Source organism: Rhodococcus sp. 14-2483-1-1, from assembly GCF_002259335.1.
Classification (GTDB): Bacteria; Actinomycetota; Actinomycetes; order Mycobacteriales; family Mycobacteriaceae; genus Rhodococcoides.
Genome location: NZ_NPFX01000011.1, coordinates 283,786 through 339,430, shown reverse-complemented (window position 1 = coordinate 339,430; position 55,645 = coordinate 283,786). Strand labels below are relative to the sequence as shown.

The 55,645-nt window shown below is 63.9% G+C and carries 59 protein-coding genes (2 of these 59 running past the window's edge); 35 read left to right on the top strand and 24 right to left on the bottom strand.

The genetic code is table 11. The annotated features are described in order from the left end of the window. The 4 genes in view from CH294_RS10440 to CH294_RS10425 are tightly spaced (at most 47 nt apart) and all read left to right on the top strand, a layout consistent with a single transcriptional unit that may run on beyond the window. Positions 1–433 carry the 3' portion of a hypothetical protein gene (locus tag CH294_RS10440; protein ID WP_052058564.1) on the top strand. It extends 122 nt beyond the left edge of the window, so the window shows 433 of its 555 coding nt (coding positions 123–555); the start codon falls outside the window, past its left edge; the stop codon is at positions 431–433. Between the two features lie 47 nt (positions 434–480). Next, a complete protein-coding gene (locus tag CH294_RS10435; protein WP_094737844.1) occupies positions 481–1,146 on the top strand; it encodes a YcnI family protein in 666 nt (221 codons plus the stop codon). Beyond that, positions 1,143–1,700, top strand: a complete 558-nt coding sequence (gene mprA, locus CH294_RS10430; protein WP_094737843.1) for an MprA protease, GlyGly-CTERM protein-sorting domain-containing form — start codon at positions 1,143–1,145, stop codon at positions 1,698–1,700. The genes CH294_RS10435 and mprA overlap by 4 nt, the downstream gene beginning before the upstream one ends. 16 nt (positions 1,701–1,716) lie before the next feature. Then, the gene (locus CH294_RS10425) at positions 1,717–2,661 is read left to right on the top strand and encodes a CopD family protein (RefSeq protein WP_249305215.1); all 945 of its coding nucleotides are present in this window, start codon (positions 1,717–1,719) and stop codon (positions 2,659–2,661) included. Between the two features lie 47 nt (positions 2,662–2,708). On the opposite strand, the gene CH294_RS10420 is transcribed toward CH294_RS10425, so the two are convergent. After that, positions 2,709–3,473 carry a hypothetical protein gene (locus tag CH294_RS10420; protein WP_094737842.1) on the bottom strand — a complete coding sequence of 255 codons (765 nt, stop codon included), beginning with the start codon at positions 3,471–3,473 and terminating at the stop codon, positions 2,709–2,711. Between the two features lie 482 nt (positions 3,474–3,955). On the opposite strand from CH294_RS10420, the gene CH294_RS10415 reads away from it, so the two are divergent. The 4 genes from CH294_RS10415 to CH294_RS10400 all read left to right on the top strand — a co-directional run bounded on the left by CH294_RS10415 (position 3,956) and on the right by CH294_RS10400 (position 8,107). Beyond that, the gene (locus tag CH294_RS10415) at positions 3,956–5,149 is read left to right on the top strand and encodes a DNA cytosine methyltransferase (RefSeq protein WP_249305213.1); all 1,194 of its coding nucleotides are present in this window, start codon (positions 3,956–3,958) and stop codon (positions 5,147–5,149) included. Next, positions 5,133–5,993 carry a GIY-YIG nuclease family protein gene (locus CH294_RS10410; protein ID WP_141216481.1) on the top strand — a complete coding sequence of 287 codons (861 nt, stop codon included), beginning with the start codon at positions 5,133–5,135 and terminating at the stop codon, positions 5,991–5,993. The genes CH294_RS10415 and CH294_RS10410 overlap by 17 nt, the downstream gene beginning before the upstream one ends. Before the next feature lie 18 nt (positions 5,994–6,011). Next, entirely contained in the window at positions 6,012–6,920 is a 909-nt protein-coding gene (locus CH294_RS10405) for a LysR family transcriptional regulator (protein WP_094737841.1), read from the top strand. A gap of 68 nt (positions 6,921–6,988) precedes the next feature. After that, positions 6,989–8,107 carry a TDT family transporter gene (locus tag CH294_RS10400; protein ID WP_094737840.1) on the top strand — a complete coding sequence of 373 codons (1,119 nt, stop codon included), beginning with the start codon at positions 6,989–6,991 and terminating at the stop codon, positions 8,105–8,107. A 2-nt stretch (positions 8,108–8,109) separates the two neighbouring features. Here the strand turns inward: CH294_RS10400 and CH294_RS10395 are convergent, their stop codons facing one another. Then, positions 8,110–8,460: a VOC family protein gene (locus CH294_RS10395; protein WP_170944667.1), complete on the bottom strand. Its 351-nt coding sequence runs from the start codon at positions 8,458–8,460 to the stop codon at positions 8,110–8,112. A gap of 169 nt (positions 8,461–8,629) precedes the next feature. Between CH294_RS10395 and CH294_RS10390 the strand changes: the two genes are divergently transcribed. The 3 genes from CH294_RS10390 (at position 8,630) to CH294_RS10380 (ending at position 12,629) form a co-directional block, all read left to right on the top strand. After that, a complete protein-coding gene (locus CH294_RS10390; RefSeq protein ID WP_057477365.1) occupies positions 8,630–9,115 on the top strand; it encodes a MarR family transcriptional regulator in 486 nt (161 codons plus the stop codon). A 3-nt stretch (positions 9,116–9,118) separates the two neighbouring features. Further along, positions 9,119–11,134: an MDR family MFS transporter gene (locus CH294_RS10385; protein WP_249305211.1), complete on the top strand. Its 2,016-nt coding sequence runs from the start codon at positions 9,119–9,121 to the stop codon at positions 11,132–11,134. Positions 11,135–11,240: 106 nt separating this feature from the next. Beyond that, a complete protein-coding gene (locus tag CH294_RS10380) occupies positions 11,241–12,629 on the top strand; it encodes a PQQ-binding-like beta-propeller repeat protein (RefSeq protein WP_094737839.1) in 1,389 nt (462 codons plus the stop codon). 33 nt (positions 12,630–12,662) lie between these two features. Here the strand turns inward: CH294_RS10380 and CH294_RS10375 are convergent, their stop codons facing one another. After that, entirely contained in the window at positions 12,663–14,216 is a 1,554-nt protein-coding gene (locus CH294_RS10375; RefSeq protein WP_094737838.1) for a succinic semialdehyde dehydrogenase, read from the bottom strand. A gap of 155 nt (positions 14,217–14,371) precedes the next feature. Between CH294_RS10375 and CH294_RS10370 the strand changes: the two genes are divergently transcribed. Then, entirely contained in the window at positions 14,372–15,577 is a 1,206-nt protein-coding gene (locus CH294_RS10370) for a lipase family protein (RefSeq protein WP_094737837.1), read from the top strand. 60 nt (positions 15,578–15,637) lie between these two features. Further along, entirely contained in the window at positions 15,638–16,390 is a 753-nt protein-coding gene (locus tag CH294_RS10365) for a MerR family transcriptional regulator (RefSeq protein ID WP_032401482.1), read from the top strand. On the opposite strand, the gene CH294_RS10360 is transcribed toward CH294_RS10365, so the two are convergent. Beyond that, positions 16,359–16,604: a WhiB family transcriptional regulator gene (locus CH294_RS10360; RefSeq protein WP_254925535.1), complete on the bottom strand. Its 246-nt coding sequence runs from the start codon at positions 16,602–16,604 to the stop codon at positions 16,359–16,361. The two genes, CH294_RS10365 and CH294_RS10360, sit on opposite strands and share 32 nt — an antisense overlap. 71 nt (positions 16,605–16,675) lie before the next feature. Next, entirely contained in the window at positions 16,676–17,734 is a 1,059-nt protein-coding gene (locus tag CH294_RS10355) for an amidohydrolase family protein (protein ID WP_249305210.1), read from the bottom strand. Between the two features lie 113 nt (positions 17,735–17,847). On the opposite strand from CH294_RS10355, the gene CH294_RS10350 reads away from it, so the two are divergent. Together CH294_RS10350 and rraA are read left to right on the top strand one after the other, a co-directional pair. After that, entirely contained in the window at positions 17,848–18,231 is a 384-nt protein-coding gene (locus tag CH294_RS10350) for a DUF5313 family protein (protein WP_032401464.1), read from the top strand. A 24-nt stretch (positions 18,232–18,255) separates the two neighbouring features. Beyond that, positions 18,256–18,735, top strand: coding sequence for a ribonuclease E activity regulator RraA (gene rraA / locus CH294_RS10345; RefSeq protein ID WP_032401465.1), 480 nt, complete (start codon positions 18,256–18,258; stop codon positions 18,733–18,735). 45 nt (positions 18,736–18,780) lie between these two features. Here the strand turns inward: rraA and CH294_RS10340 are convergent, their stop codons facing one another. Next, complete coding sequence (locus tag CH294_RS10340) at positions 18,781–19,620, bottom strand: alpha/beta hydrolase (RefSeq protein WP_094737836.1); 840 nt, start codon at positions 19,618–19,620, stop codon at positions 18,781–18,783. 103 nt (positions 19,621–19,723) lie between these two features. Between CH294_RS10340 and CH294_RS10335 the strand changes: the two genes are divergently transcribed. From CH294_RS10335 to CH294_RS10320, 4 genes are all read left to right on the top strand, one after another. Further along, positions 19,724–20,284, top strand: coding sequence for a TetR/AcrR family transcriptional regulator (locus CH294_RS10335; protein ID WP_094737835.1), 561 nt, complete (start codon positions 19,724–19,726; stop codon positions 20,282–20,284). A gap of 45 nt (positions 20,285–20,329) precedes the next feature. Then, positions 20,330–20,698 carry a glyoxalase/bleomycin resistance/extradiol dioxygenase family protein gene (locus tag CH294_RS10330; RefSeq protein WP_052058560.1) on the top strand — a complete coding sequence of 123 codons (369 nt, stop codon included), beginning with the start codon at positions 20,330–20,332 and terminating at the stop codon, positions 20,696–20,698. Between the two features lie 197 nt (positions 20,699–20,895). Continuing rightward, on the top strand, positions 20,896–22,113 hold the full coding sequence (thrS, locus tag CH294_RS10325) for a threonine--tRNA ligase (RefSeq protein ID WP_094737884.1): 1,218 nt from the start codon (positions 20,896–20,898) through the stop codon (positions 22,111–22,113). 46 nt (positions 22,114–22,159) lie between these two features. After that, complete coding sequence (locus tag CH294_RS10320) at positions 22,160–23,308, top strand: serine hydrolase domain-containing protein (protein WP_094609012.1); 1,149 nt, start codon at positions 22,160–22,162, stop codon at positions 23,306–23,308. Positions 23,309–23,311: 3 nt separating this feature from the next. On the opposite strand, the gene CH294_RS10315 is transcribed toward CH294_RS10320, so the two are convergent. Further along, positions 23,312–24,223 (bottom strand): aminotransferase class IV, encoded by a 912-nt coding sequence (locus tag CH294_RS10315; RefSeq protein WP_032401468.1) that lies wholly within the window; start codon positions 24,221–24,223, stop codon positions 23,312–23,314. Between the two features lie 64 nt (positions 24,224–24,287). Between CH294_RS10315 and CH294_RS10310 the strand changes: the two genes are divergently transcribed. The 4 genes from CH294_RS10310 to CH294_RS10295 are packed head-to-tail and all read left to right on the top strand — an operon-like array spanning position 24,288 to position 26,934. Continuing rightward, positions 24,288–25,262: an aldo/keto reductase gene (locus CH294_RS10310; RefSeq protein WP_094609011.1), complete on the top strand. Its 975-nt coding sequence runs from the start codon at positions 24,288–24,290 to the stop codon at positions 25,260–25,262. Beyond that, positions 25,249–25,734, top strand: coding sequence for a GNAT family N-acetyltransferase (locus tag CH294_RS10305; protein WP_170944666.1), 486 nt, complete (start codon positions 25,249–25,251; stop codon positions 25,732–25,734). The genes CH294_RS10310 and CH294_RS10305 overlap by 14 nt, the downstream gene beginning before the upstream one ends. 30 nt (positions 25,735–25,764) lie before the next feature. Further along, positions 25,765–26,721 carry an ABC transporter substrate-binding protein gene (locus CH294_RS10300; RefSeq protein WP_249305208.1) on the top strand — a complete coding sequence of 319 codons (957 nt, stop codon included), beginning with the start codon at positions 25,765–25,767 and terminating at the stop codon, positions 26,719–26,721. Positions 26,722–26,736: 15 nt separating this feature from the next. After that, positions 26,737–26,934 carry a PLD nuclease N-terminal domain-containing protein gene (locus tag CH294_RS10295; protein ID WP_094737832.1) on the top strand — a complete coding sequence of 66 codons (198 nt, stop codon included), beginning with the start codon at positions 26,737–26,739 and terminating at the stop codon, positions 26,932–26,934. A gap of 4 nt (positions 26,935–26,938) precedes the next feature. On the opposite strand, the gene CH294_RS10290 is transcribed toward CH294_RS10295, so the two are convergent. From CH294_RS10290 to fmdA, 3 genes are all read right to left on the bottom strand, one after another. Next, positions 26,939–27,229, bottom strand: coding sequence for a hypothetical protein (locus CH294_RS10290; RefSeq protein ID WP_094737831.1), 291 nt, complete (start codon positions 27,227–27,229; stop codon positions 26,939–26,941). 184 nt (positions 27,230–27,413) lie between these two features. After that, the gene (locus CH294_RS10285) at positions 27,414–29,258 is read right to left on the bottom strand and encodes an HNH endonuclease signature motif containing protein (protein ID WP_094737830.1); all 1,845 of its coding nucleotides are present in this window, start codon (positions 29,256–29,258) and stop codon (positions 27,414–27,416) included. Positions 29,259–30,025: 767 nt separating this feature from the next. Next, positions 30,026–31,279 (bottom strand): formamidase, encoded by a 1,254-nt coding sequence (gene fmdA / locus CH294_RS10275; RefSeq protein ID WP_094609002.1) that lies wholly within the window; start codon positions 31,277–31,279, stop codon positions 30,026–30,028. Positions 31,280–31,419: 140 nt separating this feature from the next. Here fmdA and CH294_RS10270 point away from each other — a divergent pair, with 140 nt between their 5' ends. Together CH294_RS10270 and CH294_RS10265 are read left to right on the top strand one after the other, a co-directional pair. After that, positions 31,420–31,707, top strand: a complete 288-nt coding sequence (locus CH294_RS10270; RefSeq protein WP_212709784.1) for a zinc ribbon domain-containing protein — start codon at positions 31,420–31,422, stop codon at positions 31,705–31,707. A gap of 42 nt (positions 31,708–31,749) precedes the next feature. Next, on the top strand, positions 31,750–32,970 hold the full coding sequence (locus CH294_RS10265) for an FAD-binding domain-containing protein (protein WP_094737827.1): 1,221 nt from the start codon (positions 31,750–31,752) through the stop codon (positions 32,968–32,970). A gap of 34 nt (positions 32,971–33,004) precedes the next feature. Here CH294_RS10265 and CH294_RS10260 read toward each other — a convergent pair whose 3' ends face one another. From CH294_RS10260 to CH294_RS10250, 3 genes are read right to left on the bottom strand one after another with little or no spacing between them, the layout of a single operon-like run. Beyond that, positions 33,005–33,778, bottom strand: coding sequence for a DUF4097 family beta strand repeat-containing protein (locus CH294_RS10260; RefSeq protein WP_094737826.1), 774 nt, complete (start codon positions 33,776–33,778; stop codon positions 33,005–33,007). Further along, a complete protein-coding gene (locus CH294_RS10255) occupies positions 33,775–34,431 on the bottom strand; it encodes a response regulator transcription factor (RefSeq protein ID WP_094737825.1) in 657 nt (218 codons plus the stop codon). Before CH294_RS10255 ends, CH294_RS10260 begins: the two co-directional genes overlap by 4 nt. After that, positions 34,422–35,696 carry a sensor histidine kinase gene (locus CH294_RS10250; RefSeq protein ID WP_212709783.1) on the bottom strand — a complete coding sequence of 425 codons (1,275 nt, stop codon included), beginning with the start codon at positions 35,694–35,696 and terminating at the stop codon, positions 34,422–34,424. The genes CH294_RS10255 and CH294_RS10250 overlap by 10 nt, the downstream gene beginning before the upstream one ends. A gap of 135 nt (positions 35,697–35,831) precedes the next feature. Here CH294_RS10250 and CH294_RS10245 point away from each other — a divergent pair, with 135 nt between their 5' ends. Both CH294_RS10245 and CH294_RS10240 read left to right on the top strand, forming a co-directional pair. Next, positions 35,832–36,464 (top strand): hypothetical protein, encoded by a 633-nt coding sequence (locus tag CH294_RS10245; RefSeq protein ID WP_032401568.1) that lies wholly within the window; start codon positions 35,832–35,834, stop codon positions 36,462–36,464. A 38-nt stretch (positions 36,465–36,502) separates the two neighbouring features. Further along, complete coding sequence (locus tag CH294_RS10240; protein ID WP_230592311.1) at positions 36,503–36,685, top strand: hypothetical protein; 183 nt, start codon at positions 36,503–36,505, stop codon at positions 36,683–36,685. Here the strand turns inward: CH294_RS10240 and CH294_RS10235 are convergent. The 7 genes from CH294_RS10235 to CH294_RS10205 are packed head-to-tail and all read right to left on the bottom strand — an operon-like array spanning position 36,673 to position 44,333. Further along, entirely contained in the window at positions 36,673–37,503 is an 831-nt protein-coding gene (locus CH294_RS10235; RefSeq protein WP_094737824.1) for a MerR family transcriptional regulator, read from the bottom strand. The two genes, CH294_RS10240 and CH294_RS10235, sit on opposite strands and share 13 nt — an antisense overlap. A 49-nt stretch (positions 37,504–37,552) precedes the next feature. After that, positions 37,553–38,041, bottom strand: a complete 489-nt coding sequence (locus CH294_RS10230) for a GNAT family N-acetyltransferase (RefSeq protein ID WP_212709782.1) — start codon at positions 38,039–38,041, stop codon at positions 37,553–37,555. Between the two features lie 35 nt (positions 38,042–38,076). Continuing rightward, positions 38,077–39,168, bottom strand: a complete 1,092-nt coding sequence (ugpC, locus tag CH294_RS10225; RefSeq protein ID WP_032378864.1) for a sn-glycerol-3-phosphate ABC transporter ATP-binding protein UgpC — start codon at positions 39,166–39,168, stop codon at positions 38,077–38,079. Positions 39,169–39,189: 21 nt separating this feature from the next. Next, positions 39,190–40,356 (bottom strand): galactokinase, encoded by a 1,167-nt coding sequence (gene galK, locus CH294_RS10220; RefSeq protein WP_094737823.1) that lies wholly within the window; start codon positions 40,354–40,356, stop codon positions 39,190–39,192. Then, complete coding sequence (galT, locus tag CH294_RS10215; protein ID WP_094737822.1) at positions 40,353–41,498, bottom strand: galactose-1-phosphate uridylyltransferase; 1,146 nt, start codon at positions 41,496–41,498, stop codon at positions 40,353–40,355. Before galT ends, galK begins: the two co-directional genes overlap by 4 nt. Further along, the gene (locus tag CH294_RS10210; protein WP_032378862.1) at positions 41,485–42,300 is read right to left on the bottom strand and encodes a DeoR/GlpR family DNA-binding transcription regulator; all 816 of its coding nucleotides are present in this window, start codon (positions 42,298–42,300) and stop codon (positions 41,485–41,487) included. The genes galT and CH294_RS10210 overlap by 14 nt, the downstream gene beginning before the upstream one ends. Next, a complete protein-coding gene (locus tag CH294_RS10205) occupies positions 42,300–44,333 on the bottom strand; it encodes a beta-galactosidase (protein ID WP_094737821.1) in 2,034 nt (677 codons plus the stop codon). Before CH294_RS10205 ends, CH294_RS10210 begins: the two co-directional genes overlap by 1 nt. 211 nt (positions 44,334–44,544) lie before the next feature. On the opposite strand from CH294_RS10205, the gene CH294_RS10200 reads away from it, so the two are divergent. The 4 genes from CH294_RS10200 to CH294_RS10185 are packed head-to-tail and all read left to right on the top strand — an operon-like array spanning position 44,545 to position 49,856. Then, complete coding sequence (locus tag CH294_RS10200) at positions 44,545–45,840, top strand: ABC transporter substrate-binding protein (protein WP_032401573.1); 1,296 nt, start codon at positions 44,545–44,547, stop codon at positions 45,838–45,840. A 58-nt stretch (positions 45,841–45,898) separates the two neighbouring features. Continuing rightward, on the top strand, positions 45,899–46,798 hold the full coding sequence (locus tag CH294_RS10195; protein WP_032378859.1) for a sugar ABC transporter permease: 900 nt from the start codon (positions 45,899–45,901) through the stop codon (positions 46,796–46,798). Beyond that, a complete protein-coding gene (locus CH294_RS10190) occupies positions 46,798–47,727 on the top strand; it encodes a carbohydrate ABC transporter permease (protein WP_080737122.1) in 930 nt (309 codons plus the stop codon). The genes CH294_RS10195 and CH294_RS10190 overlap by 1 nt, the downstream gene beginning before the upstream one ends. Next, entirely contained in the window at positions 47,724–49,856 is a 2,133-nt protein-coding gene (locus CH294_RS10185) for an alpha-galactosidase (RefSeq protein ID WP_249305207.1), read from the top strand. Before CH294_RS10190 ends, CH294_RS10185 begins: the two co-directional genes overlap by 4 nt. Positions 49,857–49,865: 9 nt before the next feature. On the opposite strand, the gene CH294_RS10180 is transcribed toward CH294_RS10185, so the two are convergent. Next, on the bottom strand, positions 49,866–51,122 hold the full coding sequence (locus tag CH294_RS10180; RefSeq protein ID WP_094737820.1) for a reverse transcriptase family protein: 1,257 nt from the start codon (positions 51,120–51,122) through the stop codon (positions 49,866–49,868). 248 nt (positions 51,123–51,370) lie between these two features. Beyond that, positions 51,371–51,961 (bottom strand): hypothetical protein, encoded by a 591-nt coding sequence (locus CH294_RS10175; RefSeq protein ID WP_094737819.1) that lies wholly within the window; start codon positions 51,959–51,961, stop codon positions 51,371–51,373. Positions 51,962–52,103: 142 nt separating this feature from the next. On the opposite strand from CH294_RS10175, the gene CH294_RS10170 reads away from it, so the two are divergent. Both CH294_RS10170 and CH294_RS10165 read left to right on the top strand, forming a co-directional pair. Next, positions 52,104–52,625 (top strand): DUF3558 family protein, encoded by a 522-nt coding sequence (locus CH294_RS10170; RefSeq protein ID WP_249305205.1) that lies wholly within the window; start codon positions 52,104–52,106, stop codon positions 52,623–52,625. Between the two features lie 27 nt (positions 52,626–52,652). After that, positions 52,653–53,039 carry a hypothetical protein gene (locus CH294_RS10165; protein WP_094737818.1) on the top strand — a complete coding sequence of 129 codons (387 nt, stop codon included), beginning with the start codon at positions 52,653–52,655 and terminating at the stop codon, positions 53,037–53,039. Here CH294_RS10165 and CH294_RS27790 read toward each other — a convergent pair. Beyond that, positions 53,014–53,475 carry an ATP-binding cassette domain-containing protein gene (locus CH294_RS27790; protein ID WP_249305204.1) on the bottom strand — a complete coding sequence of 154 codons (462 nt, stop codon included), beginning with the start codon at positions 53,473–53,475 and terminating at the stop codon, positions 53,014–53,016. The genes CH294_RS10165 and CH294_RS27790 overlap by 26 nt on opposite strands. A 387-nt stretch (positions 53,476–53,862) precedes the next feature. Then, positions 53,863–54,378: a hypothetical protein gene (locus tag CH294_RS10155; RefSeq protein ID WP_094737817.1), complete on the bottom strand. Its 516-nt coding sequence runs from the start codon at positions 54,376–54,378 to the stop codon at positions 53,863–53,865. A gap of 280 nt (positions 54,379–54,658) precedes the next feature. Here CH294_RS10155 and CH294_RS10150 point away from each other — a divergent pair, with 280 nt between their 5' ends. Both CH294_RS10150 and CH294_RS10145 read left to right on the top strand, forming a co-directional pair. Next, on the top strand, positions 54,659–55,606 hold the full coding sequence (locus CH294_RS10150; RefSeq protein WP_094737816.1) for an ABC transporter ATP-binding protein: 948 nt from the start codon (positions 54,659–54,661) through the stop codon (positions 55,604–55,606). A gap of 9 nt (positions 55,607–55,615) precedes the next feature. Next, positions 55,616–55,645: the 5' end (the start) of an ABC transporter permease gene (locus CH294_RS10145; protein ID WP_094737815.1), read on the top strand. The gene runs 753 nt beyond the window's last position; 30 of the gene's 783 nt are visible here — the first part of the coding sequence; its start codon is at positions 55,616–55,618; the stop codon falls past the right edge of the window.

Below are 55,645 nucleotides of genomic sequence, written 5' to 3'. Positions count from 1 at the left end.
GCTTGTCGTCGTCAGCATCGGCGTCGGGGCCATGACGGCAGTACCGAGACGGTCGACGGTACTGCTCCCGGCCTTGATGGGCGGCCAACTTCTCGCCCACATCGCGCTGAGCCTGAGCGACATGTCGGGCATGCTGCACAGCCACTCGTTACTCCCCAGCACAGCGATGATTGCCTTCCACGCGGCCGCGTCCGTGGTCGCCGCGCTGTTGATCGCCGCCGCCGAACGCCTCTACGGACCGATCACATCCATCGTCCGCGCCGTTCTCGCGCTCCTCACTCCCCTGCCCGACGGTTCCGCCGTCGGTCGCGTCCGATTCTCCGTTGCGTTGCCGTCGATACACGGCACCGCGCTGGACTGGGCCATTTCTCGTCGCGGGCCCCCGATGTCGATCTACTCGTTCCGCGGGCTCCACTCGCGGTCGTCGTACTGACCGACATCCCATTCCGCACTTCTCCACACAGAAATGACCCAATACCCATGAAGAGCTCTCTTTCCCGTGCCCTGTTCGTTTCCGGGGCCACCGTCGGCGCGTTGCTGATCGGCGCAGGCGCGGCATCGGCACACGTCGTCGTCTCTGCTCCCGACGCCGAACAGGGCGGCTACTCGGTGCTGACGTTCCGTGTTCCCACCGAGTCCGACACCGCCGCGACCAGTTCGGTCAAGGTCACCCTGCCGGGCCTCAATTCTGCTCGTACGCAGCCCATTCCGGGCTGGACGTCCACCGTCGAGAAGGACTCGGCCGATCTCGCGGTGTCGGTGACGTGGACGGCGAACCCCGGTGCCGAGGTCGGCCCGGGCCAGTTCCAGCAGTTCTTGCTGTCGGCGGGCCCGCTGCCCGAGGAGGAGACCGTCTCCTTCCCCGCCACGCAGACCTACACCGACGGTGAGGTCGTCGAGTGGAACGAGCCCATGGCACAGGACGGCAGCGAGCCCGAACTGCCCGCTCCCACTCTGACTCTCGCCGCGGCCAGCGGCGAGGCCCACGGTGGCATGCAGTCGGCAACCACCGAGACCGCCGAGGCATCGACGGAGGCGTCGACTTCCGACAACACCGCTCGCTGGCTCGCCGGCGTCGGACTGGTGCTCGGAGCCGTCGGCGCAGGCCTCGGCATCGGCGCAACGATCCGGGCCCGGCGCTCGTGAGGGCGCTGGCCTTTTCTGCGAAGGCACTGGTTTTTCCTGCGAAAGCACTCGTCGTAGCGCTGCTGACGTTGCTGATCGCCGCCCCCATCGCGTCGGCGCACTCGCAGGTCACCGGGTACAGCCCGGCCGACGGCTCCTCTCTCGACGCGTCTCCGGCCACGGCCTCGGTGACGTTCAACGAGGTACCGCAGTCGCAGTTCGCCACGCTCAACGTCGTCGGACCCGACGGCAACATCTGGTCGAAGGGCGACGCCCGCATCGAGGGCCAGAGCGTCGTCGTCGATGTCGGCGAGCTGGGACCGACCGGCGATTACACCCTCGCCTATCGCATCACCTCGGCGGACGGTCATCCGGTGAGCGGGACTGCGACGTTCACGCTGACTCAGGAGGGTTCGGGAACGCCCGGGGCACCGGCCGACGCGTCGGGCACCTCGGACGAGTCCGAGGGCGGGTTCCTCGGCGGCTACGGGCACATCGTGTTGATCGTGGTTGCGGTTCTGGCCTTCGCAGGGGCACTGGGATTCGCCCTGCGTAAGCCGAAGACCAAGAAGTAGGACCGGCGTGGCTGCGGTGAGCGAGAGAAGCGTTCGGCTCGTGCTCGCCGCCGCAGCCGCGTCGTTGCTGGGGGTGGCGGCCGCCTTCGTACTCGCGTACCCCACCTTCCCCGGCGGGTCGTCGTGGCTGCGGGTGGTTTCGGTGGCCTCGGGTTCGGTGGTGTTGGGGTTCGGCGTTCTCGCTGTCATGGACGGCAATTCCGATTCCGGACGCCCCGCCGTCGACCCGCTGGTGATGTGGCGAGCGATCGGATTCCTGTCGGGGCTGTGGGCGGTTGCCGAGTTCGTTCTGCTCATCGCGGCCGCTGCCGATTCTGCTGGTCGCACTCCGTTGACGTTGTCGCCGAGCGCATTCACCTCGTTCGCGACCGAGATCTCGGTTGGTCGACTGGGGACGGCAACGGTACTTCTTGCGCTTGCCCTGTGCGCCATCGGAGTGGCCGGCTATCGACGCGAGGCAGACTGGTCTCCGATTCCGGTGATCGTGTTGGCGTCCCTCGCCCTTGTCGCGCGCCCGATCACCGGCCACATGTCACAGTTTGCGTTCGGCTCCATTGCCGTTGCGGTGCATGTGTTGTTCGCATCGGTGTGGCTCGGCGTTCTCGGTGCGATGGCGCTGAGTCTGCGGAGCAAGTCCGCCTGGGCGACGCTGCTGCCGGTCTACTCCAGGATCGCCTTCTGGTGCGTACTCGCAGTCGCCGGCACCGGCGTGCTGGACGCGGTCCTCAAGCTGGACAACATCGCCGCAGCGGTCGAGACCGGTTACGGCCGAATCGTTCTCGCCAAGGTTCTGATCACCGTGATCCTCGTCGCGGTGGCCAACCGAATCCGCCGGACGTGGTTGCCCAGCGCCGCCGCGCACCGATCCACCGTGGAGTACTCACTTGGCCGTGCAGCCTCGCACGTGTGTCTACTGGCGGTCGCGTTCGGCCTGGCGGCGGCGCTGGCAACCACGGCGTGACAGAGACGGTGGGTTCGAAACATGAATTGTCCCGGCGTCCGACAAGGCTACCGATCGGTGGTCCGTTTGCGGACCCCTAGCAATGCAATCGGAACCAGCGAATTCGGGTCGACCCAGGCAGACCAGTGACCGGAACGGACAGGGAAGCTGAACAGCAGCGCGGAGCCGCCCTGGCGGGTGCGAGCTATGGTCTCCTCGAAGCCTACGACCTTCGACAGGCCGTAGCCCTCTCGGTTCGCTTCGAGATAGTCGGCGGACGTCCGCAGATCGACGACATAGGTCGCAGTAGTCGTCCTCTGTCCGCGTGCTCCTTCCAGGTCGTTGATGAACGATGTCAGAATGGGTTCCGGCAGTTGGGAACCCGGCGCGGCAACCAGAAGCTCCTCGATCGTCAGCGCGCGCTCGTCCGGCTGCGACGAGGGCTCGCGGAACACTCCGTCCGCATCGGTGTGGTCGGCGAAGTCGGCGAAATCCAGATTCGCGATCGACAGGTTGCTTTCGACCGATGCGAGATGTTCGGGAGCTACCCGGAAGCTGTTTGCTTCTTCGGACTCGTCGTCTTCCGCCGGGTCTGTATTCAGCACGAGAATGGTTCGTTCCGGATCCGCGAAGGTTCGCGCGTCGGCGACGAACAGGTACCCACTGTCGACGTCGAGGCCGAGCAGCATCTCGACTGTCCAACCGGCGAACTCGCGGTCATCCACTGTGGTCATCACCGCCGGTGCGTCCTGCATCAGCGTTCGCCATGCCGAATCGTCGGTGAAGTCCGTCCGGACCAAGATCGATTGTGCTGGAGGGAGATTCGGAGACATTCCTCGATGATAACGCAGTCCGTGGACCATACATGGACGTTTCCCTCAGCTTCGACGCCTCGGGCCGATCACGAGATCATGCAGGGTCGAACGGCTCGATTCGCAACCGTCGTGTTCGACATCCACGCAGCCTCCGGCCGGAACAAGTAGTGGCCTTGGCGGGCGTTAGCACAGCGGAAGCTGCACAAGGAGGACTCGGCTTCGGCAAGGCCCGGTCCGAGCTCGCGAACTGGAACACACACACCGCGTGCGACAGCACCGGCGTGAGCAGGTGGAACTGCCAACGATGGTGGCGGCGGTGAACAGGGAGCGGGCTCGGAACCCGAAGCCACGGGGTACTGGGCTGAGTTCGTCGTGAATGGAACGACACGTTCCGGGACTTGGTGATTTCCGAAGCAAGCGCACGTCGACAGGTCTGTTCCGACGGCCTGCGGAACGACCAGAAGACGAAGTCTGTCGGGGGTCTGTACTAGCCTGGGTGCATGCCGAAGTTGACAGTGGTGCCGGGTGGTTCTTCGGCGTCTTCGGTCGACGGTATCCCCACGGTCGCGGAGTTCTTCGCCGGCATCGGTCTCGTCCGAATGGGCTTGGAGCAGGCCGGTTTCGAGGTGCGCTGGGCCAACGACATCGAGCGTGACAAGCACCAGATGTATCGCCAGCACTTCGGTGACGATGCGGGCCATTTTCAGCTCGGCGATGTCGCCGCCACTCGCGGTCACGATCTGCCCGAAGGCTTGTCGTTGGCGTGGGCATCGTTTCCGTGCACCGATCTGTCGCTGGCCGGTGGCCGGGCCGGTCTCGCGGGCAAGAACTCGTCGACCTTCCGGCATTTCACCCGGGTGCTGGGTGAACTCGGTGCCGCGCGCCCGGAGGTGGTCGCGCTCGAGAATGTCGTCGGCCTGGCCACCAGTCACGGCGGAGACGATCTGGCCGCAGCGGTCCGGGAGCTCAACGAACTGAGTTACTCGGTGGATGTGTTGACCATCGATGCTCGACGCTTCGTCCCGCAGTCGCGTCCGCGCCTGTTCTTGATCGGTGCGCAGAATCCCCCCGAGGATGCCCGCGATCCCAACAGCGAGCTACGACCCGATTGGCTCCAGGCGGTGTACGGCGATTCGACGTTGCTGACGCATCGAGCACCGCTACCGAGTCCACCCATTCCGTTGACCAGCGGTCTCGGTGACGTGGTCGAGCGTATGGACTACCGAGACTCGCGGTGGTGGGATGCAGCCCGTACGGCGGCGTTCGTGCAGTCCTTGTCGCCGATTCAGTTGCAGCGCATCGAGATTCTGAAGAAGGCCCGCAAGGTCAGCTACCGCACCGCCTACCGTCGCACTCGTAACGGCGTCGCGGTGTGGGAGGCTCGACCCGACGACATCTCCGGGTGCCTCCGTACCGCCCGCGGCGGTTCGTCGAAGCAGGCCGTCGTCAAGATGGGGAACGGCCGCTTGCAGGTGCGTTGGATGACGCCGGTGGAGTACGCCCGGCTGATGGGTGCCGGTGGCTACACGCTCGATGGTCTGCGAAACAACCAGGCGCTCTTCGGTTTCGGCGACGCAGTGTGTGTTCCCGTGGTCGCGTGGCTCGCCGAGCACTACCTGATGCCGCTCGTCACCGGATCTCTCGTCAATTCGACGGCCCTGAATTCTGCTGCGGCACATGTCCAGTCACGGTAAGTCCTCACTGCGGGCGTCGGCCGTCGCGCCGCGAAAGAGCACCCTGCCGGCGGACGACGTGCAGTCCTTTCGCACAGCGCTACGAGAAGTGCTGAGCGAAAAGGACGATCAGGGGCGAGTGTGGTCGGCAGCCAAGTGGGGCGTGTACGCGTTCTACGATTACGACGGCGAACCGATCTATGTGGGACAGACCAAAGAGAAGCTCAGTGTCCGAGTGCAACGACATCTGACCAACCAGCGAACCGACGCCGTCGCGATGCGGGTGCTCGACGTGTTCGAGGTCGCGGAGATCGAGATCTGGCCACTGTGGCAGTACGAGGACCTCAAGAAGTCCGATGGCGCAGAGCACTTCCGGGCTGCCGAGCGCGATCTCAATGCCCACGAGTACACGGCCTACCTCGAGGCCATCGGCAAATCGCGACACAAAGCAATCCTCAACGAGAAGATCCCGCCGGTCTCGCAGCCCATCGCGCTGCCCGCATCGCTGCGCCGGTCGTTGATCTCCGAACAGACGCGTCGCGAGCGCGGGCACCCCGACATCCGTATCGCGCGCCGCGCCGAGACAATCTCACGCTTGGCCGCCGTCACTCGTGAACGGGGAGAGGTGTCCGAGGGCCTGCGACGCGTCCTCGTGGTGCAGGCGGTGCGGCTGGCGTACCTGTCGGCCGAGCGACTCGCCTTCGTCGAGGGGCATCCGATCCCCGATCCCGCAGCCATCGACGTCACCGCGCTGGTGGGCTCGGTGCTGCACGAGCGTAGCGACCCTGACGACTCCGAGGACACAGTAGAGATAGAGGGCAGCACCGAACCCGACGGCGAGCTGGACCTGTTCAGCGAATACTGACGAAAGTAGGCTCGCCCTGTGCCGCTTCCCCCTCACGTTGCCGATCTCACCAGCATCGATCTGTTGCTGTCGGTGGCCGAGCTCGGCAGTATCGGGCGAGCGGGTCGAGCTCACGGCATGTCGCAGCCGGCGGCAAGTTCCCGTATCCGTGCGCTGGAGCGTCGTGTCGGCGCGCCCTTACTGAAACGAGGCGCACGCGGAACGGTGCTGACCGAGTTCGGCGAGCTCGTCGCAAGTTGGGCCGCACCGGTCGTCCGGTCGGCAGAAGACTTGGCGACGGCGATCGCCGCGCTGCATGCCGAACGCATCGGCCACGTGCAGATCGCCGCGAGTCAGACTGTCGCAGAGTATCTTCTGCCACGCTGGCTGGTCACGCTGCATGCGCATCTCCCGCACATCGTGCCGACGCTGAGTTCGGGCAACTCCACGGTGGTCGCCGAGAAGGTGCTGGCAGGTAGCGCAGACATCGGTTTCATCGAAAGCCCTGGATTGCCTGCAGGTCTCGACCATCGGACCATGGCCACCGACGAATTGGTGCTCGTGGTGCCCCCGGGCCACGCTTGGGTCAGCACCTCGCCCACCGCCTCTGAAATCGTCGCCACCGCACTCGTCGCGCGAGAGACGGGCTCGGGCACGCGCTCGGCCTACGAAAATGCCTTGGCCGCAGCGGGACTCGGGGAACCAACGGCTCCGCTCCTCGAGGTCTCCTCGACGACGGCGATCAAATCGGCTGTCGGCGCAGGAATCGGCGGAGCCGTTCTGAGCTCACTGGCCGTCGCCCCCGAGCTGGCCGCCGGAACCCTGATCCAGGTGCCGATCCCAGGGCTGACTCTGCGTCGTGAGTTGAGGGCCATCTGGCCGTCCGGTCGTATCCCGACCGGTCCGGCCGCAGAGTTGCTGGCTGTGGCGGCGAAGACACAGCCATAACCCCACGTTATGACCGGTGAACAAACCGGCGCCTACCGAGCGGGCACGGCGCCGCGCAGGCTGAAGACATGACCGTGACCGTCCCCGCCCCGATCTCGACCGAGACCGGTACGCATCGCCGAACCTTCGAGCACATCACCCCCAACTGGTTCGCCGCGGTGATGGGGACCGGCATCGTCGCCACCGCAGCCGCAACGTTGCCGATGCAGTTCCCGGCTCTACACGTCTTCGCGGTCGCTGTCTGGGTCTGTGCCACTGCGGCGCTGGTCGTCATCGGCACAGCCTTCGCACTGCACTGGATCGGGCATCGCGACCGGGCCGTCGAGTACGCACGACACCCGGTGATGGTGCAGTTCTACGGAGCCCCGCCCATGGCACTGCTGACCGTCGGTGCAGGCGCCGGTCTCCTCGGAGCCGATGTGCTCGGCCCCTCGGCGTCGACCGCACTGTTCGCCATCCTGTGGATCACGGGAACGCTCGCGGGCCTGTTCACCAGCGTCGCCGTTCCGTATCGAATGATCACCACGTCCGATCACCGCAACGTCGCCGCCCTGCCGGCCTGGCTGATGCCTGTCGTCCCGCCGATGGTGTCGGCGTCGACCGGGGCGTTGCTGCTCCCCCATGTTCCCGACGGCCAGTGGCGGCTGGCGCTGTTGTGCGCCTGCTACGCGATGTTCGGGCTGTCGCTGATCGTCGGAATGCTCACCATGACGCTGATCTACGGACGCCTACTGCACGGGGGCCTGCCACCGGTCGACGCAGCTCCCACCGTGTGGATCACGCTGGGACTGATCGGTCAATCGATTACTGCGGCAAACCTACTCGGCACCGATGCATCGATGGTGTTCACCGGTTCACAGGCGTCGATCGCCGTCGGACTACACGTGTTCGGCATCGGCTACGGGCTGATCATGGGCGGCTTCGGCGCGCTGATGTTCGCGCTCGCCGCCGCTCTCACCGTGTACGCGGCGCGCAGAAACATGGGATTCTCGCTGACGTGGTGGTCGTTCACGTTTCCCATCGGCACCTGTGTCACCGGAGCGACTGCCCTGGGTAGTGCCCTCGATTTAGGTCTCGTTCACGCCCTCGCCGTAATGCTGTATGCGGCACTGCTCGCAGCCTGGATCACCGTCGCCACCCGCACCGTTCGAGGTATTCTACGAGGAACTCTGTTGCACCCCAACTGATCTCACATGTGGGCGAGCACGTTCACCACATTGCCGCCCGCATCGCGGAAGAAGAAACGGCGTACGCCCCACTCCTCGTTGGTGATCTCGTAGACGATTTCGAGGTCCGCGTCGACGGCAGCTCGATAGGCCGAGTCGACGTCGTCCACCTCGATCGACGCCGACGGGTTCACCGGCCCGGTCGGGTCGGTGGTGATCAGACTCAGTTGCGCCGAGCTGTCGCCGGCCGGAGCAAGCGTCGCGATCCAACCGTGGTTCATCACGACCTCCATGCCGGTGACCTGGACATAAGCATCCAGCGTCGCATCGAGATCGGCGACCGTGAGCAGGGGCATCGCGCGCACAACGTCCATGTTCGGACTGTATCGCCGAAAGCGTCCCCGCGGATCGTTCGGATCTTCCCCCGAGCCCCAGCAGACCCGTCACTGTGATTCACCAGACAGGAATATTATTTGCTTAGCGCATGTATGTATATATATGGTTGCAGACAGCAAGTAAATCGAACTCAGTGTTGGAGTACTCATGGCAGTTCAATCCACGACAGCGGAGTCGCTGGTCGAAGAGGTCTTCCTCTTCGGGCGCACGCTGAAGCGGGCCGTGACCACCGGAGTCGAGGATTCACCGTTGCCGCAGGCGCTGACCGGAGTGCTGGCCATCCTCGCGACCGAAGGTGAATGCAGACAGACCGACCTCGCCAGCAGGCTCTGCGTCAGCCAGTCCGCCCTCAGCCGGCAGATCGCGGACCTCGTCGACCTCGGCTACATCGATCGGCATCCCGATCCGGACGACCGAAGGGCGTCCCGGGTCTGCGTGTCGGACGACGGTCAGGCTCGACTGAAACAAATTTGGGACAGGCGAGCACGACGCCTGGCAGAGATGTTGAGCGAGTGGAGCGAAACCGAGGCCCTCGATGCCCTCGATTCCATTCGCAAGCTCAACGACACGTTCACCGAAGACGCCCACGCCCAGCACCAGGACGTGGCCCGCATTGAATTGATTGCGAGATAAGACATGACCACAACAGCGGAGAATCCGCCCAATCAGGCAGTCGCCGATCCCGATGCGATGTCGCATCGCCAGATCCTCGAGGCCCTCACCGGTCTGCTGGCCGCGCTGTTCACCGCGCTGCTGAGCACCACCATCGTTTCGACCGCACTCCCGACCATCATCGGTGACCTGAAGGGCTCGCAGACCGCGTACGCCTGGGTCATCACCACCGCACTGCTGGCCAACGCCGCGTCGACGCCCATCTGGGGCAAGCTCGCCGACCTGTTCAACAAGAAGGTCCTGGTTCAGAGCGCGATCGTCATCTTCGTCGCCGGCTCGCTCATCGCCGGCTTCGCCCACAACGTTCCGCTGCTGCTCGCCGCGCGTGTGGTGCAGGGCATCGGCATGGGCGGTTTGACGGCACTCGTCATCGCCATCATCGGCACCATCGTCTCCCCGCGTGATCGCGGTCGCTACTCGGGTTACACCGGCGCTGTCATGGCCGTGTCGATGTCCGGCGGCCCCATCCTGGGCGGCGTCATCGTGGACAGCCCCCTCGGCTGGCGCTGGTGCTTCTTCGTCTGCGTGCCGCTCGCTGTCATCGCCCTCGGCCTGCTGCAGAAGACGCTGCACATCAAGACCGTCCGCAAGGACAACGTCTCCATCGACTGGCTCGGCGCACTGCTGCTGACTGCAGGCGTTTCCGTTCTCCTCGTGTGGGTTTCGTTCGCAGGCAAGGCGGACTACTACGACTGGATCTCCCGTGAGACCGCTTACCTGGTCGGCGGCGGAGTTCTGCTGCTCGCCGCGACGATCATCGTCGAGGCTCGGCACAAGTCGCCGATCATCCCGCTCAAGATCGTCACCGAGCGCACCACCGGCCTGGCCATCGTCGCGTCCATCGCCGTCGGTGTCGGCCTCTTCGGAGCCACCACCTTCCTCGGCCAGTACTTCCAGACCGCTCGCGGCTACACCCCCACCGAAGCCGGATTGCTCTCGATCCCACTGGTGTTCGGCATGCTCGTCGCCTCCGTCGGCTCGGGTCAGCTCATCACCAAGTTCGGAAAGTGGAAGCCGTTCATCGTCACCGGTTCCGTTCTGCTGGTTGTCGGATTCCTGCTTCTGGGGACGATCGATCACGCCACCAGCCTGGTCACTGTCGGCATCTTCATCACCATCGTCGGCCTGGGTACCGGCATGCTGATGCAGAATCTCGTGCTCGCAGTGCAGAACACGGTCAGCGTGCAGAACGTCGGTGCAGCATCGTCGACGGTTGCCTTCTTCCGTACCTTCGGCGGCGCGATCGGCGTCTCGGTTCTCGGCTCCCTGCTGGCTACCCGAGTGGCCGAGAAGTCGGCGTCCGGTCTGGCTCAGCTCGGCGTGGACAGCTCGGCCAGCGGCGGCGGCTCACTCGATCTGACGTCACTGCCCGCACCGATCGTCAGCGTCATCCGCACCGCCTACGGTGATGCGACCGGACGCATCTTCATGATCGCCGGCTTCGTTGCAATCGTCACGCTGATCGCAGTGATCTTCATCCCGAATCGCCCACTGCGCCAGACGATCGACATCGCCTCGACTCCCGCAACAGGACCGGTGGACGAGTCGAAGGATCAGTTCGCCGAGATCCCGTCCTTCGGTGCAACGCAGGAGTACGTCTCGACCGACTACGAGACAGAGTACGAAACCGATCGTCGCATCGAGAGTGGTCGCATCGAGGGTCGGCACGAGGCCCAGCCGGGGCAGCGCCCCTTCGAGGGTCTGAGCACCGACGCACGTGATCGACTGCTCGCCCTGCTGTTGCCCGAGCCCAAGGACACGTTGGCCGCACTCGACGAGGCCGAGACCATTCGCGCCGAAGTTGTTGCACTGCAACAGGAACTCGACGCGAAGATGATCGACTTCGACGCAGTGTGCGAGCGGCTTCGTCGCCTCGGACTCAGCGAGGAGCAGATCGCTCGGGTGTTGGGAGACAACCACATTCCCGACAGTCGCAATCACTACGCCAATGCCGGACTGAACGGCCACAGCGTCAACTAGGCCCAGCACGACGAAGAATTCCCCGCACCCCGTCAGGAGTGCGGGGAATTTTCGTTCTCTATGCTGGCGGAACAGACCGCCCACCTTTTTCCCGGGAGCACCTTCCATGACACGACGTTCCCAGTTGTCCGCCGCCGCGGTGCTCCTGGCAACAGCCATCGTCTGCGCGGCGTGCGCGGCCGAGAAGCAGCCGCCTCCGGCCGGCACACCGGTCGACGGTGCCACCGGAGCGGCACCCGGTCTGGGATGGACCCTGTCGCCCTCGGACCTCGACGTGTCGGACGGGCAGTTCCGCGATCCCGTGCGAGGCAGCACGGCCGACTCGATGGAATCCGGCTCCATCACCGACGGGTCGACGGTCGTCACCCTCGTCGGCCGTCCGGACGGACGAGAGTACCTCGATGCCACCCTGGTGGGTCTCGACATCGCCGACGGGGCAGTGCGCTGGCGTGTTCCGGCGGACGACATCGTGGGCTGCGGCAGGGAATTCGTCGACGGCGACGTCGTCTGCTATCGCGGCAACGACGGGTCGGGTTCCGAAATCCTCACTGTGAGCGGCGAATCCGGAGAGTCGACCACTCGGGACGCAGCATTCCCCATCACGAATCTGACGACGTCCGGCGGCCGCGTCTACACCTCGCATGCGGCGGACGAGGGTGCCGAGCCAACAGTATCGCGCGGCACCGCGGACGCTCTCGACGCCGACTGGTCGGTGCAGTTCGACTCGGCGCAGTCGCTTCACGCCTCCACGCTGCACACGGATAACGGAATCGGACTGTTCGACGACGATCAAGGCCTCTTCGCCTTCGACCTCGACACCGGCGACAATCTCTGGTCCAGAACAGCTCCCGATTGCGTTCGGTCCGGCGCTGCCTCGCTCGACGGCAGAGTTCGGGTGGTACGGACCGACTGCTCCGACCCCAGCACTGTCACGGGCTCGGAGGTCGTCGATACCGATGGAACCGCGCTCGCTGCAACGGCTTCCGTCACCCTGCAGCAGCCGTCGTTCGATTCTCCGGCCGAGTCGACACCGATACTGCTCGGCACCGGCGGATACCGACCGTCGGTTCCCGATCCGGTGTGGACCAACGACGGTCTGGTCTGGGCTGTTCCAGCGGACGTCTCCGAACCCGCCGCGCGATTCCTGGAAACGAACGGGCTCGCCTACGCCGTCGCGGGTTCGGTGGCGCTGGTCCGCAACAACGACACGGCCACCGAATCCGCAATCGACCTCGACACCGGAGCCACGTTGTGGAGTCGCGAGTCCGGCGGATTCGCCGAGGTCGGCGCACTGGACGGCGACGTCGCCACTCTCTTCGGCCCCGAGGTACTACGCGGCATCGACGTCAGAACCGGAAACACCGTGTGGGACATACCCACGACCGCACTCGACGACGAGGGAATCGATCTGCAGTCGTGGCCGACGTTCGACCGAGTCGGAACCGACTCGGTCTACAGCAGGGCACTGAGCATGTCGGTTCTACGAGCTACGTAGAACCTCCCCCGTCGTCGACGCCGCGGGGCCGGTCTACCGACCCGGGATGTACTTCAGCGCCTTGACGAACGGCGGCATGATCTTCGCCCACAACTTCGGCGGAAGTCCTCGCGGTCCACCGAGATTGAGCAGACGCGTCGTGGCGATCGTCTGCGATTCCGTGTACTTGAGCAGGCCCTCGGTGCCGTGCCTGCGGCCCATCCCGGACACGCCCATGCCGCCCATCGGCGCGCCGGTGGTTCCCCACGTCGGCGCGTAGCCCTCGTCGACATTGACGGTGCCCGAATGCAGCCGCGCCGCAATGGCTTCACCCTGCGCCTTGGTCTTCGCCCACACACTGGCGTTGAGTCCGTACTCGGTGTCGTTGGCCTTCTCGATCGCCTCGTCGACGTCGGTGACGGGGTAGATCGACACCAGTGGCCCGAAGGTTTCGGTTGCCGCGCACTCCATGTCCTCGGTGACGTTCGCCAGCAGCGTCGGCTCGTAGAACAGCGGGCCGATGTCGGGGCGAGCCTTGCCGCCTGCGATCACGATCGCGCCCTTGACCTTTGCGTCGTCGACGTGAGACGAGACGGTCTTGATCTGATCCTCGGAGATGAGGCTGCCCATCTCGACGCCGAATTCGTAGTCGGCTCCGAGGGTCATGTTGCGCACTCGCTGACCGAACTTCTCGGTGAACTCTGCGGCGATCGACTTCTCGACGTAGATACGTTCGATGGAGATACAGAGCTGACCTGAGTTCGAGAAGCAGGCGCGGACAGCCGCGTCGGACACTTCCCGCAGGTTCGCACCCTTGGCCACGATCATGGCGTTCTTACCGCCGAGCTCGGCGGAGAACCCGATGAGTCGACGCCCCGCCTGCTCGGCCAGCAGCTGACCGGTGGCGGTGGAGCCGGTGAACATGACGTACTCGGTGTTCTCCACCAATGCGGTTCCCACCACCGAACCCGGCCCCGGCACCACGGCGAACAGGTCACGAGGAAGACCTGCCTTGTAGAGCAGTTCGACACAGGCGAGGGCGCAGTACGGCGTCTGACTGTCGGGCTTGAGTACCACTCCGTTGCCGGCCAGCAGGGCCGGAATGGCGTCGGACACTGCGAGGGTCATCGGGTAGTTCCATGGGGAGATGATCCCGACGATTCCCTTGGGCTGGTATCGAACTCGCGTCTTGGTCAGCACCGGCAGCATGCCGGTGACCTTCTTGGGTGCCAGCAGCTTCGCGGCGGTGCGCGCGTAGTGCCGCGAGGTCATCGCAATGTCGAGAACTTCTTCGAGAGCCGCGGCACGAGACTTGCCGGTCTCGGCCTGCGCCATGTCCATCAGCTCGTTGCGATGGGCGAGCACGAGGTCTCGGTAGCGGTGGAAGATCTCCGCGCGCTCGGACACCGGGCGCTTGGCCCATGCCGCCTGAGCTGCGCGTGCGCGTGCAATCGCTGCCGTCGCATCAGCAGCGGTACCGACCGGGATGGTCGCCAGCTCCTTGCCGGTGAAGACCTCGGTGATCGTTTTCGTCGGCCGCGATTCGGCGTCGGGAATGGCGATGAGATCAGCGAGCCGAGAGAAGGTCGAGGCGGACGGTGCAGGCATTTCGATGTCCCTACTGGTGAGTAGTGTTCGGAGTAACAGACAACCTACCTGGTCTTCGGCTCAGTTCACAGGGTCGAAGTCGGCCTATCCTGTGGCACGATGGGCAGTGGTCTACCGGACGTCGGGGCGTACGGAGCTACTGGGGTGGGAAATACATGCGCAAGGCATTCGTTTTGGCCGGAGCTGCAGCATTGATGCTGTCGTTCGCAGGGTCGGCTCAAGCAGATCCACTTCAGGACTTCATCTCGCCGCCGAGCGATCCCGATGCGTATCTCCCCACCTCACTCGGTGATCCATGGTTCGATCCGCCTGCCGGATACGAGAAATCCCAGCCGGGGGCAGTGCTCAACCGTCGTGATGTCGCGGTGACGCCCGGGGCGTCGTCGGTGCAGTTGCTCTTCCGCTCGACCGACTCCAAGAACCAGCCCATCGCGGCGGCGACGACGGTGCTGACTCCCAACGCACCGTGGACAGGAGGCGGTGACCGGCCCGTCATCGCGTACAACGAGGCAACGGACTCGCTCGGAAACAAGTGCGCGCCGTCGTACACCCTCCCGCGGGGCAACAACAAGGAGATCGATCAGGTACGGATTCTGCTCGATCGCGGCTACACCGTGGTCGTCACCGACTATCAAGGCCCCCGGCAGGCCTACTCGGCCGGTCTCGTCTCCGGACACACCGTGCTCGACGGCCTGCGCGCCTCGCAGAGCGCGGGAGTGGGCGCGGATGCACCGATCGGCATCACCGGCTACTCCGGCGGTGCCATCGCCTCGGGTTGGGCAGCGCAGTTGGCTCCGGAATACGCACCGGAGTTGAACATCGCCGGCGTCGCGTTCGGCGGTCCGCCGACCGACTACAAGATTTTGCAGACCTCGTTGAACGGTCAGATCGGATCGGGCTTGTTCACGGCGGCGACAATCGGACTGTCCCGGGAGTACCCCGAGATGCGGCAGCTCGCCAACGACAACGGCAAGCGACTGGCTCTGGCGCAGAAGGATCAATGCGTGGATGTGTTGTCCTACACGGGACTACTGCTGTTGGACCAGCGAAACCTCTCCAGCGTCCCTGATGTCTTCGAGCATCCGATCACCAAGACCGTCGTCGAGGAAAACCGGATGGGCCAGAAGAAGCCGGACGCGCCGGTGTACATCTACCAGGGCCTGCAGGACTTCCTCATCCCCAAGGAAGGTGCCGAGGCCGTGCAGGACCAGTGGTGCGCCGCAGGCGCTTCGGTCCATCTCGAAGAGGTCCCGGGAGACCACACACTCGCCCAGTCCAACGGCCGCCCCGGCGCATACGATTGGCTCGCACAACGTCTCGCCGGCGTGCCGACCTCCGGCTGCGAACGCGTCATCGATTAGGAGCTTGACCCTCACGTCACGGGAGGCAGCACAGTGTCCTTCGTGAGTGATTCGGCAGGCATGCAGGTCGGCGCGGTCTCGAAGTTGGTCGGTGTCAGCGTCAGAACGCTGCATCATTACGACGAGATCGCGTTGGTGGTGCCGTCGGGGAGAACCCCCAAGGGCTATCGGACGTATTCGTCGGCCGATGTCGAACGGCTGCATCAGGTACTGACCTACCGCGAACTCGGGTTTCCGCTCGAGGTCATTGCAGCGTTGCTCGACGACCCGGCGGTCGACGCCATGTCGCATCTGCGTCGGCAGCGCGACCTGCTCAGCGAGCGGATCGATCACTTGCACGCAATGGCTGCGGCCGTGGACAAGATGATGGAGGCGAAGAAGATGGGTATGCAACTGACTCCCGAGGAGCAGCGCGAGATTTTCGGAGACAACTGGCCCGGCGAGGAGTACGCCGAGGAGGCCGAGCAACGCTGGGGCGAGACGGACGAGTGGAAGCAGTCGCAGCAGCGAACGGCGTCGTTCACCAAGGACGATTGGAAGGCCGTCAAGGAAGAGACGGACCTACTGGAAGCGGATCTCGCTGCCGCGATGCAGCGGGGTGTGTCGCCGGACTCCACCGAGGCCGGGGAACTGGCCGAGCGTCATCGGGCATCGATCGAGCGGTACTACGACTGCGGTTACGAGATGCAGGTGAACCTGGCGGAGATGTACATCGCCGACGAGCGATTTGCCAAGCACTACAACGATATCGCCGCCGGACTGGCGCAGTACCTTCGCGACGTCATTGTCGCGAACGCTGCCCGTCAGGGTTGACGCGGGCCATCGCGGACCGCTCGTGTGCGGTCGATCCACCCCAGACTCCATGCCTTTCGTCCGTATCGAGTGCATGTTGCAGACAGCGCGCGATCACGGGGCATCGATCGCACACGAGCTTGGCCTGTCGCTCCAGGTTTCTCAACGAGTATCCCCGCAGCCCCAGGGGCGGGTAGAACATCGAGACCGGCATCGAGCGGCAGGCAGCATTCATCTGCCAATCCCACTGTTCGGAGATCGGTTGCAGTGCTTGCGCTTTCATCGGCATTACCCGCCTCCTTCGGATCAGAGTTTCAGCAGTCGCCGGGCGTTGACGGATGTGGCCGCGCGCCAGTTCTCGAGTCCGCCGTTCGCAGCACCGGCGTCGAGTGATCGCACTTGCTCCTGCACGCCGGTGATCGGCGTGAAGCAGTAATCGCTGCCGTACACCAGCCGATCGGGTCCGACGGTGGACAACAGCGCGGGCAGCTGCCGCGGGACCGGCGTACCGGCGAGGTCGAACCACAAGCGCCGCAGTACATCCGGCGTCGTCGGCGTCCCCAGGCCGACCTGCGTCCGGAAGAAGTCGACCCGATCCGCCAGTAGCGGCAGTACTCCGCCGCCGTGAGTGAACACCCAACGGATGTTCGGGAATCGGTCGACCACACCCAACAGAATCAGGTCGACGACGGTTCGCGCTGTGTCGAAAAGAAATTCGATCATCGGGGCCGGACGCCCGAGAGACACGGCAGCGGAATTCGGCGGAGAGGTCGGATGCACGAACACGACTGCCGATCGCGCATCCAACGCGGCGAGCAGTGGCGTCAGCACGGCGTTGCCCAGGTACATCCCACCGGCGTTCGACATCACCGTCACTCCGTCGGCACCGAGCTGATCGAGCGCACGAATTGCCTCGACCGTCGAGTCGACGACGTTCGGGAGCGGTAGCGACGCAAAGAATCCGAGTCGGGGTCGACTCGCGACCACCCCGGCCCCGAAGTCGTTGACGCGTCGAGCAAGATCGGCCGCGTTGCCGTCGTCGCCGAAATGCACTCCCGGTGACGAGACGGACAGGATCGCTCTGTCGATCCCGCAGCCGTCCATCATCTGCAGGTGTTCGACCACCGACCAGCTCGGCCACTTCGGCATGCCGTCGGGAAATGCGATGCCCGACGCCAGGGCTTCGCGTAGGTAGAAGTCGGGAACCATGTGCGAATGGACGTCGATCACCCCGGTTGCGGCCGGGCCGGTGGAGGCCGATGCCGTAGCGGAGGTCAGTGTCGTAGCTGAGGTCAGTGTCGAGAGGGCAACCCCGGAGATCGTCGCGGCACTGAGGGTGCCCAGCAGGGTTCTGCGATCGATCACAGTGGAAGTCCTTCTTGTCGACGCCTCCGACTCAACTGACGTTATCGTCACATATGAGATAAACCGCAGTCAACGGTGAGATCTACCAACGAAGACGGGACTAGCATTGCCCGATGACCACCGAACGCACGACGCCCACTCCGCTGCAGTTTCTGGGCTATTCGTTCGGACGCACACTGCCCGAGTCGATGCAGGACTGGGTTCGCAAAGATCTCGTGGGCAACGGTGCCCAGGTCCGCTACATCGCCCGATTCATCGTGCCGATCATTCCGCTACTGCTGCTGTTCCTGCTGATTCCGGGTCCGCTGTGGATGTCGCTCGCGATGATGTCGCTGCTGTTCATCCCGCTGGTGTACTTCTCGATTGCCCTGATGAACGTCTATCGGCGGCATCGCCTGCTGATTCACGGCCTCGACCCGCAACTGATCAACGCCAAAGCGCAGAGCCGCGTCGACCGCACTCGCGACGACTACGAACGGCGTCACGGCCGGGGCTGACGAGCGAGCGATAGTCTGTGCCGCATGACTTCACCTGTCGAATTCAAAGCAACAGCTGATCTGGCCGACGAGATCGGTCCCGAGATCCGCAGCTGCGACACCCAGTTCGTCCAGTTCGGCAAGCACACCGAGTTCGCGGGCCCCATCACCACCATCCGCTGCTTCCAGGACAATCTTCTGGTCAAGCAAACGCTCGGCGAGCCCGGCAACGGTGGCGTTCTGGTGGTCGACGGCGACGCCAGTGTGCACACCGCGCTCGTCGGCGACATCATCGCCGGCCGCGGAGTCACCAACGGTTGGGCAGGCGTCATCGTCAACGGTGCGGTGCGCGACTCCGCGATCCTGCGCACACTCGAGATCGGCGTCAAAGCGCTGGGGACCAACCCGCGCAAGAGCACGCAAACCGGCTCGGGTGAGAAGAACGTGCCGGTCAGCTTCGGCGGCATCACGTTCAACCCGGGCGAGATCGTCTACAGCGACCACGACGGCGTCGTCGCGGTCTAGCAGCCCACTCGGCGGCAGGCCGGAATGCCTGCCGCCGTAGTGCTCTTACTTCACGAACGCGAGCAGCGCGTCGTTCACTTCCTGGAAGTGCGTCCACAGCAGTCCGTGGGGCGCGCCCTCGACCTCGACGTACGTGGCTTCGGGGAACGCCTCGTGGAACGGACGGCCCGTCGAATCGATCGGAAGAACGTTGTCCGCGGTTCCGTGCAGGATCAGCGTGGGCTTGCCGGATTCACGTACCTTCGCGACATCCGCGCGGAAGTCCTCGAGCCAAGTCGGTACGACGGCATAGGCCGCGACAGGTGCGCTGGTGGTGGCGGTGTTCCAGCTCGCGCGAACCGTCGCCTCACTGATTCGGGTACCGAGGTTCTCGTCGAGGTTGTAGAAGTCCTTGTAGAAATTCTCGAACCAGGTGAACCTGTCCTCGCGGGCGGCGGTCTCGATACCGTCGAACACCGACTGCGGAACGCCGGTGGGATTGTCGTCCGTCTGCAGCAGGAACGGCTCGAGGGAAGCGAGGAATGCGAACTTCGCCACGCGGTCGGTGCCGTACTTCGCGGCGTACCGAGCCAGTTCGCCTGTGCCCATGGAGAATCCGACCAGGATGACATCGTTGAGATCCAGCTCGGTGAGCACCTTGTCCAGGTCTGCAGCGAAGGTGTCGTAGTCGTAGCCGACGGTGGGCTTGCTCGACTGCCCGAACCCACGACGGTCGTAGGTGATGACGCGGTAGCCGGCGTCCAGTAGTGCGCGCGACTGACGTTCCCAGGAGTTGCCGTCGAGCGGGTAGCCGTGGATGAGCACAACGGGCTGTCCGGAGCCGTGATCCTCGTAGTAGACCTCGACGGGGGTGGAGTTCTCGGTTCCGACGTTGATGTACGCCATGATCCTGCCTTCCTGTGTCCTGAACATCGAGCGGGAGAACGGTCGTTCTCTCGACATGTGGACTACTGTAGAGAACGTTGGTTCTCTCGGCAAGGGGTGAGCGATGACCAGTACGGAAATCGGACGGGCACAGGTGGTGAACGCCGCGGACGAACTGTTCTATGCGCGTGGCATCCAGGCGGTGGGTATGGACGAGTTGCGTGCCAAGGCCGGCATCTCCCTCAAGCGCCTGTACACGCTCTTTCCCTCGAAAACCGCCATCGTCGCCGAGGTTCTCCGTGGTCGCACCCAGCAGTGGACCGACGGCATCCACGCCGAAGCAGCCCTACACGGATCCCCTCGACAGAAACTGCTGTCGATCTTCGATTTCTTGGACCACTGGTTTCGCCAGGACGGCTTCCGCGGGTGCGCCTTCATCAACTCGTTCGGCGAACTGGGCGCAACCATGCCCGAGGTCGCCGACGCCGCACATCAGCACAAGAAGCGTTTCATCGAGTACGTCACCCGCTTGGCCGTCGAAGCCGGATGCGAGCCGACCGTCGGGCTGCAGATCGCCTTGCTCGCCGAAGGCGCTCAAACTACCGCAGCCATTACCGAACTGGCCGAATCTGCTTCTGCAGCAAAGGCTGCGGCCGGGGTGCTGCTGGATTCGAGCCACCGGTAGCGCAACCCTGGTGCGAGCAACGCTGGACATGCCACACTCGATGTCATGAAGGCTTTCGGCTCGGCAGTTCCGATTCTCCGCATCTTCGACGACGTCGAAGCGCGTGCGTTCTATCTGGACTATCTGGGCTTTTCGGTCGAATGGGAGCATCGATTCGAGCCGGATCTGCCGCTGTACATTCGTATTTCACGCGGAGAGTGCATCCTGGATCTGTCCCAGCACTACGGCGACGGCACACCGGGATCGTCCGTCTGGATACCGATCGCGGATGTCGTGTCGTTCAATGCCGAACTCTTGCAGAAGAACCACCCACGCAGTCGACCCGGAATCGATCACGACGGACCGGGCGGTCCGACCATGACGGTCATAGACCCATTCTCGAACAACCTCCGCTTCTGCCAGGTCGATCGCTGACGGCTCTTGCCAGCCGTCTCGGACGCTTGTACTGTCGTCGCCATGATGCACCTGCAGCCACTGACGACGACGCCGGTTTTCTTCCGGCGTCCGAAGTAGGCCTGCACCGCCACAGTTTCGACGAACCCCGGGAGTTGTTCCCGGGGTTTTCGCGTATCTGGGCACTTCTTCTGGGCCACAGTAGAAGTGGAGTACCCATGAAGTCCGACCACAGCCAGCTCGGTCGCGAGTTGGATCTCTTTGCAACCAGCCCGGCCATCGGTGCCGGTCTACCCGTCTGGCTCCCAGACGGCGCAATCATCAGAGCGGAACTCGAGAAACTGGCAGCCGAGGAATCAGCACGCTCAGGCTGTCTCGGCGTGTACACACCGGTCCTGGCGAAACGCTCGCTGTTCGAGAGGTCGGGCCACTGGGACAAGTTCTCGGCCGATATGTTCCCCCCGATGCGTATCGGAGGTGAGGAATTCGTTCTGCGACCGGCCAATTGCCCACATCACACCCAAGTGTTCGATGCCCGTGGGCGCAGCTTCCGCGACCTACCGTTTCGCGTATCGGAACTGGGATCGATGTTCCGAAGTGAACTGTCCGGTGTGCTGGGCGGATTGACCCGAGTACGACAGATCTCGCTCGACGACGCGCATGTGTTCTGCACCCCCGATCAGGTTGGAGAGGAGGTCCGACTGGCTCTCGACTCCATCGAAAGGTGTTACCGCGTACTGGGACTCGTTCCCTCGTTCAGGCTCTCGGTTCGGGGCGGGACTGGACGCTACCTGGGTGACACCGCGCAGTGGAGTGCAGCCGAAGGTCAGCTACGCGCGGCACTGGGTGATCGCGAGTTCACCATCGGGGAGGGAGATGCCGCCTTCTACGGGCCGAAGATAGATGTACAGGTCGCTGGTCATCAGGACACTGTGTCGACCGTGCAGATCGACTTCAATCAACCGGAGCGGTTCGGCCTCGAATACACCGGATCCGACGGTGAGAAGCACCGACCGGTGATGATTCACCGTGGGGTTCTCGGGTCGATGGAACGGCTGACCGCCATGCTGATAGACCGTCATGCCGGTCGAATGCCGCCGTGGCTCGCTCCGAGGCAGGTGGCCGTCATCTGCGTGGGTAGTTCGCACTCGCGGGCGGCGCGGGCCTTGGTCGCCCGACTGCACGATGCATCGGTTCGCGCCCAGATTCTCGAGGAGGGTTCACTGGGCGGACGTATTCGGAATGCGCGACTTCATCGCGACCCGTACATCGCGGTCATCGGTGATCGCGAGGTCGACAGCAATTCCGTTGCAGTGTCGTACAGCGCGCTGAACGCGAAAACCGTACTGGACATGGACGTGTTCATCGAATCGGTGAAACGCGACATACACATTCGCGCTCTGCTTCCTATTGTCCCGGACATGGAGAATCACTGACATTTGACACTGAATTCCTTCGCTGAACGACGATAGCGTCGAAGACATGAGCAAGCTACGAATCCTCGCCGCCCTCACCGTGTCGACATCTCTGCTGGTCAGTGGGTGCACATCGTCCGACGAGCCCTCTGCCGTCGAAGCGACCACCACCACGCCCTCGAGCGGAACCATCAGAACCGACGACGTCCAGGCAGCGTTGGACGCCCTGGTCGACGCCGGATCCGTTGCCGCTGTTGCGCAGGTACGCGACGGCGAGAATTCGTGGTCGGGAGCCGCCGGCCTCGTCGAGCGCGACGGTACCGAGGCTGCGTCCGCAGATGACCCGGTCCGTATCGCCAGCGTCACCAAGTCGATGGTGGCAGCCGTGGTGCTGCAGCTTGTCGACGAGGGCAGACTTCAGCTCGATCAGCAGGTCGACGAGCTGCTACCCGGCCTGCTGCCCAAGCCGGTCACCGTCCGTCAGTTGCTCGATCACACCAGCGGCGTACCCGATTACCTGGTCGGCTTCGACTCTGCGGAGCAGATTGCCGCACGCTCCGCCGATTCGGTTACCGACGACGAATTGATCTCCCAGGCCCTGGCCATGCCGTGGCCCACCGATCCGGGGTCCACATTCGCCTACTCCAACACCAACTACGTCCTTCTCGGTCGCATCGCAGCCGATCTCGACGGCAAGAGCATCGGACAGTCGTTGCAGGACAGGATCTTCGACCCACTGGGCATGACCGACACGACCTACCCAACCGATGCGGCCATCGCCGACGACGCGCTGCACGGTTACACACTCGAGAACGGGACGTACACCGACGTAACCGATTACGACGCCAGCATCTGGTCGTCCGGTGCCGCCGTGGTGTCCACGGTCGGCGACATGAACACCTTCTTCCGTGGACTGTTCGACGGCACGCTGATCCCGCAGAATCTGATCGACGAGATGCAGGTCCTCACGCCGTCCGCGTATGGCCTCGGACTGCTGCTCGGCGGCGATGCCTGCAATCCTGGCGCGGGTGAGCTCGTGTTCGGCCAGCGCGGCAACGGGTTCGGCTACCGCACCTTCCAGTTCTCCAGTCCCGACGGACACCGTCAGGTATCGCTGGCCTGGACCACGGCGGCTCCGAATCCGGCCGCCGACCCTCTCGAGCAGCCGGCCACGAACGCGTTGATCACCGGACTCGCCTCGACCTGCCCGGCGTAGCACTCACAGCACACTCACCCAACCGTGTACCTCGTCGCTGGCGAGCGCGGCCTGATGACGCTTACGGAGAGTCAGCGTCACTGGCCCGCTTTCCTTCGATCCGACTGCACGACCGTCGATTTCGTACACCGGGGCAACTCCCGCCGAGGTGCCGCAGACGAACACCTCGTCGGCGATGTACAGCTCGGTGAGGTCGACGGTGCGCTCCTGAACCGTCAGTCCTTCTTCGCGTGCAAGGGTCAGGATGGTTCGACGGTTGATGCCGTCGAGAATGTCGCTGGTGACGTCGGGAGTGACGAGCACACCATTGCGGACGAGGAAGATGTTCGCGGCACTCAGCTCGCAGACGTGGCCGTTGATGTCGAGAAAGATGCAGTCGTCGAAGCCACTGTCGATCGCATCCTGTTTCGCCAGAACGGAATTGACGTACGCTCCGTTCACCTTGGCGCGGGACGGAATCGCGTTGTCCGGGATACGCCGCCACACACTGGTCTTCAATCGCATCCCGTCCTGCGGGACAATGGGATTGGCGTCGTACAGGAAAATGGACACCGTGGTGTGCAGGCCACGCACCCGCGTTCCAGGGATCGACTCGTCGACGTGGACGGTAGCTCGAACGTAGACCTCGGTCGTCGGAGCGTTGGCGGCAACCACGTCCCGCGTTGCCTGTACGAATCGCTCGAACGTCCACTGCGAGGCAAACGTGTCGATGCCGATGATCTTGCAGGATTCGACGAGTCGCTGATAGTGATCGAGCAACCGGAAAGCGGTACGCCGTTCACCGTCCACCTGGACCGGGAACACCGTGTAGACACTGAGCCCATACAGAACGGCCGAGGTAGCAACCCCGAGCGTTGCGTCCTGCGCGTCCACCAAGCGATCGCCGAAATACACCTTCGAGTGCGGAAGAGCCATGCGGTGATGCTAGTCGTGCGGCAAGTCCGAGCGACAACGGTTTTCCCGTCGTAGTGTCGAGTACATGAGCGCACGCACCATACCGACCCGAACTCTCTGGAACGACGGCCCCGAGGTGGGCGCCATCGGCCTGGGCTGCATGGGAATGACCTGGGCATACAAGGCCGACGACCGGACGGAGACCCCCGACCGCGTCATCGGGCACGCCTTGGACCTGGGTGTGAATTTCATCGATACGGCCGATGTGTACGGACCGTTCACCAACGAGGAAGTCGTCGGCAAGGCCATCGGTAGCCGACGCGACGAGGTGATCCTCGCGACCAAGGGTGGTCTCGTCTCCCACGTCGGCGACGCCGGAGAGCCGGTCATTTCGGGCCCCAACGGCAAGCCGGATCACCTACGTTCGGCAATCGACGATTCACTCCGCCGTTTGGGCGTCGACCACATCGATCTTTACTACCTCCACCGTCCGGATCCCGAGGTGGACGTAGAGGACAGCATCGGCGCGATGGCCGAGGCCGTGCACGCCGGAAAGGTTCGGGCGCTCGGTGTCTCGGAGTTCACCGTCGAGCAGCTCGATCGGGCCCAGCAGGTGCACCCGATTTCTGCCGTGCAGTCGGAGTTGTCCCTGTGGACGCGCGATCACCTCGCCACATCACTGAAGTGGACGCAAGACAACGGCGCGGCCTTCGTGCCGTTCTCACCCCTTGGCCGCGGCTTCCTGACCGGCAACTTCCGCGGAACAGCGCCCGCCGCAGACGATTTCCGTGCTCGCCTGCCGCGTTTCAGCCAGGACAACCTCGACGCGAACCTCGTGATCGTCGACGCCATCGCAGCCGTCGCCGACGAGCTCGGTGCGACGCCGGCGCAGGTGGCCCTGGCCTGGGTTCTGGCGCAGGGTGAGCACGTGGTCCCGATTCCCGGCACCCGACGCACCTCGCGTCTGGACGAGAACGCGGGCGCAGCCTCGCTCACCTTGAGCCCGAACCACCTGGCTGCCCTCGACGCTCTGCCGGCTCCCGCCGGTGGTCGCTATTGAGATAGTTCGCGTCGCCCCTGCGGCCGATCTGGGCCTCGCCGAGCAGATCCTCGCGGTGCAGAAGAGTTCGTATGCAGTCGAAGCGAGACTGATCGGCGACGACCGCATCCCGCTGCTGCACGAGTCGGTGGACGAGCTGTGCGCTGCACAGGTCCACTGGCTCGTTGCGCGGCAGGGTGACGAAATCCTAGGTGCCGCAGCGTGGTCCGAGTCTGAGATCGACCGCCTGGTGGTGGCACCACACGCACATCGCCAGGGCATCGGACGAGCATTGGTCGTGGTGGTGATCGAATCGATTGCGGGACAACGTATACAGGTGGCTACCGGGCGAGACAATGCACCGGCGCGCAGACTCTACGAATCGTTCGGCTTCGTGCACACCGAGAATCAGCAGGTTCTGCAGGGATTGTGGCTGGCCCGCTACGAACTCGTGCATGAGCGGGACGAGTACGTCGACAGGGGACGGTTTTAGGGCCACCACAACAAAGGGTAGCCTATCCCAATGCCCTCTCGAATTTTGACGTCCGCAATGCTCGACCGCCGTGGGTTCTTCCTGGCTGCCGGGGCGGTTGCACTCGCTACCGCCTGCTCGCCTCGGGGCCAGGACGCGGCAGCCGCGACCTCTCAGACCGTGCGGATGACGGGCGACGGATTCGATGTCACCGTTCCCGCGCGCCCCACCCGGGTCATTGTGATGGAGGGACGCGGAGATCTCGAATTCGCCCTGCTGGCCGGATATCCCATCATTGCTACCGGCAACACCTTCCAGCCCGGCGCGCGTCCCGCGGGACAGTTCGAGGGATTGCTCGACGCGCAGACCCAGGTCATCGGTGGACCCGACGGTCCGACGGCAGAGGAGATCGCGGCGCTGTCACCTGATCTCATCGTGATGCGTGCCAACGGATGGCGACTCGACTGGTACGGAAACGAACAGCTCACCAAGATCGCGCCTGTCCTTCCCGTCGAGGTGAACGAACCGGATTTCGAGCGGTACACCGTCGACCAGTTCTCGGCCATCGGTCTACTCGACACTGTGCAGCCGCGTCTGGACGAGTACCAGCGGACCATCGACGACGCGGCCGCGGTCACGAACGGTCGCAGAATCGCCCTCATCACCAGCGAACCGGTTGCCAAGGGATACGTCATCGTATGGACCAACTACCTCGGTAATGCGGTGGCCACGGACATGGGATTCACTGTCTTGCAAAACAACCCCGAGGACGAGGAAGGAAACTATCGCCTGTCGGTCGAGAATCTGTACCAGATCGCGGATGCGGAGTTCATCTTCCACCAGACGACCGATCCAACCCAGATCGACGGAATCGCCGCGTGGCAGAACCTCCCCGCTGTCGCCGCGGGTCGCAGTGCGGTACTGGATCCACAGCTGAACAACGGATTGGTCATCACCGCAACCAGTTTCGCGAACAGGCTGATCGAGGTTGTTCGCAACGCGGATTGAGCTACCTTAGGAGCCATGGTTTCTGCCGGTGTCGCGATTGCAATCGCTTTGTACGCCATGGCACTTGCCTCGATCCTCCGCGACCCCAGCACGGGGCCTGTGGTCACGCTGGCGTGGGCATTCGTCGCGTTGATTCTGCCGATCATCGGGCCGATCCTGTGGTTCGCCGTCGGCAAGCGCTATCCCTACGGACCGAGCGGCGGCAACAGATGACAGTTCAATATTCGATCGCGTTGCGCAGGTCGATGTTCACCAGATGGCTCACTTGGTCGCGGAGCCACTCGACCGCCTGCTGATCGGGTGCCGGCGTGTGGGCCAACAGCGTCCAGCGCAGACGAGTTTCTGGAGTCAGGTCGAACTGCAACAGGATGTCGGGGAAACTCTGCCACGGCGAGCTCCAGACAACGCGGTCGAACTCGCTGCTCTCGACGATGCGAGGTAGCGGCTGATCCTCGAACATCACCGGCCAGGCGAACCCCTGATTCTTCGGATGCAGATTTGGGCGCATGAGTGCCTTCCAGACGAAGAAGACCGGCGGCGACAACACCGCAGTCCTGCTCGCGAGAACCATCATCGACCCACCGTACGCAGGTACCGACTAGGGAGCCCTTCTATTTTCGCGCACGGCCGGTGCGGGCGCGATGTACCGACGACAGACAGACAGAGCTCTGCCGTGATGCTGCTGTAGGTCGTCACGCGGGTTGTCGTGGTTCCTCGTCGCCGGTGTCGCCGTGCTGTTCGGGTGGGTAGAGGACTTCCTCTGGGTGGTGTGCGTGATTGATCAGCCCACGGCGCTTGGGGTCCATTCCCGATGGTGGATGCCACAGGGTGCGGCCCGGATAGCGATGTCCTGCTCCGGTTTTGGTGGTCGCCCACTTGCCGGGGCCGGTGCCGACGAGTGCGTGGTGCATGTCGCAGCCGAAGGTGAGGGAGTCGATGTCGGTGTAGCCGCCCTCGACCCAGTCGTCGAGGTGGTGGGCTTGGCACCAGGTAGCCGGGCGGGTGCAGGAGGGGAAGCTGCAGCCGCGGTCTCGGGCGATGAGGACGATGCGTTGGTCGGCGGAGGCGATGCGTTTGGATCGGCCGAGGTAGAGGGCGCGTCCGTTGTCGTCGAAGATGGTCAGGTAGTGGTGGGCGTGGGAGGCCATACGGATCGCATCGCGGATCGACACTCGGGATCCGGTGGCGGTCATCGCGTAACCACAACCGGCGTCGAGGTCTTTGAGGGTCATGGTGACGATGGCGGTGACGGGCAGGCCGCGGTGGGTGCCGAGTGTCCCGGAGGCGAGTGTGTGCCGGAGTGCCATCTTCAGCGCGTCGTGACGGCGTTCGTTCTGGGTGCGCGTATCCCGCGCGGCAGCAGCGTCCCGCATTGCGGTGTCCGGTGCGTCATCGTCAAAGTCATCGTCACCGCCGGCGTCGGATGCGGAGTGACCGCCGGGGTCGGCAGCGCCTGCAGTGTCGTCGGAGCCGTCGTTTCCGTCGGTGTCGCGCGTGTCGTCGGGCTCTGTGCGGCAACCACAGTCGGCACCGACTCCGCAGTCGCCTTCGCAGCATTCGTCGTCACCGCAGTCGCAATCACCGCAGTTGTCGTCACTGCAGTCGCTGGCCTCGTTGCAGTCCGTTCCATCCCACAGACCCGCATCGCTCGACCCTGCATCACCGGACGTCGGCTCGGGCTGCGATGCAGTGGACTTGCTGTCGCCTTCGCCCCCGTGGACGACCGACGTCGGGTCGGCCGGATTGTTCACTCCCGGTTTCGCAGCTTTCGAGAACAGGGCTTCGAGGTAGGCCCGTAGTTCGGAATCGACGCAGAAGTTGCCTTCCGACATCCCGTCGGCACCCTGCTCACCGAGGTAGAAGAACGCATCGCGTCGTTTGCGTGGCTTGGGCTTCCCGTCCTCGTCCTCGTCCTCGTCCTCGTCGTAGTCGCCGTCGGGGTTGAGGATCGAGTCCAGGTGCGCCACCAGCGGTGCGAAGTCGTCAGGGAGTCTGGTCGAGGCGTAGCCCACCAACTGTTGTTCTGCGAGATCCCGGGTCTGCGGGTCCACACTGGCGGGCAAGTGCTTGAAGAATTCGCGGATCATCTGCACATGCTTGGCATCGAGCAACCCCGCCCGCAATGCTTCGGCGGTATGCGGCAGCAGCGGGGGTAGTACTTCACCGGACAGTGCGATGCGATCACCCAACTCCGCAGCCAGACGCACCCGTGCACCGACTGCTCGTGGGGTGATCCGCAGCATCCACGCCACCGACGACGGCACCGAGCCTGGGTACACGTCGAGGCCGTGCTGAGCGATCAACTCGTTGAGCCAGGTGTACGAGTACGCGGTGACAGACCTCGTGAGTGTTTCCATGCGTTGGATCAGCGCACGCCGGTCGGCGTTCGTCCACGACACCGACCCTTGCCCGGCCAATTCGGCGACCGCGGACTCCACACGATCCACCAACACCGACAACTCGGGATCGGACACCTCAGGGGGAGGCGGCACCGTCTCGATGCCGTCCACCCCTGATCCGCCGTCCCCCGAAAGCATGAACAGAATCTATCGCGACCCACCGACAAGCATTCGAACACACGTTCCCGGTCGGCCGCAAGGGCTTCTCCGGATCAGCTAGTGTCCGACATCCAATGAAATCGACAGCGAGACCTCGATTCCCCGGCCGTCCGGCCCAATCGACTTTTGCTGGATGTCTCTGCAGGGCTTTCACGCTCAACCCGGTCACCGCCGCGAACTCGCCAGTTTTCATGGTTCGACCATCCAACCTCCTCTAGCGGGAGGGTCAAGCCTCAACCACCCGGCGTAACAGTCTCGACAATCGATGCCTTCCATCGAACCCCGAATCCCGCAGGTACTGAATCCCTTTGGTGATACTTCAGCGCACCGCTGTACGTCACGCTGAACATGCCCGGGTGTCGCGTGGCGGTCCACTCCTCACGTTGCACGAGAAGACCCGCCCGATCCAGGACGCGGAGACTGCCCTGCGGTCTTGTCTTGAAGTCCAACCACAGATACCTGTCCCACACCAAGCACCCACGCAGCACCACGTCACCAACCACGGCAGTGTCGCTCATCATCGTTATGAAGCCGTCGCCGAGATGAGCCACCCACTCAGTTCTGCCATCGATATCCACGGCCTCAACCCGAGCCGGCACCTCGGTGCACACCTCCGCGGGCAGTTCCATCTGCTCTGGTGACGCCCAGTACGTCGTAGGTGTGAACACCGCGCCCACGGCAGGTTCGTCAGGCCACGGTTCCATGTCCTCCAGCATCCACAGTTGCGGCATCTCGAGCGAAGTAGATCAGAACTGCGCTCTCGGCGCTCCCATTCCCGGGTCGATTTGGAACGGCCCGCTGGCCGAGGGCGCTATCGGGAAATCGAAGATCGCAGTGGGGATGTACACGGTGGCACAGGAGTTCGGAATGTCCACCACCCCGGACAGGCGTCCTTCGATCGGGGCCGAGCCCAGCAGTAGGTACGCCTGCTCGGGGCTGTAGCCGAACTTGGTGAGGTAGTCGATCGCGTGCATGCACGCGTTTTGGTACGACAGGTCGGAGTCCAGATACTTCTGCTCACCGTCGACGGTCACCGAAATGCCCGAGAAGGCAATCCATTCCGAGTACTGCGGTGCAGTGTTGCCGGGCATGAAGATCGCGTTTTCGCTCACCCCGTAGGTCTCCATGCCACCCTTGATCAGGTCGACGTGCAGGTCCATGAAGCCGCCCATTTCGATGGCCCCACAGAACGTGATCTCGCCGTCTCCCTGCGAGAAGTGCAGGTCTCCGAACGACAACTTCGCCCCGGGCACGAACACCGGATAGAAGACGCGGGTGCCCTTGGTGAGGTTCTTGATGTCCTGATTTCCACCGTTCTCGCGGGGCGGTGCCGTGCGCGCGGCTTCGCCTGCAACGCGGGAGAATTCGTCGCCGCTCAACGATCCCAGAATTGCCCCGTCGAGTTCGGGAGCAAGCGCCAGCGGCGGGACACGGTTGGGGTCCGTGGCGATCAAAGCACCTTCACGGGCGTTCCACTTCGCCAACAATTGCGCCGAGGGCGCGGTCCCCATCAAGCCCGGATGGGTGATGCCCGTGTACTTCACGTGCGGTACGTGGCGAGATGTGGTGGTCTGCCCGGAAAAATCCCAGATCGCCTTGTACGCGTCTGGGAATCGATCGGTGAGGAACCCGCCGCCGTTCTGCTTGGCGAAGATGCCCGTGTAGCCCCAGCCCTGGCCGGCCAGCGGACCCGAATCCTCCTGCGGTATCGGTCCCACGTCGAGAATATCGACGATCAACAGATCACCGGGCTCGGCTCCCTCGATATGGAACGGCCCGGACAACGTGTGCACGTTGTTGAGCGGCGCATTCAGGATGTCCTCGGCCGAATCGTCGTTGCGGATGGCCCCGTCGAACCATTCGCGACAATGCGCTCGAAAAGACGTGCCGGGTTTGACCGTAACCGCCGCCGGGATATCGGGATGCCATCGGTTGTGGCCGACGATCTCCTGTTCGGTGAAACTCTTCGTCGAGTCGAGCGGAAACAGCAGTTCGGGCACGAGGCACCTCCGGTTGCGCGGATTCTCCTCCCTCGATCATTGCACCGTCGTGAAGTATCCGGCTCGATATGCCGTGTAAATCTTGTATGACGTTGCGCCGGAACGCCACTGATTCGGCACCTCGCGCTACTCTCGAATGCGTGCCCACCTACAGCTTCCGCTGCGCACAGCGTTGCGCCCCCGTCGAGCAGAGATTCACCATGGCCGACGTTCCCAGCGAGGTGCCGTGCCCTGACTGTGGCGAGGCAGCTGCACGACAGATCTCTTCTCCGGCCCTCGGCAGAGGAAACAGCGCTGCGATGAAGGCACACGACGCCTCACGCGCCACCGCGGACACGCCTGCCGTCGTCTCGTCTCTGCCGGCCGCGGGCCGATCCGCAACCAGGACGACATCGAACCCCCTCCACCGCCGCCTGCCCCGCCCCTGACAGCGGCGTTTCCCTTCCGGGCCGACGGGGAAGTCCGACGGCATGCCCGAGCTGCCCCCTCCCCCGTCCATCGCCGACGGCGCCGCCACCGACGATGTCGTCGCCTGGGTTGCCGAGCATCTGAGTGATCTGACGCGCGAGGGGCCGGATGGCATCACAGCGGGCGGCATCCGCGGCGGGCAGTCCGCTGCCGATACCGCCCTGGCCGGACTCGACATCACCGGCTACGCCCGCGACCGCAGCACCGTCCTCCCGGTGAATCGCCGCGGCGCAAGCCGCATGTCGCCGTACATTCGCCATGGACTGCTGACGCTACGAGAAGTCTGGGACGCGGTATCCGACGCTCCCCCACGCGACCGTTCCAGGTACCGCGACGAGCTCATGTGGCAGGAGTACGCCCGCCATCTCTACGCACGAGTCGGTACCGACTTGGGGCGTTCGCTACGGCGTGAGCAACCGCGGCAGCAGAACTGGACGGCGCAGCCCTGGGCCGAGGAGATGAACTGCATGTCTTCGGTGGTGGGTGAATTGCACGAGGACGGTTGGCTGGTCAACCAAACACGCATGTGGCTGGCCTCCCAGTGGGCAGTCCGTGCCGGAGCGACGTGGCGCGACGGCGAGGACGAGATGTTCGCCCACCTGCTCGACGGCTCTCGTGCCGCGAACCGCCTCGGCTGGCAGTGGACCGTCGGTACCGGAAGTGGGAAGGTCTACGGATTCAGCCGATGGCAGGTGAACAAGCGCGCCCCGTCGCTGTGCAGCAATTGCGCGCTGAAAGATGCCTGCCCCATCGAGAATTGGCCCGACGACGATCTCGGGCCGACGGTCGACGGGCCTGATCTGAACAAGGCTCCGATTCCCGCGGGCCCGGCACACATGGAAGGCAATGGTGCAGAACAGGTCTGGCTGACGGCCGAATCGCTCGGCACCGCAGACCCAGCACTGGCTGCGAATCCCCAGCGACCTGCCGTCTTCGTGTTCGACGAACCACTCCTGCGGAAACTGCGACTCTCCGGCAAGCGACTGGTGTTTCTCGCCGAGACACTCGGCGAGATCGCGTCGAACCGAGCGTTGGAGGTACGTCGCGGCCGAGTCTCCGACGAGCTCTCCGGACGATCGCTGGCCGCCACCTGGGCACCCGTTCCCGGCTTCTCCCGCATCGCCGACGCCATCGCCCCGGTCGAGTTGCATCCATGGCCCTGGCTGACGCGTCCCACCACATCCTCGGTCCGTTCGTTCAGCGCATGGCGTCGGAGTCATTGAACAGCAGCCATCGAACAGCAGTCGTTGACTGGAACTATCTACGCTGCACCGAGATCTGGCCTTCCTCACTGGTGATCGACACCGATCGCGGCGAACTCGGATCGTCGACCACGTCCGTCTCGACCTCCCCCTTCTCCGACGACGCATCGACGTCGTAGAATTCGGCCGCCGGAAGCTGGATCGTGCTGTCTCCCATCGTGTTCTGCACGAGCACCGAATCCGGTGGAACTCGCGAGTCCAGAACGACCTGCCCGAATGTCGTGTCGACCTCGATTGCAGACACCGCCGCGTCGGTGATGTCCACATCACCGAATCGGGTGGTCACATCCAGGGTTCCTGCGGAACCACGAGCGATCACCGCCCCGGACGAGGTTGTCACCGATGTCTGCGCATCCACGTTCGAGAGAACGACATCGCCCGCCATTCCGTTGATATCGAGTATCGACCCCGCGGGAATCCGAAGCTCGACATCGACGTCGCAGCTGCCACGATCTCGGTACGAACATTCCACCGCGATCTTCGATCCGTCGTCACTGATATCGACCGTCGGGATATCTCCCCGGTAGGACCCGTCGGCCCGGACGTGCACCTCGGAATCGGGGCTCATCGACACCGTCACATGGGCAAACCTCGTCGTGAAAGCAAGGTTGTTCCCGGACACGGCATGGTCTTCGGTGTAGTCGAAAGACTGCATCTTCGGCGTGGTGAAGCCGTATGCAATCGCTGCCGTCGTAGCTGCACCGGCGGTGCCCACGACAACTACGGCTACCGACACGGCAACGATGTTGCGCCACAACACTTTCTTCATCGAATAGCTCCCAGGTATCGTAGAACGGCCATGACGCGGCGATGATCAGCGCTGTCGCCGAGCAGACCGAGCTTGGCGAAGATATTTCCGATGTGCTTCTCGACGGCTGCCTGACCGACCACCAGCGCGGCCGCGATGCCGGCGTTGGACTTACCTTCGGCCATGGCCGTCAACACTTCTCGTTCCCGCGGCGTCAACGAATCGAGAGGATCCGATCGCGGTGCGCGTGCCAGAATTTGCTGCACCACCTCGGGATCGATGACGGTGCCGCCGTCGGCCACCGTCCGAACGGCATCGGCGAAGTCGTCCACATCGGCGACACGATCTTTCAACAGGTACCCGACGCCGTCGGTACTCTGCCGGATCAACTCGGCCGCGTACCGTTCCTCCACGTACTGCGAGAGCACGAGAACACTTACGGCGGGCCATCGTTGGCGAATGACCAACGCCGCGCGCAGACCTTCGTCCAGAAAGGTGGGCGGCATCCGAACATCGATCACGCACACGTCGGGGAGCGGGTCGGCAGCAGACATCGAAGCAAGTAACTCCGACGCATCGCCCACCTTGCCGATGACGTCGGCTCCACTGTCGGTGAGCAGTCGAGCGACACCCTCTCGCAACAGAACCGAATCGTCGGCGATGATCACTCGCACGGGATGCTCACCTCCAGACTTGTCGGGCCGCCGGTCGGTGAGATGACCGACAGGGTGCCGTCGATTCCGCTGAGTCGGTCCGCGAGACCGGCCAAGCCTCCGTTCGGAGCGATATGCGCACCGCCGCAACCGTCGTCGACCACCTTCACCTGCACAGCGGACTCACTCCTCGTGACGTCGACTCGAACGCGGCCGGCGCTCGCGTGTTTACTGACGTTGGTCAGGGCCTCCGAGACGACGAAATAGACGGTCGCTTCGGCGGTGGCGTCCGGTCGTTGCGGCCCGGACAGAGCCGGGTCCACCTCGATCGTCACCGGCACCGAACACAGGGCCGCGACAGACGACAGTGCCGCATCGAGTCCTCGGTCGGTCAGGATCGGCGGATGCAGACCACGGGTGAGGGTTCGGATCTCGCCGATCGCATTCTTGGCTTCCCGGTGAGCGTCGTCCAGCAGTTCCTTCAGCACCGCATCGTCGTCCGCAGAGACGCGCGACTTCGCCTGCCCCAGTGACATCGCCACCGAGACCAGGCGCTGTTGGGCGCCGTCGTGCAGATCGCGTTCGATGCGGCGGCGCTCGGCATCTGCGGCGTCGACGACCCGTGCCCGGCTCACCGTCAGCTCGTCCACCCTCCTACTCGATTCGGACTGTCCGAGAAGCGCTGCGGCACTCCACCAGTCGAGTCTCGCCAAGCCGGTCACCAGCAAGGGCAATCCCGCAACGAAAGTGGCCAGGGCAGCGACGCCGACCAGTGCGACGAGCGGGTAGCCCACCCGATCACCGATTTCGAGCTGATTACCGACCGGGTTCGTCACGATCCACGCGAACGGTGCCGCTGCGAGAACGGGGAGAACCAGAAAGAGCGCGGGCAGCAGGAACACCAGGACAGCCGAGATCGGAATGCGAACAAGCCAGTAGCACAACGACTTCCATAGTCCGACGTCGCGGACGCACCAGACGAGCTTGCGCCAACTGGTGGGATAGACGGTCACCGCAGGTCCCGCGATGGCGATACCGCTGGTGAAACCGATTCCGGCTCGAGCGGCGATATCCATCCATCGAAGCACCACTATCGTGAGCGCGAAGACCAGCACTCCGCTCAGCGCAAACGGGAGTGCGCACACAGCGAGTACCAGCAGGCCCAGGATCATCCAGCCGCCGAGGCCGGCCAGCATCGACGCAAGCAGCGAGCCCAGCGCCAGCCACCAGTTCGGAGATATCCAGGCCCTGAGCGGATTCAGGGGAATCGGTAGTGCCTCGTTCATGCGGATCAGCCTAAGTGGGCGCCTGTCGACTTGTCCCCACTGTGAACCCACGGCGCATGGTAGGGCACGCACTACCATCGATCGGTGGGACGACCGTGGTGTTTCCCGCTCTGCGGGCGAGAATATTCGACGGGTATGAACTTCAACCTATTCGACGTCGATCGCCTTTCGACCGTGCCGGTCTGGGTCGTCCTCGCAGGTGTCGTCGTGTTGCTGGCCTTCGAATCCGGCTCTCTGCTCGGTCTTTTCACGCCCGGGAACAGTGTGCCGATCACGCTCGGAGTACTGACATCGATAGACGTCGTACCGTGGTTTCCCGCTGTCGTCACTGCGGCGGTGGCGTCGAGCACGGGAGCGCAGTGGGCGCTCTGGCGCAGTCGCCGCAGCAAGACGATTCTCGGGTCGGGCCGGATCGAATCCGCGTTGCCGCGCACGCTGACCCGGGTGGTCCGCGGAGTGACTGCTTCAGCGCAAGCACGCCCACGCACAGTGGCGGCCGCAGGCCATCTCGTCGGAGGCATCCGCACCATCGCCCCTCGACTCGTCGCTGCCACCACCCTGCGACGGCGTGAATACGCGGTGATCAGTCTCGTCGCGGCCGGGGTCTGGGCCACCGCGTTGGTGAGTGTCGGCGCATGGCTGGGCGACCACACAGCCATCCGGACGGCTCTGGGATACGCCTGGATTCCGGCCGTGACGGTCGTGGTTGTCACCCAGCTCAGGCGTCGAACACGCTGGTCTTCTCCCGAACTTGTCGGAGCCCGGTGATATCAAGGATGTAGAAGAAACGACAGAAGGGAATTCGCGTGTCCACCAGCTTCGATACTTGCCACGGCACACTCGTGATCCACGCGGTCGGCGGTGCGGAGTGCACGGAGCCGGACTGCGTGGACCTCGAGTACGTCCGTCACTTCCTGGTGCTCGAGTGCGAAGAAGTCACCGGCGGCTGCCAGTGCACCGCGCTCGTCGAGCTCGCTCAGGCATCCTGACGTCGGACCACCGGCTGCTGGAGTTCGGTAACCCAGTTCTCCTGCGGCTGCGGCTCCGACACCAGGTAGAACTCCCGGCAGACGCCCGAGAGCTCGTAGCCGTTGGCCTCGATCCACGCTATCAACTGCTCCCACGTTTCACCGATCGTGGCCATCGACCCGTGGTGCACGGTCGTGGCAGCCAGATCGACCGGCGGCAGTTCCCGTACCTCGTATCCCTCGCCGGCCACGACCTCAGGCCCCACCTCGAACGCGGCGTGCACGGTGATGCCCGTGCCGTCTCCGTCTTCGACGGCCTCGTACATGGCGATCGACGAAGGGCCGAACGTCACGCCGTGCCCGTCGAGCGTCTGAGCGAGTCGGGCATACATCGGGCCGATGACCGGGCCGATATTTGCGGGCCCGAACCCGGCGGCGGTCTCGGTGACGGCAGCGATGCGAGTGGCCGGCAACGATTTGGTGTCCACGGTGATCATCGAAATCCCTTCGGTGTGGGAGAGCCGCGCATCGATGCGACGCAGCCGAGCGGCGTCGAGATCGAGTCGACGCACGACGTCATCGCGCTTGGCGGCAAGCATCTCGCGTAGACGGCCGTCGCTGACCTGGGCATGCACGATCTGCGTAACCTCGTCGAGCCGGAACCCGAGGTCCTTGAACATGAGAATGCGTCCCAGAACCTCGAACTGCGAGCCGTCGTACGAGCGGTATCCGGTGAACGGATCCACCCGTGCCGGCGTCAACAACCCGATCTCGTCGTAATGCCGAAGCATCCGAACCGAGACCCGGCCGATCGATGCGAACTCTCCAATGCTGAACATGACCCTCCGAGGTTCTCGTCTCACACAGTGTGAGGGTCAAGCGCAGAAATCAGGGCACAGGAATCCGGAAGCGAACCGCCGACCCGATGCCGTCGAGACGTTCACCTCCGACACGCTTCAGGGTCGCAATCGAGGCCGCGTTGCCCACCTCGCATACCGCGGTCACTCGGGTCATGCCCAAGTCTGCGGCGAGCCTGAGCATCTCGCGTACTGCCCGAGAGGCGACTCCTCGACCTCGTTCGGACGGCCGAACCCCGTAGCCGATGTGCCCGAGACGGTCGGCGAGCTCGTGGCCGTCGTGTCTGAGTGCGACGCCGCCCAATACTCGCTCGCCCTCGACGATCCACCGGTACGTACATCCCGCGTCGCTCCGAAGCCGGTCGATCCAGTCCGAGAAACCCTCGACGCTGCAGACATCATCGGCGGCCGTCACTCCGAACCCGTCCTCGTGGAGGCCCGGCCCCCACTCGTTGTGGGCGTCCAGCCACGGCCCGCGCAGGTCGACCGTCGGAGCGGCCAGTGTCGCGTGAACCGTCACAGATACCCGCCTCCGTTTTTGATCAGTGCACCAGCTCAGGGGCGCAGATTCAATCCCGTCTTCGTCGAGAAGTAGTGCACCGTCTCGGCGCGCGGGGCGATTCGAATGACGTCTCCCTGAGAGGGCGTCGCGATGTCGGGGATCCGGGCGATGATCTGCGCCCCCAGCGTGCCGAGATTCGACGCGTCCTCGACGGTGCGGCCATAGATGTAGGCATCTGCACCGAGTTCCTCGACAACGTCGACGACGATGTCGGTACCGGAATCGGACAGCGTCCACGCTTCCGGTCGCACGCCCATCGTCACGCGGCTGCCGTCGATGCGGTCGGCAATCGATCGCTCGATGGGCACCGTCAGCGATCCGATTTTCGCGGCACCGGCGACAACGTCCACCTCGAACAGGTTCATCGCGGGCGAGCCGATGAAGCCGGCAACGAACGCATTGACCGGACGCTCGTAGAGCTCCTTCGGGCTGGCGCACTGTTGCAGCACACCGGCTTTCATGATCGCCACCCGATCTCCCATGGTCATGGCCTCGACCTGATCGTGGGTGACGTACACCGTGGTGGTGCCGAGCCTGCGCTGCAGCAAGGAGATCTGCGTGCGAGTCTGGACGCGTAGCTTGGCGTCGAGGTTCGACAGCGGCTCGTCCATGAGGAACACCTGCGGGTTCCGCACGATCGCACGGCCCATCGCAACGCGCTGACGCTGACCACCGGAGAGCGCCTTGGGTTTACGGCCGAGGTAGTCGGTCAGGTCCAGAATCTTCGCCGCTTCCTCGACGCGTCGGCCCACCTCGGCCTTGTCCATACCGGCGATCTGCAACGCGAAGCCCATGTTCTTCGCGACGGTCATGTGCGGGTACAGCGCGTAGTTCTGAAACACCATCGCGATGTCACGTTCCTTGGGTGCCAATGAAGTGACGTCGCGGTCACCGATCTTGATGGCACCGTAGTCGACGTCCTCCAGCCCGGCGAGCATGCGCAGCGAGGTGGACTTTCCGCAGCCGGACGGGCCGACGAGAACGAGGAATTCGCCGTCCTCGATAGCGAGATCCAACGACTCGACCGCTGCAACATCCGATCCCGGATACAGCTTGGTCGCTCCTTCGTACGTGACCTGTGCCATGGGAGTGCTCCTTTGTAGAGGTTAGAAGAATCGATGCGCGGAGCCGGCGGGCTCGGCGCGGAGAAATGTGGGCTGTGGCAATCCGGCTCGTGCTGCGCTGGAGTCGATCTCAGCCACCACGGCGTCGACGATGTCCGACGGCACCAGGGCAATGGCCGATCCGCCGAATCCTCCGCCGGTCATGCGAGCCCCGTGCGCACCTGCCCGAAGCGCTGCGTCCACGGCACTGTCGAGTTCCGGAGAGCTGACCTCGTAATCGTCTCGCAACGACACGTGCGAGGCCGTCATCAACTCACCGAGTTCGGAGCCTGCGGCACCGCGGTCGAGTAGCTCGGCGGCCTGCTCCACCCGCCCGATCTCACTGATGACGTGACGAACTCGGGAGAGCAGAGTGTCGTCGACGAGGCGTGAGGCGGTGTGCTCGAGATCGAGGCCGCGCAGCGTCGTGACCCCCAATTCGGCGTACGCGGTGTCGAGCGACTTCCGACGCGCTCCGTACTGACCGTCGACCAGCCGGTGCGGCGCGTTGGTGTCGATCACCAGCAGCCTGGTTCCCGACGCATCGAGATCGAGGGGGATCTGACGCGTCGACCCGTCGAGACAATCGAGCAGCAGCGCGTGTCCGGGCTGAGCCGACATCGCAATGTTCTGATCCATGCCGCCCGTCGACGCACCGGCGATCTCGTTCTCGGCTCGAATGCTGGCGTCTATCAGAATGTTTCGATCGACCTGCAGATCGAACAACTCGCTGAGTGCCAGGGCGAACGAGCACTCGAGGGCTGCCGAACTCGACAGGCCCGAACCCACCGGCACCGAGGAGTGCACGGCAACATCGACTCCGCCTATCCCGTGCTCCTGTAGCGCCCAGGCCACGCCTGCCACGTACGCGGCCCATCCCGACGGTGTGCCAGGGCCGATTTCCGCGAGCTCACCCGTCCACAACTCGTCGGTGTGTGTCGACACGGCGCGCATCACCGTGTCCTCGCGACGACGTACCGCGACCGCGGTGGCGTACGGCAACGCGAACGGCAACACGAGCCCGCCTGCGTAATCGATGTGTTCACCGATCAGATTGACTCGGCCCGGAGCGATCCACACGCCGTCGGGTTCGGCGCCGAACGCGCTGCGAAACAGCGCAGCGGCCCCGTCGGCGAGATCTTCCTCGGCGACGACATCGAGCCACTTCATCCGAGAACCTCGCGCAGTCGATCGGCGATCCGTTCCGGCGTGGTGTCGTTGACCCACGCACCCATCGCCGATTCGGATCCGGCCAGGAACTTCATCCGACCCGGTGAGCGCATCATCGAAAAGAGTTGCAGGTGAAGCCGTCCCAGTTCGCGGTCGGCTCCCACGGGAGCTTGGTGCCACGCCGAGATGTACGGCACCTCGTCCACACCCTCGAAGAACGCATCGACTCCGCGCAACAGATGCCGGTAGACCTCGGCCAGTTCATCACGCTCGGCATCGTTCAACTCGGCGAGGTCCGCCACATCGCGACGAGGGGCGAGGTGAACCTCGACCGGCCACCGCGACGCTGCAGGGACGTAGGCGACCCAGTGCTCGGCGTCGACGACGATGCGTCGACCCGAAAGCAGTTCGGCAGCGAGGACGTCGGCCAGCAGTACTCGTCCGGTGCTCTCGAAGTGCTTGCGAGACTGTCGCATCAGCGCATCGGTCCGGGGCGGGAGGTAGGGGTAGGCGTAGATCTGACCGTGCGGGTGCGTCAGCGTGACGCCGATTTCCTTGCCGCGGTTCTCGAAGCAGAAGACCTGCTGCACGCCGGGAATCGCGGAGAGCGCAGCGGTGCGGTCGGCCCAGACATCGATGATGGTGCGGACCCGAGAGAGCTCCAGAGCGACGAAAGAAGCGTCTGGATCGCTCGCGAAGCAGATCACCTCGCAGCGGCCGGTACCGGGCGCGAGCGGCCACAGCGCCTCACCGTCCACCTCTGTCGGAAGCGTCTGCTGTGCAGCAGTTTCCGATAGTGACGGGAATCGGTTCTCGAACACGACCACGTCGTAATCCGCAGCCGGAATTTCCGTCGCCGGCCGGTCCGGTCGGCTCGGAGCCAGCGGCGACGCGTCGGCCGGCGGCAAGAACGTCCGGTCCATCCGCTGAGCGGCGATGACGATCCATTCGCCGGTGAGAACGTCGAATCGCATCTGCGACTGCGACATCGACGGCGCGAGGGCACGAGTATCTACCAGGTCGCGGGTGGCTCCACCGGACACATACGGCTCGGTGTCGTCGTAATAGATCAGCTCTCGACCATCGGCCAGAGTGGTCGACGTCTTGCGCAGTGCGTGCGTCGTGGCGTCATGCGCGGTCATCGAGTACTCGTTCCTCGTTCGTGTCGACAGGGCCTCCGGCGATCACCACGTCGTCGACCACCTCGGACAACGCGTCCTGTACGCCGGAGTCGAGTCCGGCATCGGTGACGAACACGTCGACGCGAGAGAGCGGAATGGTGTTGGCGAGCGCACGGACACCCCACTTGGTGTGGTCGGCCAGCACGATGACGCGGCGGGACGACGCCACCAGCGCCTGATTGGTCTGTGCCTCCATGAGATTGGGGCAGGTGAGCCCCGATTCGATGTCCACCCCGTGCGTCCCGAGGAACAGCATGTCCAGGTGGATGCTCTGCAGTGCACTGACCGTGAGCGGCCCGACCAACGCGTAGGAGGGTGTGCGTTCCCCGCCGGTGAGCAACACGGTTTGATCCGTCCGGCCACCGGTGTGAAACAGGTCGGCAACGGGAAGAGAATTGGTGACGACGGTGATGTCCGGGACGTCGAGCAGTTCCTCGGCCAGCGCGTGCGTTGTAGTGCCGCCAGAGATACCGATCGATGTTCCCGGTCGCACGAAACGCGCAGCGGCTTTGGCAATTGCGGCCTTGGCGTCGCGATCGAGTTCGGACTTGGCCGAGAACCCCGGCTCGAACACACTCGCCGATCGGGGGAGCGTGACGCCGCCGTGCACCCGCTCGACCAGACCCCGGGCGACGAGTTCGTTGATGTCGCGTCGAATGGTCATGTCCGACACCGACAGCGCTGCACCCAGATCGGCGACCTTGACTGCGCCCGAGGCCGTCACCTGGTCGAGGATCTTCTGCTGACGCTGATGGGCGAGCATCAGCGGGTCTCGGCGATCACTGCGCTGCCGCCTGCGGCCACGATCAGCTCACCGTCGACCTGTGCCCCACCGACCAGGTCGGTACCTGTGGCCGGCACGCTGACCTTGTCGCTCCCGTGGTTGAGTACGAAGAGCCAGGACTGCTCCCCTGCCGATCGTCGCACGATCTCCACATCGGATCCGAGGTCGCGTCGGGTATCGATTTCTGCTGCAGCGCAGAGCTTGTCGGCCAGCGTGGCCCAGCCCGCCGCGTCGGGGACGGTGGCCGCGTACCAGGCGGTGCCGGAGCCGACTGCGCGCTTGGTCAGCGCGGGAACGCCGCGCAAGTGGCCCTGGGTATGCCGCGCGAGGACGTCGACATCCTCGGACGCAGTGAGGTATTCGCTCCAAATCTCCCCGTGGGTACCGTCGTCGAGAGTCAGGATCTCGCCGTCCGCGAGCGGGAAGAACTCCTCGACTCGGACGCCGAGCAGCTCGCGGAAGGCACCCGGGTAGCCGCCGAGTCGCACGTGATCGTCCTCGTCGGCGATTCCCGAGAACGCAGTGACGAGCACCTGCGCACCTGCTTCGGCAGCGTCGGCTATCCGCGCAGCGGTCTCGTCGCTGCACAGGTAGAGGGCCGGAACCACGATCACGTCGTAATCGCTCAGGTCCGTCGACGACAGGACGACGTCGCAGGTCACGCCCGCGGAAGTGAATCCGCGATGTGCGCGTCGAGCAATCTCCATGGGCTGCATCGCCATCGACGGATGGCCCTCCTGCTCGCACGCCCACTGCGAGGCCCAGTCGAAGAGCACGGCAACCCGAGCATCGACGGTGCTGCCTGCCACCGGGGCCATGCGACGCAGAGCCGCGCCGAGCTCGACGACCTCGCGCCAGCGGGCGGAGTCCTCACCGGCGTGGGGAACCAGAGCCGAATGGAACTTCTCAGCACCCGCCTTGGAGGCACGGAACTGGAAGTAGGCGATACCGTCTGCTCCGCGAGCCATGTGCGCCAACGAGTTACGCATCATCTCGCCGGGAACCTTGGCACGGTTGATGTGCTGCCAGTTGACGGCGCTGGTGGAGTGCTCCATCAACAACCATGGTCGACGGCCGGCCACGCCGCGGGTGAGATCGGCCGAGAACGACAGCTTGTGATGTGCTGCGGCGTCGCCTGTTTCGGGTCCGACGAGATAGTGGTCGGTGGAGACGATGTCCTGCTCGGGGGCCCACGACGCATAGTCCATGTTGCCGGCGAGCGCGGGGCCCTGTCCCATACCCACCATGAAGTTCGTGGTCACGGGAATCTCGGGTGTGACGCGATTCAGCACGGCCTTCTCGGCGCGGTACTGCTCGAGCAGTGCGTCGGAGCAGAAGCGTCGCCAGTCGAGCTGGTGAGTCGGGTTGCCGAACGTGGTGCTCACCGATGGAGGAACGATCTCGTCCCAGTCGCTGTAGCGCTGGCTCCAGAAGTCGGTGCCCCAGGCGGTGTTGAGGGTCTCGAGGTCGATGTACTTGGCGCTGAGCCATTCCCGGAACGCGTAGGCACTGTCGTCGGAGTAGCACAGGGCGTTGTGGCAGCCGAGTTCGTTGGAGACATGCCACATCGCCAGCGCGGGGTGCTCACCGTAGCGGTGCGCCATCTTCTCGACCAGCGCGAGTGAATGTTCGCGGTACACAGCGGAACTGGGGCTCCACGTCTGACGACTTCCGATGGCGTACCGGTAGCCGCGATCGTCGACCGGACGCATCTGCGGGTAGGCCGTGGCCAACCAGGGTGGGGGCGACGCGGTAGCCGTGGCCAGATCGACCCGAATCTGGCCCTGGTGCATCAGGTCCATGACCCGATCGAGCCACTCGAAGTCCCACGTCGTCGCGGTCGGCTGGAGGCGCGCCCAGGAGAAGACACCGACGGTCACGAAGTCGACACCGGCCTCGTGCATCAGCTCGACGTCGCGATGCCACACGTCCTCGGGCCACTGCTCGGGGTTGTAATCGCCCCCGAAAGAAATTCCCTGGGTCGGCCAGGTGCTACGTCGCGCTGTGTCCATGCTCACAATATGAACGAGCAGCTCTCAGATGTCAACATGAATGAACATTTTCCCACTGACGCAGGTGAAGGGACCATCAAGAGCTTGACAGACGCTGCCGAGTCATGTTTCTGTAACCTGCATCACCCCGAACGGTCAGTAAACGCACATCGTTGAACATCGTGGATGTTCATTTCTGATCGTTATCGACATTTTCCGGCGAAGGATTCTCATGAACCCACACGAGTGGCCGCGTACGTGGCAGCCGTCTCGGCGCGACTTCCTCAGGTCAGCGCTCGTTGCCGCCGGCGCAGTGACCGCCGGTGGCGTGCTGTCGTCGTGCTCGAGCAGTCTCGATCCCAACACGGTCACGCTCGGCTCGCGGCTGTCGGACAAGAACTCCAAGGTCGGAGTCGAGGACTTCGTTGCCATGTATCGGCAACAGACCGGTGGCGACATCCGCGTCAACACCGTCGATTCGACGTCGTTCCAGGAAAACGTCAACAACTACCTCCAGGGGACGCCGGACGACGTGTTCACCTGGATGGGCGGCTACCGAATGAAGTACTTCGCAGACAAGGGTCTGGTGGAGGACGTCTCGAATGTGTGGGCGAGCAACGGCGGCGGATACAGCGACAGCTTCAAGGAGAACTCGACCGGATCCGACGGCAACCAATATCTGATTCCGTTCTTCTACTACCCCTGGGCAGTGTTCTACCGGCCGAGCCTGTGGGCCGAGCGCGGATACGAACCGCCGAAGACCTACGACCAGTGGGTCGCACTGAACAAGCAGATGCAGGCCGACAACATCACCCCGATCGGCTTCGGTGCCCGTGACGGCTGGCCACCGATGGGGACGTTCGACTACCTGAACCTGCGCCTCAACGGTGTCGACTTCCACCGCACCCTGTTGGCCGGTGATGTCAGCTGGACCGACAACCGCGTCCGCACGGTGTTCGACACCTGGCGCGAGCTCTTGCCGTTCCATCAACCGCAGCCGTTGGGCCGCAAGATCGCCGATGCGCAGACGGCGTTGCTCAACAAGAGCGTCGGGTCCCTGGTCGCCGGCATGTTCGTCGCACAGAGCTTCCCCGCCGGGGCCGAGCGCGACGATCTGGACTTCTTCCCCTTCCCCGAACTCGACTCCGCCATAGGCAGTTCCGCGGTCGAGGCACCGATGGACGGCTTCATGATGCGCGCCGATCCGCGCAACCGTCCCGCTGCCGAGAAGCTGCTGACCTTCCTCACCGGACCCGAGCCTGCAGTGGCCTATGCGAAGCAGGATCCGCAGGCCATCCCCGCACACCGTGACGCCGACCTGTCGGATTTCCCTGCGCTGGTGCGTAAATCGGCAGACCTCGTGCAGAACGCCGGATCCATCACTCAGTTCTTCGACCGCGACACCCGACCCGACTTCGCGTCCATCGTCATGATCCCGGCTCTGCAACAGTTCATCGGCAACCCGAACGATGTCGACGGATTGGTCCGCAGCATCGAGCGCCAGAAGTCGGCGGTGTTCGGAACATGATCGTGCGCAGTGTGATTCGGCCCCCATCATTCACTCGACCTCGAGATCAGGTAATGCCATGACCGCACCCGAACGGGTCAAGTCGCCGAAGATTCGGCGCAGTGTTCGCGAGAAGTGGACCATCGCACTGATGCTCGGCGTTCCCGCGATGATCGTCATCGGTCTCGTCTGGATCCCCACCGTGTTCACGGTGATCCTCTCGTTCGCACGCTGGGACGGAATCGGCGGCACGTCGAGTATCGAGTGGATCGGTACTCAGAACTACGTCGACGCGGTCCAGGCGTATCCGCCGTTCCAGCAAGCACTGCAGAACAACGTGCTGTGGCTAGTCTTCCTGTTCCTCGTCCCCACAGTCATCGGCATCCTGCTCGCGATTCTGTTGGACAAGAATCTCAAGGGATCTCGGCTCTACCAGAGCATCTTCTACATCCCCGTGGTGCTGTCGATGGCCCTCATCGGCTTCATCTGGCAGCTCATCTACTCCACCGAGGGCGGCGTCCTCAACAGCCTGCTCGGCACGGACGTCGACTGGCTCGGCGATCCGGACATCAACATCTGGGCCGTCATGGTCGCGGCAGGTTGGCGTCACACCGGCTACATCATGCTGTTGTACTTGGCCGGTCTGAAGGCCATAGACCCGTCCGTCCGCGAGGCTGCGGTCATGGACGGTGCCGGGCCGATTCGCACGTTCTTCAGCGTCATCTTCCCGCTGATGAAGAACACCAACCTGTTGATCATCGTCATCACCGTCATCGAGGCGCTACGCGCTTTCGACCTCGTGTGGGTGATCAACAAGGGCCGCAACGGACTAGAGCTGATCTCGGCTCTCGTGACGGCGAACGTAGTCGGTGAGGCGAGCCGGATCGGATTCGGTTCGGCATTGGCCACCATCATGCTCGGCATCTCGCTCGTATTCATCGCCCTGTACCTCGCCATCGTTCTTCGGAGCAAAGACTGATGACCACTTCACTCACGCGCACAGCACCTCCCGAGCGCGATCCACTGACCCGCAACCGCGCGGCCGTCGCCAATCGTCGACGCGCGGGCACCGCACAGATCGCGATCTACGTGCTGCTGACGGTCATGGCGCTGGCCTGGCTGTTCCCACTGGTGTGGGCGGTGTACAACTCGTTCCGCGACTACGACTACGTGCTGCTCAACGGGTACCTGTCGGTGGGCGGCTTCACGTTGGACAACTACATCGACTCGTGGCAGATCGGCGGCATCCCGCACTACTTCCTCAACTCGATGATCATCACCGTTCCGTCGGTGCTGCTCATCCTCTTCTTCGGCTCGATGGCGGCGTTCATCCTGGCGCGGTTCAGCTGGAAGTTCAACATCTTCATGCTGGCGGTGTTCATCGCCGGCAACCTGCTGCCGCAGCAGACTCTGCTGACCCCATTGTTCCGGCTGTACAACGCAATTCCGGTTCCATACTGGATGAGTTCCTCGGGCTCGTTGTACGACAGCTACTGGGGCCTGATCATCGTGCACGTCGCGTTCCAGACGGGCTTCTGCGTCTTCGTGCTCAGCAACTACATGAAAACCGTGCCGTACGAACTGCTCGAGGCCGCGACCGTCGACGGAGCCGGGTTGTTCCGGCAGTACTGGCAGGTCGTCATGCCGCTGTGCCGGCCCGCGCTGGCAGCCCTCGCCACCCTCATGGTGACGTGGATTTACAACGACTTCTTCTGGGCTCTGGCCCTGATGGTCAGCGGTGACAAGCTTCCGGTGACAACGGCGCTGCAGAATCTGCAGGGCAGCTTCTTCACCGACACCAACCTGCTGGCCGCGGGCTCGGTACTGGTCGCACTACCGACGGTGTTGGTATTCATTGCGCTGCAACGCCATTTCGTCTCCGGACTTACGATGGGTGCCAACAAGTGAGTTTCGTAGTCCTGCGCCGTGACGGTGTCATGGTGATCCTCGGACCGTCGTCCACCGCCGTTCCCGCAGTGCTGCACTGGGGCTCCGATCTCGGTGAGCTCACCGATTTCGACCTCACCGAACTGCGCAGGGCCGCAATACCGGCGGTTCCGCATTCGAGTGTGGATGTGCCGCGGTGGCTCACCCTCGCACCAGGCGGTGACGACGCCTGGCAGGGCACCCCGGCTCTGGCGATGCATCGTGACGGTTCGGTGCAGTACCCGCGCTGGGCGGATGTGAACATCTCCGCTACCGAATTCGGTTGCACTGTGGACGCTTCCGATAGCGAGCTGGGCATCTCGTGGTCGATCCAGTTGTCCCTCGAGGTCGGTGGATCACTGCGCATTCGGCAGGGTGTCCAGAACGTGAACGGTGGACCCCTGACCGTCGACGGCGTTGTGACCCTGATGCCGTTGCCGGACACCGCAACCGAACTCCTCGATCTGACGGGCCGTCACTGCCGCGAGCGCACCCCCCAGCGTCGACGGTTCGATCAAGGTGCGGTAGTGCGCGCGTCACGCCGCGGACGAACGGGGCACGACGCTACCCTGGTTCTCACCGCAGGCAGCGAGGGCTTCGGCTTCCGCAGCGGCGAAGTATGGGGTGCGCACGTCGCGTGGAGCGGGGATCACCTGCACCTGGCCGAGCGGCTTCCCGAGCGGGCCGGTCAGGCCTCTGCCGTTCTGGGCGGTGGTGAACTGCTCGCGCCCGGTGAGGTGGTGCTGCAGACCGGCGAGACCTATTCGACTCCGTGGGTACATTTCGTTTATTCGGCTGTCGGACTTGACGGTTCGGCACACTCGCTGCACCGCTGGATGCGATCCCGTCCGGCGCATCCCTCGTCGCCGCGGCCGGTGGTGCTCAACGTGTGGGAGGGCGTCTACTTCGACCACGATCTCACCCGGCTTCGCGGTATCGCCGATGTCGCCGCGCGCGTGGGCGTCGAGAGATTTGTGCTCGACGACGGTTGGTTCCGCCACCGACGTGACGACCGAGCTGGTCTCGGTGACTGGCAGGTGGACGAGGGAGTCTGGCCCGATGGGCTGGCACCGCTCTTCGATCACGTCCGAGCGCTCGGGATGAGCCCCGGCCTGTGGTTCGAGCCCGAGATGGTCAACCTGGACTCCGATATCGCTCGGGCACATCCCGATTGGCTGCTCGCCGCTCCTGCCCGCATCCCGCTGGAGTGGCGTCATCAGCACGTATTGGATCTGACCCGCGACGACGTATTCGACTATCTCCTCTCGGCCATCGATGCGGTGTTGACCAACGAGCGGCCGGACTACGTGAAGTGGGATCACAACCGGGACCTGATGCTGGCGGTCGATTCCGACGGTCGCGCTGCGGTGCATGCACAGACCTCGGCGTTCTATCGATTGCTCGACGCCTTGCGATCCCGCCATCCACAGGTCGAATTCGAATCCTGTGCATCGGGCGGTGCTCGCATCGACCTGGAGGTGCTCGAGCACACGGACCGCGTCTGGGCGTCGGACACCAACGATCCGCTCGAACGTCAACGGCTGCAGCGCTGGACCACACAGCTGCTGCCGCCGGAGCTGATCGGCTCGCATGTCGGGCCGCAGATCGCGCATACGTCGGGTCGGTGGTCCACTCTCCAGTTCCGTTGCTTGACATCGCTGTTCGGCCATGCAGGGTTAGAGATGGACGTCACCGAAATCTCGTCCGAGGACCACGAGTACCTGACGTCGTGGACCGGGCTGTACAAGGAACTGCGCGGGCTGTTGCACACCGGCGATGTGGTGCGCGCCGACCATCCCGACCCGAGCGTCTGGGTACACGGAGTCGTGGCAGCTGATCTGTCGGAGGCTGCATTCTCGGTAGTGCGGATGGATACCTCACCCGAGGACCGCACCGATCGGGTCCGCCTCCCTGGTCTGGATCCACATGTTCGGTACCGCGTCGAGTTCGTCCGGGAGCTCAGCGACCTGGGCAACGGAATCGAACTACCGCCCTGGATCGCCGACGGCGGAATCGTCGAGTTGTCGGGTTCGATGTTGGCGCAGGCAGGCGTGGCTCTTCCGGTGCTGTTCCCTCAGACCGGAGTGTTGCTGCGGGTGCGAGCCGTCTGAACTGCGGCTTCAGGCCCACTCGACCTGGGCCGCCATGCTCAGCAGCTTTGCTCGACGCGTTTCGTTCGTCTCGCCGATCCGGGCGATGCGTCCGTAGACGTGTGCTCGAAAGTCGTTGTGGTCATGCAGGTTCTGCTCGGCTGGTCCGGTGCTGATGCAGTTGTGCAGCAGTGCCCTGAGATTGTCGTACTCCTCTCCGGGCACTGCCGGCCACGAGTTGACGACGAGCCCGGTCAGCTGTTGTCGCTGATGAGCGCGTCGAACCCTGGTCTTGTCGGGATGAATGGTGAAGCCTTCGTCGTGGGCGATCTGGGAAATCAGCCACAGCAGTCTGTCGACGTCGATGTCTGCACCACCGGAGAACGCCAGATCGTCGGCGTATCGGCTGTAGCGGGCACCGACGGACCTGGCCAGGCCCGCGGCTCGGATATCGAGTTGTCGGGCAGCCAGATTCGCCAACGCCGGTGATGTGGGCGCACCCTGCGGCAAGTGGGTGGCGCGAAGCCGCGCCGCAGTGGGACGGTCTACCCCGACCAATTCGCCGGCAGGGGTGACTGTCGTGCAGAGCGCGGCGAGATTCGCCGCAACCCTCTTGGGGTAGCCGACCGCCTCGAAGATCGCGACCACTCGATCGAACCCGATGGACGGAAAGAAGCGTCGGAGATCCACCGAGACCACCACATCGCGTTCGGAATGCGGCATCGCGAAGGTACGCGGACTGCGCGCCTTCCGAAAGCCATGCGCCGCTGGATGGGCAGGAATTCGATCGAGTATGCGGCGCAGTATCTTTCGTTGAATCTCACGCAGGCGTGGTTTCGGGACCTCCAGTAGTCGAATGCCCTCACGTTTGTCGAGTCGCGCAGATCGATAGTGCTGCAACGGGAACGGCGCAGTACGGAGCCTTCCCTGCAGGTCGGCAAACCATTCGATTTCGGAGATCGTCAGGTCGAGAGACCGAGCCAGCTGGCCGGTGGTCTCGTACCGCGGTACGTCGAATCGCCAGGGCTTGTCACTGTTACGAGTCGGTCTCTGTGACGATACCGACGGTTCCGGAATGAACGGAAGGTCGCGCAGCAGAACGAAAATCGATGCCTCGTCGAACGGCGGACTCGGATACAAGTTGATGACCCGATCCGCCAACCATGACGCCTTGGCCGGGACGAGTGGCTCGAACGCCTCCTCCAGTCCGGACCGCGTCCATTCGGCCTCGGCAGCCAGGCGTGCCAGTGTCGCCGCTGCTTTCGGGGTGAACTCCCGCTCGGTCACGGATGTTTACCGATCACGTGCGGCGCTGTGACATGCAACGGCGCGGGGCGACCGAAATCTTTCGTCCTCGGAGCTGCCAAGCACGCGGAGCGTGCAGACCAGCTTCGGACGCAGTGCTCGATTCTCGTGATGTACCCAGGGGTTACCCCTGAGACCGGTCCCGCGGACCAACTCTCGCCCACGCGCCGCTGCATCCCTCCACCATGCCAAATCGAGGCCGATCTGTCAGCGCGTTGCCCGCGGGACCGTCACGGAAGGATCGATTCGAGTGCGCCCATCACGATGGTCGTCAACGACAGCCCACCGGTTCCGAACGCTGCGGCGACGACGATGCCTACGAGGGCATCTTCGCGGGACGGCGTCGGCGGTTCGATCGTCTTGTTCACCATCTTGAAAGGCAGCGACCACAACACATCGACACCTCCACCGAAAACGCGAGTCAACACCCCGAACTCGTTGTCGCCCCGATCCGACGAACCATCGAACAGCACACTGTCTTCCAGGTTCTTGGCGCGCAGCGTCAGAGTACGTCCGCCGTACTGGATGCCGACGCGGTAGGACCGCTTGAAGAGCCTCGCGCGGCCGGGATCGAGAACAATGTCGCGGCCGTCGATGCTCGCCTGCAGGTTTGCGGCGCTGCGCGTCCCGATCGGTGTCGTGTCCGAGGTCCGAAGCCCCGTGCGAGAGATCGTGACGGTCATGGGAACGCCCTCGCGATACGAACCGCACACCTCGTCGTCCCGGTAGATCAGATCCAGTTCCCCGTAGATATCCGTCTCGACCAGCACAGATGTGAAGTCATCGAAACGGCCCGGGTTGCCGTCGTCGCAATCCTGCACGTCCGCCAGCCTGTCACAGATTCTGCGACTCCCGAATCGCAGACACTCGGGAACCGACGCAGGTTGTGCTGCGTCCAAGAACGTAGGTGTTCTCGAGGAACGGACAAGAGCAATGCGCAGGGCACGTCGATGGATCCCGATCATGGCGACACTTCTGCTGATCGCGGGCTGCTCGAGCACCACCGAAGGGGAAGCGTCGCCGCGGGTGGAGACAAGCACCACCGTCGCGACACCCACTACGCCATGGGATCCCTGCACCATCCCCGACGAAGCCATCGAGCGAGCGGGATTGAACGTCGACACCAAGGAGTCGGGAATCTTTGGACGCGATCAATACGGATTCAAGATCTGCGGTTGGGAAGATCGACCGCCGAACAACAAGTACTACTTTTCAATTTTCGCTGGACTCGAAGGCATCGAATACCTCCACGATCCCGCTACTTTTGACCGGCTTCAGGCTGTGCGGGTGGGCACTCGCGACGCGACCCAGTATCAGCAAGTCGGTGCCGACGCATCTCTGAACTGCGGTGTTGCCTTCACTGAGGGCATCCAATTGATAAGGGCGACAATCATCACTGATGCTACGGTCCGCAACCCTCCCTACGACCCGTGCACGGAGCTAAATTCCCTGGTCTCATGGCTCGACTCAGAAATCCCCAGCTAGATCCATCGACCGAAAGATGCAGAAACTGTGACCGAAGCCGGGCCGGACCTCATCGCACATTGGCTGGAGCTCAACGCCCAAGCCGACGCCGGCACCATCACAATTCCTCTCGAAGTCGCTGCCAAGTGCGATGCAGCCTGCGTCGCCTACATCGCACATCTCAACGACATGAAACGTAAAGCTATTCGGCTGGGCGAATTCCAAGAGTGGGGCGACTTGAAGTCCGCCCAAGACCTGCAGGCCCGGTTTGGTCGACTCGCCACCGGCACCGATCGGTCTCTCGATGTCATTCTTCAGCAGCACATCGACGTCATCGAATCGATGCGGATGCTCTTTCGTCGCTACTTCGACGAGACGGCCGATACCGATGACCGGACATCCGCGAACATCAGTGCACTCGCTCCAGAAAACTGAATGCGCACATAGATTCTCGGTTACCCACGTCTATCCGGTCCGTACCCGTAGTCCCCGTCGGGTCACCAGCACGGTTGCGGCCGTCGCCAGAGCCCAACATCCCGAGACCACCCACAGCACCGTCGACCACGACATCTGCAGACCCACCTCGGTTTCGGTCACCTGAGACAAGCCGGCCGCCGGTGCGCGCCTTCTCGTCGAGCTGGGCGATGTCGGTGCCCGCAATCATGACGATGCCACTGGTCGGACGGTCCAGACCTGCTGCGCAGTGCAACAGCGTCGACTTACCCGAACCCGACGGGCCCATGATCGCAGTGAAACTACCCCGCGCGAAGTCCATCGACACCCCGCCGAGAGCTGTGACTGCGCGATGACTCTCGCCGTGTACCTTCCGAACATCGTCGAGCCGGACCGCAGGTGCTTCGTGTCGAATCATGCAGCAATTGAATCTGTTTCGTCGACGCGGCACAGTGCCGCACGTACTACACAATATTCGGGGGTCAGCCCTACCATCGGCGACGGGCGATGAGCCTACGATGGCCGGGCCCCCGATCCACGCCCCGGATCGTGAAATACACCCCTCCTACGGGGTGTGGATCCCCACGAAGGGCGGCAATCCCAGCATCAGGCGCGTAGCTGGCACCTGGCCCGTCCCGGGAACCGAAAACAGCTGGCCTGCGTCCAAGGAGATGGGGCTTTCGCGAGAACAGGTGAGGCGATGCGTGGAGCACGTCGATCGATACCGGCAGCAGTGGCGCTTGTGCTCCTCACTGGCTACTCAGGATCTGACGTCGTCGAACATCACCGCGCTCACTCCGGGAAGCTAGCACCGCAACGTTTTTCGGTGGACATCGACTTCGCGTTTGTCGTTGTCCAGACGCCGTTCGATGGGCTCGTAACCGTGGGAACGCCACCATCCGATGCTCTCGACCATGCTCACCATCGGACCCACGAACACATGGGTCCACCCCTGTGCCACAAGAATGCGCTCGAGCTCCGCCAGCACCGGATTCGCCACACGTACATGCTCCAGGTCACCGTCGACAAGCAGACTCCCCACCCACGGTTGACCTTCGCGGGGATGCGGAACCAGCAACGTCATGACCCCCACGATTCGTTCTGCTGCACGAATCACCAGGCAGTGAGAGTTCTCCATGACCGTGTTGTGCCAGAGAAATTTCTCGACATCCACCTCGGTGAAGACGGTGACGCCGGTGTGCAACGTGCTCGCATCGAGGAACTCGGGGTTGCTGTTGAACACGGCCAGGAACCGCTCGGTGGTGTCTCCGCCATCGACCTCACGGACCGTATACGAACCCGCGTCGAATCCGATTTCCATCACGCCACGATAAGTCCACTACCCAATCCACGCCCTTCATCGTCATTCACGCCCGCTCTAGGCGGTGTAGATCCCCGCGAGGGGCGTGAATCCCAGCATCAGGGCCCTTACGTGACACCTGGTCCGTAATTGCACGTGACAGTTGTCAGCTGTTCGCCATGACGGCCGAAACGACCTGGCAATTGGCGTTGACCTGCGCTTTCTTCGAGGTGGAGAGTCTGATGTGTCGCCGAGGAACACGGCTGAAGATCCACAGACGAAAGAGCGAAGGGAATTGCAGATGATCACGCAGAATTCGACTCGCACCGAGGCGGTGGGTACCGAGACAGCACTCGCGGTACACGCCACCGGTGTCCACAAGTCGTTCAGCGACTCCACGGGCTCGAAGTTCCGCGCCGTTCGCGAGTTGAACCTCTCGATTCCCCGCGGGCAGGTTGTGGCGTTTCTCGGACCGAATGGCGCAGGCAAGAGCACGACGATCGACATGATCCTCGGACTCACCGAACCGGACGGCGGCACCATCGAGGTGCTCGGCACCGATCCGCTGACCGCCGCATCGACAGGACGCAGCGCCGCGGTACTGCAGTCCGGTGGACTGTTGCCCGACGTCACCGTCGGCGCACTGGTCGCGATGATGAGCTCGCTGTACATCGGGGCCGATCCTGCCGCCGCGATCACCCGCGCCGGACTCGGTGATCTGGTGAATCGACGCGTATCGAAATGCTCTGGTGGCGAACAGCAGAAGGTGCGGTTCGCTCTCGCGCTCCTGTCCGACCCCGAACTACTGCTGCTCGACGAGCCGACCGCCGGCATGGACGCCACTGCGCGCAAGCACTTCTGGCAGGCGATGCACGCACAGGCAGCCAACGGCACCACCGTCATGTTCGCAACCCACTACCTCGAAGAGGCTCAGGACTTCGCCGATCGAATCGTCGTCATCGTCGACGGCGCCCTCGTCGCCGACGGCACGGTGGACCAGATCAAGGCCACCGTCTCCAATCGGACCGTCGACGCCAACCTGCCACGCTCCGAGGCCGAATTCGTTGCAGGGCAGACCGGCTCGCGACTGCAGGAACTCGCCAACGGCCGGTTCCGCTTCGTGTGCACCGATACCGACCCCGTGGTGCGCGCACTGAGCACGTCGACCTCCGCGACCGATATCGCGATCGTGTCGGCCTCACTCGACGAAGCATTCTCGGCGCTGACCGACCGCACTCACCAGAACTGAGGACATTCAATGACCACTACAACCTCACTACGCCCCCGC

What these genes read in the sequence shown, in the direction of transcription:
- CH294_RS10435 (WP_094737844.1), top strand. Translation starts at nt 481, where the DNA reads ATGAAGAGCTCTCTTTCCCGTGCCCTGTTCGTTTCCGGGGCCACCGTC.
- CH294_RS10420 (WP_094737842.1), bottom strand. Translation starts at nt 3,473, where the DNA reads ATGTCTCCGAATCTCCCTCCAGCACAATCGATCTTGGTCCGGACGGAC.
- CH294_RS10415 (WP_249305213.1), top strand. Translation starts at nt 3,956, where the DNA reads ATGCCGAAGTTGACAGTGGTGCCGGGTGGTTCTTCGGCGTCTTCGGTC.
- CH294_RS10410 (WP_141216481.1), top strand. Translation starts at nt 5,133, where the DNA reads ATGTCCAGTCACGGTAAGTCCTCACTGCGGGCGTCGGCCGTCGCGCCG.
- CH294_RS10400 (WP_094737840.1), top strand. Translation starts at nt 6,989, where the DNA reads ATGACCGTGACCGTCCCCGCCCCGATCTCGACCGAGACCGGTACGCAT.
- CH294_RS10395 (WP_170944667.1), bottom strand. Translation starts at nt 8,460, where the DNA reads ATGGACGTTGTGCGCGCGATGCCCCTGCTCACGGTCGCCGATCTCGAT.
- CH294_RS10390 (WP_057477365.1), top strand. Translation starts at nt 8,630, where the DNA reads ATGGCAGTTCAATCCACGACAGCGGAGTCGCTGGTCGAAGAGGTCTTC.
- CH294_RS10385 (WP_249305211.1), top strand. Translation starts at nt 9,119, where the DNA reads ATGACCACAACAGCGGAGAATCCGCCCAATCAGGCAGTCGCCGATCCC.
- CH294_RS10380 (WP_094737839.1), top strand. Translation starts at nt 11,241, where the DNA reads ATGACACGACGTTCCCAGTTGTCCGCCGCCGCGGTGCTCCTGGCAACA.
- CH294_RS10375 (WP_094737838.1), bottom strand. Translation starts at nt 14,216, where the DNA reads ATGCCTGCACCGTCCGCCTCGACCTTCTCTCGGCTCGCTGATCTCATC.
- CH294_RS10370 (WP_094737837.1), top strand. Translation starts at nt 14,372, where the DNA reads ATGCGCAAGGCATTCGTTTTGGCCGGAGCTGCAGCATTGATGCTGTCG.
- CH294_RS10365 (WP_032401482.1), top strand. Translation starts at nt 15,638, where the DNA reads ATGCAGGTCGGCGCGGTCTCGAAGTTGGTCGGTGTCAGCGTCAGAACG.
- CH294_RS10360 (WP_254925535.1), bottom strand. Translation starts at nt 16,604, where the DNA reads ATGAATGCTGCCTGCCGCTCGATGCCGGTCTCGATGTTCTACCCGCCC.
- CH294_RS10350 (WP_032401464.1), top strand. Translation starts at nt 17,848, where the DNA reads ATGACCACCGAACGCACGACGCCCACTCCGCTGCAGTTTCTGGGCTAT.
- rraA (WP_032401465.1), top strand. Translation starts at nt 18,256, where the DNA reads ATGACTTCACCTGTCGAATTCAAAGCAACAGCTGATCTGGCCGACGAG.
- CH294_RS10340 (WP_094737836.1), bottom strand. Translation starts at nt 19,620, where the DNA reads ATGGCGTACATCAACGTCGGAACCGAGAACTCCACCCCCGTCGAGGTC.
- CH294_RS10335 (WP_094737835.1), top strand. Translation starts at nt 19,724, where the DNA reads ATGACCAGTACGGAAATCGGACGGGCACAGGTGGTGAACGCCGCGGAC.
- CH294_RS10330 (WP_052058560.1), top strand. Translation starts at nt 20,330, where the DNA reads ATGAAGGCTTTCGGCTCGGCAGTTCCGATTCTCCGCATCTTCGACGAC.
- thrS (WP_094737884.1), top strand. Translation starts at nt 20,896, where the DNA reads ATGAAGTCCGACCACAGCCAGCTCGGTCGCGAGTTGGATCTCTTTGCA.
- CH294_RS10320 (WP_094609012.1), top strand. Translation starts at nt 22,160, where the DNA reads ATGAGCAAGCTACGAATCCTCGCCGCCCTCACCGTGTCGACATCTCTG.
- CH294_RS10315 (WP_032401468.1), bottom strand. Translation starts at nt 24,223, where the DNA reads ATGGCTCTTCCGCACTCGAAGGTGTATTTCGGCGATCGCTTGGTGGAC.
- CH294_RS10310 (WP_094609011.1), top strand. Translation starts at nt 24,288, where the DNA reads ATGAGCGCACGCACCATACCGACCCGAACTCTCTGGAACGACGGCCCC.
- CH294_RS10300 (WP_249305208.1), top strand. Translation starts at nt 25,765, where the DNA reads ATGCCCTCTCGAATTTTGACGTCCGCAATGCTCGACCGCCGTGGGTTC.
- CH294_RS10295 (WP_094737832.1), top strand. Translation starts at nt 26,737, where the DNA reads ATGGTTTCTGCCGGTGTCGCGATTGCAATCGCTTTGTACGCCATGGCA.
- CH294_RS10290 (WP_094737831.1), bottom strand. Translation starts at nt 27,229, where the DNA reads ATGCGCCCAAATCTGCATCCGAAGAATCAGGGGTTCGCCTGGCCGGTG.
- CH294_RS10285 (WP_094737830.1), bottom strand. Translation starts at nt 29,258, where the DNA reads ATGCTTTCGGGGGACGGCGGATCAGGGGTGGACGGCATCGAGACGGTG.
- CH294_RS10265 (WP_094737827.1), top strand. Translation starts at nt 31,750, where the DNA reads ATGCCCGAGCTGCCCCCTCCCCCGTCCATCGCCGACGGCGCCGCCACC.
- CH294_RS10260 (WP_094737826.1), bottom strand. Translation starts at nt 33,778, where the DNA reads ATGAAGAAAGTGTTGTGGCGCAACATCGTTGCCGTGTCGGTAGCCGTA.
- CH294_RS10250 (WP_212709783.1), bottom strand. Translation starts at nt 35,696, where the DNA reads ATGAACGAGGCACTACCGATTCCCCTGAATCCGCTCAGGGCCTGGATA.
- CH294_RS10245 (WP_032401568.1), top strand. Translation starts at nt 35,832, where the DNA reads ATGAACTTCAACCTATTCGACGTCGATCGCCTTTCGACCGTGCCGGTC.
- CH294_RS10235 (WP_094737824.1), bottom strand. Translation starts at nt 37,503, where the DNA reads ATGTTCAGCATTGGAGAGTTCGCATCGATCGGCCGGGTCTCGGTTCGG.
- ugpC (WP_032378864.1), bottom strand. Translation starts at nt 39,168, where the DNA reads ATGGCACAGGTCACGTACGAAGGAGCGACCAAGCTGTATCCGGGATCG.
- galK (WP_094737823.1), bottom strand. Translation starts at nt 40,356, where the DNA reads ATGAAGTGGCTCGATGTCGTCGCCGAGGAAGATCTCGCCGACGGGGCC.
- galT (WP_094737822.1), bottom strand. Translation starts at nt 41,498, where the DNA reads ATGACCGCGCATGACGCCACGACGCACGCACTGCGCAAGACGTCGACC.
- CH294_RS10210 (WP_032378862.1), bottom strand. Translation starts at nt 42,300, where the DNA reads ATGCTCGCCCATCAGCGTCAGCAGAAGATCCTCGACCAGGTGACGGCC.
- CH294_RS10205 (WP_094737821.1), bottom strand. Translation starts at nt 44,333, where the DNA reads ATGGACACAGCGCGACGTAGCACCTGGCCGACCCAGGGAATTTCTTTC.
- CH294_RS10200 (WP_032401573.1), top strand. Translation starts at nt 44,545, where the DNA reads ATGAACCCACACGAGTGGCCGCGTACGTGGCAGCCGTCTCGGCGCGAC.
- CH294_RS10195 (WP_032378859.1), top strand. Translation starts at nt 45,899, where the DNA reads ATGACCGCACCCGAACGGGTCAAGTCGCCGAAGATTCGGCGCAGTGTT.
- CH294_RS10190 (WP_080737122.1), top strand. Translation starts at nt 46,798, where the DNA reads ATGACCACTTCACTCACGCGCACAGCACCTCCCGAGCGCGATCCACTG.
- CH294_RS10170 (WP_249305205.1), top strand. Translation starts at nt 52,104, where the DNA reads ATGGCGACACTTCTGCTGATCGCGGGCTGCTCGAGCACCACCGAAGGG.
- CH294_RS27790 (WP_249305204.1), bottom strand. Translation starts at nt 53,475, where the DNA reads ATGATTCGACACGAAGCACCTGCGGTCCGGCTCGACGATGTTCGGAAG.
- CH294_RS10155 (WP_094737817.1), bottom strand. Translation starts at nt 54,378, where the DNA reads ATGGAAATCGGATTCGACGCGGGTTCGTATACGGTCCGTGAGGTCGAT.
- CH294_RS10150 (WP_094737816.1), top strand. Translation starts at nt 54,659, where the DNA reads ATGATCACGCAGAATTCGACTCGCACCGAGGCGGTGGGTACCGAGACA.